The following is a 56,469-nucleotide window of genomic DNA, read 5'->3' as shown; positions in this document are numbered from 1 at the left end:
GCGGCGTCCCGGTCGACAGGCACCGATCACACTACCATTTCGCGCTGAGGAGTTGTCACATTGTCGAGCGGCGAACGAACGACCGCGCTGCTGCCTGAGATCAGGCAATGGCACCCGTCACTATTTTCCAATGCGCCATGGCGCGGGCACGATGAATGTGAGTGCAGGAGCAGAGCGGCGGCGATGCGACGGCATCGTCAACTTAACGCAGTGACCGTGACCCGCTGTGCCGCCCACCGTTCCCCTGCCGAGATCATAGCTCAGGCTGTGTGTCGCGAACTGCGTTCGGAGGCAATGAACCTCTGGGCAAAAATCGCTCGCGCCTGAACCGCCATGGTGCAAGCGGCCTACGATTGCCTCGTGAACGTTAAGTTTACAATGCCCTCTCATGTTTAACTGCGAAACGACCTCACCGCACCTTGAATATCAGCATAGATGGCCTCGATGCGTGCCGCCTCTGCGTCGGTGAGCGCCGAAAACTCCCTTTCACGAGCCCGCTTCGACAGTCGCCCGTCGTTCTGGCGCAGGAAGCGGAACAGGAGGTCCAGCAGGCGATCGGGCATATCGATCATCTGCTGGACCTCGATCTTAAACGCGTCATAAATGCGTAGGAATGCTGTCTCGGCTGGCAGGTCCACATCAATGGTTCGGGCTACACACTCGAACAGGAATTCGGCCTGAGGCGTCGCATCGAAGTAGCGGTAGAAGTCGGCTGTGTCGTTCAGCACCGTGACGTTACCACGATCCGTCGACTGCCAATGAACAACCGGCAACAGGCGGCGTGAATAGCTTTCCAGCACGGTTCGATAGGCATCGATGCGGTCCAGGATGACCGACGAGACCGGAAAGACGAGTCCGGGAGGATTGAACCCGTGCTCGGCGAGAACATGATGGACTAGATAGCGGTGCAGTCGGCCATTTCCATCCTCGAAAGGGTGGATATAGACGAAGCCGAAGGCGAGAGCCGCGGCGGCGAGAACAGGATCGAGCTGCTGTGCCGCGCCTCGGTCGAAAGAAGTCAGGCCGTCGATCAGAGAAGGCAGATCTTCATGTCGGGCGCTGACATGATTGGGGATTGGCGCGCCCGTCAGGCGATCATGCTCGCCGATGAAGCCACCCTCAACGCGTAAGCCAAGATGAACGAAGCGCGCGTCGCCGATGACGATGCGCTGCAGCCGCTCCAATTCGGCGCGGTCTATCGGTCGACGCCCGGCTTCACCGACAACCTGGGCCCAGCGCTGGATGCGATCTTGTGGCGGATCTTCTCCCTCGATCTGAAAGCTCGAGCGCGAATCCTTGAGCAGCAGGAATGAAGCGGTGCGTGCAAGCAGGTCCGCCGGCACCTCGTCGATCAACTGGCGCGCTTCGTTGCCAAGTCCACGTGCAACGAATGCTTCGAGTGCGGGCGTGCGGAAGATCATCGGGCAGAAAGCTGGTGTGCCGGGCAAGTTATTCTTCACGCGATGTCTTGTTGAACTCGTTCCACCCACCGAGAATTGCCGGTCTGGATCGACGACAACGGCATAGGTGCCCTGTGCCGCGTTGGGCAGATCAAGCCGTGTATTCAGCAGCCATTCGTAGAGAAACCACAGCCGTCGAGCATAGGCGCCAGTGGGCGCCGCGCGCACCATGTTGGTGATCGGCTCAGGACCTGTTGCCCGGAACAGGGCTTTCAGAACAGCAAGATCCAGTCCTTCATAGCGTAGGGCAAAGGTTAGGTGTCCGGTAAGATTGTCGTCCGGTTGGTGGCGCGGCGTGAAAACGTTCCATCCTTCGGCCTGATAGACTTTGTGGCGAGGACCGATCGCTGAGAGGATGATTGGCACAGGTACGGGTAATTCAAAGGCATCGATCAGGGCTGCATAGCCGACCGGGAGGGCGGCTTCCGGCATCGAGCGGTCGTGAAATATACTGACAGCTTCTGAAAATGGCTTTCTCTGGCCCTGTTCCATGAATCCGGATACTCGTCTCTGAAAAATGGTTCCAGATCGAAGCTCTCATGAAATTCGATGATAAGCAATGAATTTCAATGACAGGGAGGCCGCCTTCACGAATATTGATTCCGACGTGGCATTGGTGGAGTGTCGTTTGGCAGTTAATCGGGGTCTTCTTCACTGGGCTTTCCGCCGGAAAGACGGAGTAGATATCGCGGCGCCCGGTCTAGCTCGGCGCCGCTGACGGGTATCGCAAGGCTACGACGCGGCGATGCGAATTGCCGGGGAAAGCGTGGCGCTTCGATGGTCACGGCGAAAGCGGCCGGACCTGACGGCCGGCCGCTCCGGATTTCGTCGCGGTAATCAAACGGCGCCGCGGGTTTCCACGTAGATCGCATAGACCGAGTGGCTGCTCGCCATATAGAGGCGGTTCTTCTTCGGGCCGCCGAAGACAAGGTTCGGGCATCGCTCCGGAAGCTTGACGAAGCCGATCGCCTTGCCGGCCGGGTTGAATATCTTGACGCCGTTCAGATCCTCGGGCCTGGCGCCTGCAGCGCCGTTCGATCCCCAGCCGCACCAGAGATTGCCGTCGATATCGATCTTGAGGCCATCGAGAGCGCCGTTGTCGTCGGCCGTCACCAATGCCGTCTTGTTCGACAGCTTCACGCCATCTGCGCCGAGGTCGTAGCTCCAGATGATACGGAATGGCGATGCGCGGCCTTCGACGATGTAGAGCTTCTTTTCATCCGGCGAAAATGCGAGCCCGTTCGGGCCCTTCAGCTCGTCGGTGACGAGGCCAAGCTTGCCGTCCGGCGATATGCGATAGACGGAGTGCGGCAGCTCCGCCGTGCCCTTCTCGCCCTCCCACTCGCCGGCGATGCCGAAGGGCGGGTCGGTGAACCAGATGGAGCCGTCCGATTTGCAGACGATATCGTTCGGGGAGTTGAGCTTCTTGCCGTTGTAGTTGTCTGCGAGCACGGTGAACGACCCGTCATATTCGGTGCGGGTGACCCGGCGTGTCAGATGTTCACAGGAAAGCAAGCGGCCCTGGCGGTCGCGGGCGTGGCCGTTGGCATAGTTGGCGTTGGCGTTGTAGACGCTCCAGCTCTCATTGGCTTCGTCATAGCGCATGACCCGATTGTTCGGAATGTCGCTGACGAGCAGATAGCGCCCGTCACCGAACCAGACCGGACCTTCCAGCCAGCGGGCGCCGGTTGCGACCTGTTCGAGCGAGCTGCTGGCGACGCGATATTTCGCAAAGCTCGGATCGAGGATCTGGATAGCCGGATCGGGGTAGATGGGGCTTGGCGTAAAGCCGATCGCCTGCGCGGACGCCATTTTCGGGAAGGTGGTTGCCAGGGCGGCCGCTGAAAGCGTCATGATGTTGCGGCGTGAAAAATTCACGTTGAAGTCCTTTGATTATAGATAGTTGATTTCATATCAATTTGCCGGTTTGACGGGGAACCGAGACGGATGGTCCCGCCACCCAATTAAAGGCAGTCCATTGTGCGTCGCAACAAACAAGATTGCCTTCTGCCGCCTTTGGTTAAGCACTGGTGAAAGCCATCCTGGAGGTCCGGATGTGTCGTTGATGCGCTGCGGCAAGAGTAAGATTTTATTATGAAAAAGCGCTTATGAAAAAAGGAGGATCAAGTTCGATCACCCTGCGCATGATGTGCACCGTCCGGCACGGCTCCGGCATTTTTCACTTTTCGATGCACTGTCGCTCTTTCAGCGTTTTTCGAGGTATCTGATGCTCAAGAATTTAAAGATTAAAACAAAATTTCTCATGGCGATTGCCATCCTCGCGGTCATTTCCCTCGCAGGCCTGATGTATGTCACCAGCAGGTTCAGCGCCGCCAACGAGGCTTATTCCGGCTTCCTGCAGAAGGAAAGCAACGCTGCCACCTTCGGGCCCCGCGGCGCTGCCGGCATGTGGACCGCGACGACATGGCTGAGCCGCGCGCTGGCCCAGGAGCCGGCAAGCGCGGCGTTCCAGGATCTTTCCGGCCGGTTTTCCAAGGAATTTGCCGGCGCCCGCGACCGGTTGAGCCAGATCCCGGCGCTGGTTCCGAGCCGCAAGGCCGCGATCGACGAACTGCTTGCCGGTGCGGACGCGTTGAAGGCGGTCGGCGACGATCTTCTCAAGGCCCATACCGCAGGCGACAAGGAAAAAGTCCGTACGCTTTCCGCCAAGCTCGATCAGGCCATCGTCGATCTCTCGCCGAAATTCGGCGCCAATAACGGCGCCATGGCGGAAATCCTCAACAACGGCGCCAAAACGCTGAGCCAATCGGTTTCCAGCACGATCACCTATGCGATCTGCGGCATGCTTTTCGGCATCGCGATCGCCGCCGTCCTGTCCATGACCATCGCCCACAAGGGCATCACCGCGCCGATGGCCCGCCTGCGTGAGCGTATGGCTTCGCTGGCTGCCAGTCAGACGGAAGCTGCCGTCGACGGCCTCGACCGCAAGGACGAAATCGGCGAGATGGCCAAGGCCGTCGCGATCTTCCGCGACAACGCGCTGGAGCGTGCCCGCCTGGAACGGGAAGCCGAAGACAATCGCGGCCTGTCCGAGCGCGAGCGCATAGAGCGCGAAACCCAGAAGACGCGCGAAGCCGCCGAGATCAAGTTCGCCGTCGACAATCTGGCGGAAGGCCTGAGCCATCTGTCTGACGGCAATGTGTCCTATCGCATCGAAAAGCAGTTCACCGCGACGCTGGACGGTGTTCGCAACGATTTCAACGCCTCGGCGACCAAGCTGCAGACGGCCCTGGAGCAGGTGGCGGAGAATGCCCGCAGCATCCAGGCCGGTTCGGCGGAGATCAAGGCAGCCGCCGACGATCTGGCCAAGCGCACCGAGCAGCAGGCAGCTTCCGTCGAGGAAACCGCCGCAGCTCTCGAAGAAATCACCACCACCGTCAAGGACGCCACCAAGCGCGCTCAGGAGGCCGGTGCGCTGGTTGCCCGCACCCGCAGCGGTGCGGAAAACTCCGGCGAGGTCGTCCAGCGCGCCGTCAAGGCGATGGAACAGATCGAGAGGTCCTCGGGCGAGATTTCCAACATCATTGGCGTCATCGACGATATCGCCTTCCAGACCAATCTTCTGGCATTGAACGCCGGCGTCGAAGCGGCCCGTGCGGGCGATGCCGGCAAGGGTTTTGCCGTCGTTGCCCAGGAAGTGCGCGAACTCGCCCAGCGCTCCGCAAAGGCCGCCAAGGAGATCAAGGCGCTGATCACGACGTCGAACGAGCAGGTGAACGCCGGGGTGCAGCTGGTAGGCCAGACCGGACAGGCGCTGGTAACGATCGTTTCGGAAGTGCAGGAGATCAACCGGCACGTCAACGCGATCGTGGAGTCGGCCCAGGAACAGTCTTCGGGCCTTCAGCAGATCAACACGGCCGTCAACCAGATGGACCAGGATACCCAGAAGAATGCCGCGATGGTCGAGGAATCGACCGCCGCAAGCCATGGTCTCGCCAGGGATGCGGCATCGCTCAACGAGCTGCTGTCCCAGTTCAAGCTGCCCGGCCAGCGCCACGTTCCGCGTCCGGCCGATCGCCGCGACACGCCGGCTGCCTCGCCGGCCCGCAATCTGGCCCGCAGGGTTGCCACTGCCTTCTCCGGCGGCTCCTCGGCCGCTGCGGTCAGCAACGATTGGCAGGAGTTCTAGGCGCGTCTTTGACCGGCTATCTGCGTCCGAGCGCTACTTGTATCCACGCCTGAGCGCCTGCGGGGGCTGTCCCAGGCTTCTCAGGAACGCCCGCCGCATTCGCCCGGCGTCGCCGAAACCGGCGGCCTCGGCAATATGTTCGAGCGGCGCGTGGGTGGTCTCGACCGCCATCCGCGCCGTTTCGAGCCGCAGGCGTTCCACAGCTTTGGCGGGTGTCATGCCGGTTTCGGCTGCAAACGCCCTGGCAAAGTTGCGCGGGCTCATCGCCGCCTGGTCGGCGAGCCGCTCGACGGTCAGCCGTTCGGCCAGATGCTCGCGCATCCAGCCGATCAGCGACAAGAACCTGCCCGTGTGTCCGCCGAGGTCGACAAGTGCCGAAAACTGCGACTGGCCACCCGGCCGGCGCTGATGAACGACGAGCTGCTGTGCCGCCCTGCGCGCAATGTCCGGCCCCAGGTCATCTTCTATGAGAGCAAGCGCCAGGTCGATACCGGCGGAAATGCCGGCCGAGGTCCAGACGTGACCGTCCCGGACATAGATGCGTTCGGCATGCATCTCTATCTTGGGGTAGCGGCGGGAAAAATCGTGCGAACTGTTCCAATGGGTGGTGGCGCGGCGCCCGTCGAGCAGCCCCGCTTCGGCGAGCAGATAGGCTCCGGAACAAACGCTTGTCACGCGCCTTGCATCCGTGCGCTTCAGCCATTCGAGAATTTCGTGCACGGCCTCCATGGAGCGGATGATCTCGCCGCCCGAGATCATCACCGTGTCGAAAGGCCCGTCCGCGAGCGGGGCTGCCGACAGTTTGAGGCCTGACGAGCTCTCGATTTCGCCGCCGCCCGGCGCCATCAGCACCAGGTCGTAACTGCCCGGCCGGAATCGCTCCGCCATCTCGAAGGCCGACGTCGGCCCGGCCGCATCGAGAAGCTGGAAACCCGGATGCACCACGAGAGCGATTGTGCGAGCCATGGCAGTTTTTGCCCGATTAATGTCATTTCAGTCAGACGATAGCAGCGGTAACTTTGCCTGCAAACAGAGGCAACCGATCGATCGGCGAAACTACCATGAAGTGGCGCTTTGTTCTTGCTAGCGGGCTGGGGCTTGCCGCGGTCTTCCTGGTGGTCGCCGGGGGCTGGATGGTCTCCCTGCCGTCCGGCTCGTCCGCCGGCGAAGCCAAATCTATTCCCGGCGAGGAGACACGCGCCACGGTCGAGGCCTTGAAGCCACCCAAACGTGACCGTCCGGTGATCGCCATCGTCGGCATCAACGACGGGACGGAGATCACCGACTACCTGATGCCCTACGGCATCCTGCGCCGCGCCGATGTGGCCGACGTGGTGGCATTGGCGACGCAGGCCGGGCCGATGGTGCTCTATCCGGCGTTGAAGGTCGAACCGCAGGCGACGATCTCGGAATTCGACAGACAGCATCCGGAAGGCGCCGACTACGTCATCGTCCCGGCCATGGTGCGCGAGGATGATCCGGCAGCGTTGGGCTGGATCAGGAGCCAGGCAGACAAAGGTGCGATGATCATCGGCGTCTGCGTCGGTGCCAAGGTGGTTGCGGCCACCGGCCTTCTCGACGGCCGAAAAGCCACGACCCACTGGTATTCGCTGGAGGCCATGCTGGAGGAACATCCGAGCATCCGCCACGTTGCCGACCGCCGCTTCCTCGTCGACGGTCGCGTTGCGACGACGACCGGCATCAGCGCCTCCATGCCGATGTCGCTGACATTGATCGAGGCGATCGCCGGGCGTCAGAAAGCTCAGGCTGTCGCGGCCGATCTGGGCGTCGCGGATTGGGATGCGCGACACGATAGCGGCGCCTTCGCCTTCACGCGGCCCTTCGCATTGACGGCAATCGGCAACTCGCTCGCCTTCTGGAGCCGGGAAACGCTCGGCATCGAACTGTCTCACGGCGTGGACGAAGTTTCGCTCGCTCTCGTCGCGGATGCATGGTCGCGCACTTATCGCTCGCGCGTGGTGACCTTCGCAGCCGGTGCGGATGCGGTGGAGAGCCGCAGCGGTATCCGCATCATTCCCGACGAGGTGAACACAACCGCGTCGGCGGTGCGCGTACCCGGAGCGCCGCTTGGCCGCAAACCGGCGGATGCGCTGGATGAGACGCTGAAGGCCATCGCCGAGCGCTATCGGGAAAACACGGCCGATTTCGTCGCCATGCAGCTCGAATACAGGAGACGAGTGACGCCGCAGTAGATGGTCGCGGTTTACGGTTTCGCGCGTCTCGAAACGGGAGGAAGGAACCAGTCATGAAGGCACTCATCGCAGGCGCCGGCATCGGCGGATTGACGACCGCACTTCACCTTCACGAGGCCGGGATAGAGGTTGAGATCTTCGAACGCGTCGGCGAGGTTCGCGAACTCGGAGTCGGCATCAACATGCTGCCGCATGCCGTGGCCGTACTGGCCGATCTCGGGCTGCTGCCTGGCCTCGACGCTGCAGGGATTCGTGTTCGGGAACTGATTTATACCAACCGTTTCGGCCAGGTCGTGTGGCAGGAATTGCGCGGCCTGGATGCCGGTCAGGAGGCGCCGCAGGTCAGCATCCATCGCGGCAAGCTGCTCGGCGTGATCCATAGGGCGGTGATCGCCCGTCTCGGACCCGACGTTATCAGGACCGGTTGCCGGGTGGACGATTTCGAACAGACGGAAGACGGCGTCGTGGTTCGTCTCGGCGGACAGGACGGATGGCGCGGCACGGCCCGGGGGGATCTGCTGATCGGCGCCGACGGCATCCATTCCATGGTCCGGGCGCAGCTTTATCCCGATGAAGGGGCGCCGATCTGGAGCGGGATCATGCTATGGCGCGGCGCCACGCCCTGGCCGATCTGGCGCGACGGCCGAACGATGGCGATCGCTGGCGGCAATTTCGCAAAATTCGTTTATTATCCGATCGGAGCCGATCCCGCCGAGCCTGGCATGCGGCTGACGAATTGGGCCGTGATGGCCAAGGTGGGCGAGCCCGGCACATCGCCGCTACGCCGCGAGGATTGGAGCCGGTCCGGTATTCCGGACGACGTGCTGCCCTTCGTCCGCGATCGGTTTCATCTCGATTTCGTCGATCCCGCCTCCATCATCCAGGCGACCGAAAATTTCTACGAATATCCGAATTGCGATCGGGAGCCTTTGCCCCGCTGGTCGTTCGGGCGGGTCACACTGCTCGGGGATGCGTCCCATCCCATGTATCCGGTCGGCTCCAACGGCGCGAGCCAGTCGATCCTCGACGCCCGATGCCTTGCCGGACATCTGCGGACGCAGGATGAAATCGAGGCCGCCCTTTCCCGCTACGACGCGGAGCGCCGCCCTGCCACGTCGGAAATCGTCCTGGCGAACCGCCGGGGCGGACCCGAGGGTGTCATCGACATGGTCGAGGCCCGTGCGCCCGACGGTTTCGACGACATCGACGCGGTGGCCTCGTTCGAAGAACGCAAGACGGTCGTCCGCGGCTACGCTACGCTCGCTCGTGGACGGGACCGGTGAGCATGGCGGCGGATCACTCAGAACAGATCCGGCCTGATCCCGGCGGCGTCCAGCAGGAAGTCGCGGCTTGCCTCCAGTTCCGACCTCAGCCTGGCGATGTCATGGCCGAGCAGCGTGCCCTGCCACTTGCGGATCTTACCGGCGCAAAACACCGTTGAGACGTTCGACCGCTCCATCAGCGTCACGACGGCGCCAGGGACGTGGTTCAGCGGGGCGACGTTGATGGCATTCGCATCGAGCAGGATGATGTCGGCTTCCTTTCCCGGTGTCAGCGTGCCGGTCTTGTGATCGAGCTTGAGGCCCCGCGCCCCTTCGATCGTCGCGAAGCGGATAACGTCGATCGCCGACAACAGCTTCGGGTATTCCTCGCCGCGCAACGCCTTGTCGTTCGCCAGCATTCGCTGCAGCGTGATCGCCGAGCGCATCTGGGTGAACATGTCGGCGGTCATGGTGCATTCCACATCCGTCGACAGGGACGGCTGAAGGCCGAGATCGAGCGCCTGTTGCAGCGGCGGGTTGCCGTGCCGCATCTGCATCTCGATGGGTACCGAGAGCGATATATGCGAACCCGCGTCCGCGACACGCTTCCAGGCCATGTCGCTCATGCCGGTCATGTGGATGAAGATATTGTCCGGCCCGAAACGGCCCGCCTCCGCCAACTGGTCGAAGACCGCCTGCATGCCGAAAGTGCCGACCACATGCAGCGCGACCGGGATGCCGAGTTCGCGTCCAAGCGCCCAGGCCTCCTCATGGAACGGCAGGTAGATTTCGCCGCCCATGACCATGGTCAGCAACTGGTCGTCGCTCGCAAAATGCTCGGCCTTGATGCGTCGGGCATCGCCCGGATATTTCGCGGCGTCGCCCCAGCCTTCGAAATAACCGAAGACGCCGCGCCGCCCGGCATCGCGAAGTGCGGTGATCGCCGCATCGGAATGTTCCGGCGAGTGGTGGATCTGGCTGACGTCCATGACAGTCGTCACGCCGGCGTCGATCTGGGACAGGCCGCCGAACAATTCCGAAATGTAGACATCCTGCGGCCGGTAGAGGACCGAGAACTTCTGGAGCATCCATTCGTAATAGTTGGCCGCACTTTCCGGCCGCCCGTCATTGATCAGGATCGCGTCGGCAAGCAGGCTTCGAAGCGCGGTCTCGAACTGGTGGTGATGCGTGTCGACGAAGCCGGGCATCACGATCATGCCGGAAGCGTCGATAACTGCGGCCTCCGGCGCGGTGATCGACGCAGCAACCTCGACGATCCGCGATCCGCGGATCAGCACGTCGCCTTTGGAAAAATTGCCGACGGCGCTATCCATGGAGAGCACGGCGCCGCCGCGGATCAGGGTCAGGCGATCGGGATCGCCAACGCCGACCGGCATGCTGGCCGGCGCGACAATGATCTTGCCGGAGCCGCTACCGAGTTCCGCCGGTGCATGCATCCGGTTATTGCAGAATCTGCACATGGTCTTCCCCTCCCGGCTTGAACTGATGATGCCCTCCGTCGCCGATGCGGCATCGGAGGCTCTGCTATGAAGCGTCTCTCAGCGTGCGGCTGCCTGCCACAACGCTATCGACGGGTAATCCTTGCCGTTCCAGTGCTTGAGCTTCTCCGCGAATTCGCGCTGGAAGGAGAGGGGACCGTGCTTGGCCATGTAATCCTCGTCATAGATCGCGATGAAGATCGTCAGCGACAGGAAGAAATGTGCGCCCATCTCGAACAGCGCCACATAATCGTGGTTGACGAGCGCCTCGCGCTCCGCGTCCGTGAGGGAGTTGACGGTCGAGATTTCCGCATCGTTCAGCCGCGGGCCGATCGACTGTTCCCAGCTGGCGACGAGCGAGCGCGGGTCTTCCTTGTAGCGGCGAAGCAGTTCCGGGTCGCGGTCGACGGTGAAGAGGAACTTGTTCACATAATACTTGCTCATGCCGCTGCTCCTTCCGGATACCAGGTGAAGTATGCTTCCATCGTGTGGAAGAGGTCCAGATTGTCATGATAGGCGGTCGGGACCGGCCCGGCGATGCCCATCATCAGGATCAGGTCCATGAAACCATGGGTCGCGTTGCCGCTTTTCGCCATGCTTTCATGGGTCACGTTGGCGAGGATTTCCTCGATATTGCCGGTCGACAGCCATTCGATCGCCTTGCGGTCGAATTCCGGATCCGGGCCGGTTTCCTTGAACTGGCGCGGTCCGCCGAGTTCGAGCGACAGATGTCCGCTGCCGACGGCGGCGATGCGCTTGTCGGACGGGAACTCCTCGATGATCTCGCGGATGGCGCGGCCGAGATCCCAGAAGCGCTTCGGCGAGGGCAGCGGCGGCGCGAAGATATTGGTATAGATCGGCACGACCGGCAGGTCGGCATCGGGGCGCGTGGTGATGATCGGGCAGATGATCGAATGGTCGAGCTTCAGTTCATGGCTGAAGGCGAAATCGAAACCGCGATCCATCAGGCCCTGGTGCATGAAGTTCGACAGTTCTTCATGGCCTTCCAGCACATATTTCGGAATGCCGAACTCACGCTCTTCATTATAGAAGGTCGCGTCGTAGCGCGGCGCCTTGCCGATCAGGAAGGTCGGATAGTTGTCGAGGAAGAACTGGTGGAAATGGTCGGCGCCGACCATGACCAGGATATCCGGCTTGGCGCGGGTCAGGGTCTCGCGATAGGCTTCGACTTTGCGTTTCCATTCCGCCGCCTGCGGCATCTGCTGTTCCGGCGGCATGGTTGTCGCCTTCAGGTAAAAAGGGTGGTGGGTGGTCGCAAGGACCGCTGCCAGGGTTGCCATCTTCTCCTCCGAATTTGTCCTGTCTATTAGACCGAATTCCTAACCCGCCACAGCCGCCGTCTCCGTTTCCAGTGCCGGCCAGGCTGTCGGATTGCCTTGCAGCGCCGAGCGGATCTCGTCTCCGTGCTGGTTGACGACCGGCGCGGCCCGCACCGTCTTTGCGTGTTCTCCATCGAACGAATAGGCTGGCCGAACCGTCTGCTCGGCACCTTCGATCCGGCCGGCGACCGGCACGAACATTTCCAGATGCTGCGCCTGCGGATCGTTCACCACATCCGGGATGGAGTTGATCGGCGCGAAGGGCACGTCGAACCTCGAGAAGCGCTCCACCCATTCCGGCCGGGTCCTGGTTGCGAAGATCGCGTTGAGCTCGGCGTTCAGCGCATCGTAATTGTCGATGCGCTTCAGCCGCTGCGAGAACCGTTCGTCCCTGGCGAGTGCCTCACCCTCAATCGCCTCGACCAGTGCGTCCCAGAACTTGTCGAGTGAGGACAGGTGGAAGGCAAACAGCTTATCGTCCTTGCAGCGGACGATGAAGGCCTGTGCGAGGCGCGGGCGGTCGACACCGCTCGGTTCTTCGCCAAGGGCGAAATAACCCATGAAGGGCTCGACCGCGAAATGCATCATGGCCTCGACCATGGAAATGTCGATGCGCTTGCCCTTGCCGGTACGGCCGCGTTCGATCAAGGCTGCGGAAATGCCGAGCGAGGCGTATATGCCGGTGATCGCATCGGCGAGCGCCGGGCCGATGAAGCGCGGTTGTTCGGGGTCGATCGAGACGCTGAGAAACCCGCTTACGGCCTGCGCGACGGAATCGTAGACCGGCCGCTGCGCATAGGGACCGTCCGGGCCAAACCCGCTGATCGAGCAGTAGATCAGCCTGGGGTTGATCTTCGACAGCGTCTCGTAGTCGGCGCCGATGCGGCCTGCCGCGCCGGGGCGGAAATTCTGTATGTAAACATCGGCCTGGGCGATCAGCCGGTAGAAGACCTCGCGGTCCTGCTCGCTTTTGAGATCCAGCCCGATCGCCCGCTTGTTGCGGTTATAGGCCTGGAAATGGGCGCTGTAGAAACCTGTCTTGAAGCTGCGATAGGGATCGCCATTGCCGGCCGACTCGATCTTGATGACATCGGCGCCGAGATCGGCGAGCATCATGCCGGCGCAGGGGCCGGTAATGAACGTGCCCTGTTCGACGATGCGGATTTGGTCCAGAGCTTTCAGCATGTCCGGGTCCTAGTTCTCGTTTGCCACGAAGCCGTCAGGCGCAGGGCCGTCGTATTCGATGGCGCTGGCGGCGGCGGCGGACATGACGAAGCCTATCGGCCTTGTCTGTTCCTCAAGCAGGTGACCGATCAGCCCGGCGGTGCGGGCAAGAAGCGGCACGCCCTTCAGGGCGAGCAGCGGGTAACCGGCGTCGAGCAGCACGCAGGGAATGGCGCTCGACACGTTCATGACCAGCGGCCTGCCGATGATCTCGGGGATGAGCCTTTCGACCGTCTTGGCGATCTCGCAATGAATGCCGGCGACGTCGAGTTCGCGGGCGATCGCGAGCAGGCGTTCGGCGCGCGGATCATGCCCCTTGTGAAGAGGATGACCGTAGCCGGGCACCGGTTTCTTCTGTTCCCTGTAACCGCGCAACAGCTTTTCGGCGGCGGCTTCCACCGACCGGCCGCTTGCTTCCGCTTCTTCGCGGATATCGCGGAAGAAGGCCCCCGAGGTCTCGGACGCGCCGAGGATAACCGACCCGCAGCCGAGAAGGCCGGCGGCGACGGCGCCCTGGACCGCTTCCGGCGAGGCGGCGAGCGTCATGCGGGCAACCTGCACGCTCGGCACCAGGCCGTGTTCGGCGATTGCCACCAGCGTCGCGTCGAGCATGCGGCGCTGTTTTTCGTCCGGCAGAGAGCCGGCGACCAGCAACCAGGTATATTCCGTAAACGAGATCGAACCGATCAGGTTGTCGACGAGGTCGTGGCCCCGCACGATGATCGTCTCGGGATTAGAGGTGCAGATCGCCTGGTAGGGCGTGGATTGCTTGCCGATTTTCATGCTGATGTCCTTGGAAAATGGTTAGGCTGCGACGCTCGCCTTGCCCGCGAAGCGGCTGGCCCATCGGTCGAACTGATCCATGAACTGCTGCAGGAAGAGGCGGGTTTCCTCATTGGTCACATCCCCTTCGGGGGTAATGAGGCCGGGCGGCAGATGGATAAACGCTTCCGGCAACCCCATCACGGCGACGTCGAGGCAGCCGAGAATGGCACGCAGGTGCTGCTGCGCCGCCGCGGTGCCGATCCGTCCGTAGGAAGCGCCGGTGATCGCCGCCGGCTTGCCGGCCCAGGCGCTGGTATCTCTGGGCCGCGAAGCCCAGTCGATGGCGTTCTTCAGCATCGCCGAGATCGAGCGGTTATGCTCCGGCGTGACGAAAAGCAGCGCATCGGCTCGCCCGATCTCAGCATTCAGCCGTTCGACCTGCGGGGGTGCGCCGGCATCCAGCACGTCCTGGTCGAAGATCGGCAGGTCACGGATCGTCACCCATTCGAACTCGACGTCGGGCTTTGCGAGCCGCGTCAGGGCAAGGGCGAGCAGTCTGTTGAGCGACGCCTGCCGTGCGCTTCCGACGATGACGGCGATTTGCAATCGCGCCATGAATCCCTCCCATGCCATTCTTAAAAGTATTCGCTTGGCGAATTTATATTCGTATAATGAATTTCGATGGCGCGGGGTGTCAAGCCCTGTCGCAAGAGCTTTGAAAAATTTCAGAGGAGGAGTTGGCTGTGAGGGATCAGCGGGCGGCGGGGTTGGCCGGCGCCAGTGAATGAACGAGCGCTGGAAAACGGCTGAACAACTGGGAGAGCCGGTTGGCCGCCAGCCGCAGTTCCGGCAGGCGCTGTTCGACCAGTTCCTCCGGCGTCAGCCGGGGCGTGTAGCCTGAGCTGTTGATCGCGCAGACGACCCGTCCGGTATTATCCTTGACCGGCACGGCAAGCGCGGTGATGCCATAATCGAGCTGGTCAACAGTGATCGAATAACCCTTTGCGCGGGTCTCGACGAGGATTTCCCGGAGTTCCGCCTCGTCGGTCACCGTGTAGTCGGTCAGCTTTACCGGCGTATAGGCCTCAAAAAATCGGTCCATCTCCTCTTCCGCAAGGGCCGCCATCAATACCCGGCCCATCGAGGTCGCGTAGGCGGGATAGGTGACGCCGAGGCTGGCATTGCGTCGCACGCCGCGGCTTTCGGAAAGATGGGCAATGTAGAGCACGTTCGTCCCGTCGAGCACGGCCATGTTGGCGGCATCGCCGAAAAGCGACGTGATCCGGTGCAGTTCAGGCGTGACCGCTTCTTCGACATTGAAGGCGTTCAGGTAGGCGGAGCCGAGGGTGAGGATGCGGGGAGCCAGGAGAAAATGCTTGTTGTGCCGGCGAATGAAACCGAGCGCTTCGAGCGTCAGGACATTCCGCCGGACGGTGGCGATCGACATGCCGACCTTGCGGGAAAGCTCGGCCAGCGTCATCTCCGGATCCTTGGCGTCGAAAGCCTCCAGGACCGACAATCCCCGTGCCAACGCCTCGACGAACTCGGGCGAATTGCTGTCAATCATCGGAATTTCTCCTGCTGCACGGCTTTTCGTTCGCACACGGGATTGACAAGCGCAAGACCTGCTGCCTATCGTTATGCGAATATTTATTCGTCTAGCGAATTTTCTTGGGAGGGAAAAGCTATGAAGACAAGGCGTCAGTTTCACAAGCTCATGGCGGTAACGGCTGCGGGTCTTGCCGCGCCGGCAATCCTGGGGCGCAAGGCATTTGCGCAGGACAAGCCGATCCGGGTCGGCGCCAGCGTGTCGCTGACCGGTCCGCTGGCGAGCACCAAGAACGGCCAGATCGGTTACGAGCTCTGGCGAGACGACGTCAACGCGGCAGGCGGGCTTCTCGGCCGCAAGGTCGAACTGGTCATCTACGACGACCAGAGCAGTGCCGCCAACGTGCCGGCGATCTATTCGAAGCTCGTCGACGTGGACGCCTGCGACGTGTTGTTTTCGCCTTACGGCGCCAACCTATCCGCGCCGGTCATGCCCTTCATCAAGCAGCGCGACCTGTTCATGATCGGCATGTTCGGCCTTGCCGGCAACGATGTCGCCAAGCACGACAAGTTCTTCCACAGCGGCCCGTGGGGGCCGAACTCCGGACGGGATTGGGCCCGCGGCTTCTTTGATCTTGCCAAGGCGCAAGGGGTCAAGAAGATCGCCATCATCAATGCCGACCTGGAATTTTCGAAAAATGCCGCCAAGGGCGGCGCGGAAGTCGCCAAGGAATACGGCATGGAGGTCGTGTTCAATCAGAGCTACCCGCCGAACACGTCCGACTTCTCTTCGATGATCCGCAACATCAATGCGGGGGACCCGGAGGCGATCTTCATCGCCTCCTATCCGGCCGACAGCACGGCGATCATCCGCGGGGTCAAGGAAATCGGTATTTCCGACAAGGTGAAACTCTTCGGCGGTGCCATGATCGGCCCGCAATACGGGGCGCTGCTCGGTTCGCTCGGTCCCGAACTCAACGGGCTGGTGAACTCGCATACCTTCGTTCCGGAGCCCACCATGCAGACACCGGCGATTAAGAGCTTTTTCGACCGGTATACGCCGATTGCCGTCAAGCAGGGCGTCGATCCGCTCGGGTTTTACATTCCGCCCTTCTATTATGTCGCCGGCCAGCTGGCGGCGGCTGCGATCAAGGGTTCGAATTCCGTCGATCCGGCCAAGATGGCAGCTTTCCTGCATGCCAACGCCGTCGAGACCATCGCCGGCAAGATCGCCTTTACCGAGATCGGCGACTGGAAGGAACGCCGCGTCCTGATGGTCCAGCTACGCGGCATCAAGGGCAACGATCTCGAACAGTTCCGCAATCCGGGCCATCAGGTCATTCTCGACCCGCCATCCCTGAAGACGGGCGACCTCGCCGCGCCTTATAACAAGGCGCGCGCCAGCTAATCCTTCAACCGATCCAGAGAGCCGGCGCAAGGCCGGCTCAAGGGCCCCTATCAATGCTATCGATCGACATTCTGCTGAACGCCATCGTGACGGGCATTCTGCTGGGGAGCGTTTATGCATCGCTCGCCCTGGGGCTCGGGATCACCTTCGGCATTCTCCACATCCCCAATATCGCCCATCCGACGTTCGTCGTCGCCGGCGCGTTCTTCGTCTATACGCTGACCCAATGGGGGATCGATCCGATCGTTGCGGCGGTGATCGGCCTTGTGCCTTTCTATCTTCTCGGGGTCGTGCTTTACGCCTTCTACTCGGCTGTTTTCGAGCGCAAGGGCGGCGCCAACGTACTGCAGAGCCTGACGCTGTTCTTCGGCCTTTCGCTGGTGATCGAGATCCTGTTGTCGCTCGGCTTCGGCTCCGAGCTCAAGTCCGTCAGCGTTTCCTATATCGGCTCGAGCCTCAAGTTCGGCGTCCTCACCGTTCCCTACCGGCTGCTGATCCCCGCGCTTTTCGCCCCCGTGACGATCGCTGCCGTGTGGCTTTATCTCAGCCGCACCAGTTCCGGCACGGCAATCCGCGCCGTCGCCCATGAGGAGCGGGCGCTTTCGATCGCCGGCCTCAACCCGGCCTCCGTCAAGCGGCACGCGTTCGGCATCGCCACCGCGACCGCCGTCATCGCCGGAGCCGCCCTGATCATGGTCGGCCCGATCGAACCCTTTGCCGGGCGCTACCAGATCGGCCGCGTCTTCGCGATCGTGGTGCTCGCCGGCATGGGGTCCATTCCCGGCAGCCTGGTGATCGCCATCATCATCGGCATCGCGGAGGCGCTGGTCTCCAGCTACCTCAACCCTTCCTGGTCCCCCGGCGTCGCCTTTGCGATCCTGCTGCTGGGCCTCGCCCTCCGCCCGCAGGGCCTGTTCGGAGCTGCGCGATGAAAAAGAATTCCCTCCTGTTCCTCGCGGGCGCCATCATCGTGCTTACGTTAGGCTTCCTGATGCCGTGGCTGCTCAGGAACCCGTTCTATTTCTTTGCCGGCTACGTGGTCCTTCAATATGTGACGATCGCCACAGGCTGGAACATTCTCGGCGGTTATGCCGGCTACATCAATTTCGGCGCGGCCGGTTTCTTCGGCGCCGGCGTCTATCTGTCGGCATTCCTGTTCACCACATTCGGCCTGCCGCTGCCGCTCTGCATCCTGGCCGCGGCGATTGTCGGCGCCGTTCTCGGCGTGCTGATGGGCTACCTGACATTGCGTATCCAGGGAGTCTATTTCGCCATCGCCACGCTCGGCCTCGTCGTCGTCCTCGAAACCATCGTGCACAATATCTCCGGGCTCGGCGGGGCGAGCGGCATGGCCGTCTACGCCCCGCGGCCGCCTGCCTGGAGTCCCGGGCCATCGCAATACAATTTCACCGTCATGGTGGTGATCGCGGTCGCCAGCGTTGCGCTCGCCCGCTGGGTGGAGATTTCCTGGATCGGCCGTGGCCTGAGGGCCGTGCGGGCAAGCGAGGACGCCGCGGAATGCTCCGGCGTGCCGACGCTTCGCCTCAAGCTGGTCGCCTGCGCCCTGAGCGGCGCGGTGCTTGCCGCGGCCGGTGCGCCCTATCCGTTCTACACGTCGTTTGTCGAACCGGTCACCGCCTTCAGCCTGATCATCGGTTTGAACGCCATCGCCATGCCGCTGATCGGCGGTACCCGAACCTGGGTCGGCCCGGTGATCGGTGCTCTTCTGCTCGCTTCGGTGCAGCAGATCGCCACGGTCACCATATCCTCCGAACTCAACATTCTCTTCGTCGGCGCGGTCCTGATCGCCTTCGTGGCCTTTGCTCCGGGCGGTATTTCCGATCTCTTCGGCCGCAATAAAGGCAGGGCAAGACCATGACGGAGCCGGTTCTCTCCCTCAGGGGCGTCGAAAAACGGTTCGGATCGTTCCGCGCGCTCGGTCCCGTCGATCTCGATGTCGGCGCCGGCGAGCGGCTCGGCATCATCGGCCCGAACGGTTCCGGCAAGACGACGCTCATCAACTGTATCACCGGCGTCTACCGTCCCGACAGCGGATCGGTGTTTTTCGAAGGCCGGGACATCTCGCATCTCCAGGCCCATAAGCGAGCCCGGATGGGCATCGCCCGCAGCTTTCAGATCCCGCGGCCATTCATCGGCATGACCGTGTTTGAAAACCTGCTCGTTCCACTCGACTACTGCCAGGTCGAGGGCAGCAAGCATGACCGGGCAAGGTCGGTGCTTGCGAGCGTCGGGCTGTCGGGCCGCCTCTCGGATCCGTCCGAAAGGCTGACCCAGCTCGAATTGCGCAAGCTGGAACTGGCCCGCGCGCTTGTCGGCAATCCGAAGGTCCTGATCGCCGACGAGGCGATGGCGGGCCTGTCGGAGGAAGAGATTGATGAAGTGCTGGCGATCCTTTTCGCGCTCAACCGGTCAGGCGTCGCGGTGATCATGATCGAACACATCATGCATGCGGTCATGCGCTTTTCGGAACGGGTCGTCTGCTTCGAGACCGGCCGCCTGATCGCGGCGGGAACCTCGTCCGAGATCGCCGAAAATCCGCTCGTTCAGAAGGTGTATTTCGGTGAATAGGCTGATAATCGAAAACCTGTCGGCCGGTTACGGCGCCGTCTCGGTTCTGCGAAAGGTCTCGCTGGAACTGAACGAGAGCGAGATGGTCGCGCTGCTCGGCATGAACGGCAACGGCAAGAGCACGCTGCTCAACTGCATCCTCGGTTTCGTGCGGGCGAGCGCGGGTCGGATCGTGCTCGAATGGAACGGCAAGAACACCGACCTCACGAAACTTCAACCGCACGAGATCGTCCGCCTCGGCCTGTCGATCGTCCCGGAAGGACGCCGCCTCGTGCCGAACATCTCGGTTGAGCACAATCTCAGGCTCGCCGGCAGCAACCCACTGGTCCGCGACCGGATGAAGCAGAACCTCGGCTACTGTTTCGAAACCTTTCCGTTGCTTCTGGAGCGCCGCAGGCAGATCGCCTCGACCATGAGCGGCGGCCAGCAGCAACTGCTGGCGATCGCCCGTTCGCTGATGACGGCGCCGAAGATCATCATCATCGATGAACCCTCGGTGGGCCTGGCGCCGATCGTCGTGCGCGACGTGCTGAATGCCATCACCCAGCTGCGCGAGAAGAGCAACATGACGATCCTGATGGCGGAGCAGAGTTTCTTCCAGGCAATCGACGTGTCGTCGCGCGCCTATGTGCTTGCCCATGGCAGCATTCAACGGGAGTTCAAGCGCTCGGACGGCGAGATCGCCCATGACGAGATCCGCCGCGCCATGCTGGGCGCACATTAGGGGCGGCACGACGGAACCGCCGAGATCATCGGCCCGGCGGCATTCAGGCGGATGCGCGCTAGGGTTTCCGTTGAACGATCGCCTTTGCGATTGCGGGGCCACCCAGCATGAAGCTTCTGACGCCGTCGCGGACGATGTCGTCGAGAGATTCCGGGGTGGGCGTCGCATAGACGAACCGACGGATCGCCAGATAGAAGATGCGGCCGTGGAGACCCCAGAACAATTCGGTCTCCCGCTCGGAAAGCGGCGCCTCGTCCGGGCCCGGCAGGCCCAGTTCGTGGCGGAGTTCCAGGCAGGCAGGCTCGACGATCTGCCGGCGCACGATGTCGAGATAACGCGTCGTGATGTCGAAGGTTTTGAGGCCGGAAAAGACGAAGATCCGGACCCAGTCGTAATGGAAGACACGTTCCACATATCGCAGATAAAATTCCGTCAGCCGGCTTTCCAGTGACCGGCCGCGGTCGATGATGAGGCCGGCCCAGCTATCGTCCCAGCGGCTGAGATAGACATGTTCGTAGACTCGCTCGATCAAGGCTTCCTTGCTGGGAAAATGCCGGTAGATCGCCGAATGGGTGATGCCGATGCGCTTGGCGAGTTCGCGGGTCTGGCCCTCGAAGCCATGCTCGGCGAAGAAGCGGACCGCCTCTTCCAGGATGAACTGTTCGCGCTCGTTCGCCCGCATGTATTGCTTGGGACGCCGCGGTTTTTCTCCGCCACCTTCGCGTTCAAGGCTCTTCTGCTGATCCGTCATGCCTGCCCTGATCTGCCATGCCCGTCACCGAGTCACCGGCAACTATTTCCCATAGCGATAGCGCGGCCGGCGTTTGAGACCAAGTGGTAATTTTATTTGAGACCAGTTGGTTATTTTTCTTGACCGACGCGTCGACCTGGGAAATATTGTAACCAAGTGGTCACAAATCCGGAGGGCCACGTGGGAGGAGCCGGTGAAGGCGAGAGCTTTCGATTACATGCGCCCGAAATGCGTGCAGGAAGCATTGGAAGCTTTCGTCAGCGCGGATGGTGATGCGAGCTATATTGCGGGAGGGCAGAGTCTCGTCCCGGCGCTCGCCCTTCGGCTGCAGGCTCCCGGCCTTCTCATCGATATCGCTCGCCTGGACGAACTGCGCGGTCTTTCCATCGCCGGCGGTCATCTGCGCATCGGCGCAACCACCCGCCACTGCGAAATTCTCGACTCGGATCTCGTGCGGGAACATGCGCCGCTGCTTGCAAAGGCGGCTCCTTTCGTGGCGCACCCGGCGATCCGTAACAAGGGCACATTCGGCGGCAGCCTGGCGCTTGCCGATCCCGCATCGGAATTTCCCGCCATGGCGCTGGCGCTTGATGCTTTCATTGAAATTGCCTCCGTTGAAGGCAGCCGCCGCGTTGGTGCCGGGGATTTCTTCATCGATCTCTATGAAACGGCGCTTCAGCCGGGCGAGATCGTCACCGCGGTATACGTACCCTTGGCAACCGCGAAAACCCGGACGGCCTTTGACGAACTGGCCCGTCGGCGCGGCGATTATGCAATCGTCGGGGCGGGCATCGATGCGGAGATGCAGGGCGGTTTTGTCGAACGCATGCGGATTGCCTTCCTTTCAGTGGGCTCGACGCCGGTCAGGGTGCGTGCGGTCGAAGCCGCGCTGACCGGGCGGCAGTTGACGCCGGAGGCGATCCGGCAGGCACAGGACGTACTCGGCACGGAGCTTGATCCGGTCGGCGACGAGCATACGCCTCCGGAGATGCGCCGGCATCTTGCAAGGGTGCTGCTCGGAAGGCTGCTCGGCCGGCTGGAGGCAAACCGATGAGCGGCAAGGTGGCGATTTCGCTGGCCGTGAACGGCGAGACAATCGAGGCGCTGGTTGCGCCGCGCACCACGCTTGCCGATTTCCTGCGGCAGGACATCCAGCTCACCGGCACCCATACGGGCTGCGAAATGGGCGTCTGCGGCGCCTGCCTGGTACTGCTGGACGACCGACCGGTGCATGCCTGCCTGATGTTTGCGGTGCAGGCCGATGGCTGCGCCGTCGAGACGATCGAGGGCCTGACCCATCGCAGAGCGATCGACGACCTCCAGAAGGCGTTTCATGAGCGCAATGCCTTGCAATGCGGCTTCTGCACTCCGGGCATGCTGGTGAGCGCCTACGGGATTCTGGCTTCCGGCGACGAGCCCGATCGCGACGGCATCCGTGACGCGCTCTCCGGAAACTACTGTCGCTGTACCGGTTACGAAGCGATCGTCGATGCGATCGAAACGACGGCGAGACAGCGCCGGCAGCATATGGAGGAGGAGAAGGCATGAACGCGTTCGCCGGCTCCATCGACAGGCCTAACTCCTATATCGGCCGCTCGGTATCGCGACCGAATGCCAAGCGTCTGCTCGAAGGCCGGGGGCGGTACGTGACCGACCTCGTGCTGCCGCGCATGTTGCATGCGGCTTTCGTCCGCAGCCCTTATGCGCATGGAAACATTGTTTCGATCGATATCGATGAGGCAAAGGCCCTCTCCGGCGTTCGCGCCGTCTTCACAGGTGAGGACCTGGCATCGATCTGCGCGCCCTGGACCGGAACGCTCGAGCATTTCAGCAACATGAAGTCTCCGCCGCAAGTGCCGCTACCTCTTGAAAAGGTGATGTGGTCAGGGCAGCCGGTCGTTCTCATCGTCGCCGACAGCAGGGCAATCGCCGAAGATGCCGCCGAGCTGGTGATCGTCGATATCGAGGAGCTCCCGGCACTGGCGGACCCGGTCGAGGCCATGTCTGCCCCGGCGATGTCGCAAGAGCTCGCCGACAATATCTGCTTTGCCACGAAACTCGACAGCGGCGGCGTCGAGGAGGCATTCGATGCAGCGGACACGACGGTCGAGGAGAGCTTCGTTTTCGGCCGGCACACGGCGGTGACACTCGAACCGCGCGCCATCGTTGCCGATTACGATCCGAGCGAGAACCGGCTGACTGCCCACCACGCGACCCAGACACCCTATCAGTTCCAGGATGTCTATTCCCGCCACTACGGCATTCCGGAAGCCAATGTCCGCGTCATCGCGCCGGATATCGGCGGTTCGTTCGGAATGAAACTGCATGTCTATCACGAGGAGATGGCGGTCGTCGGCGCGTCGATCCGGCTCGGTCGCCCCATCAAATACGTCGCCGACCGGATGGAATCCTTCGTCTCGGATATTCATGCCCGCGATCACCGGATAACCGGGCGTCTTGCCCTCGACAGGGACGGTCGCATCACCGCCATGGATGTAGACGACCTAACCGCGATCGGTGCCTTTTCGAGCTACCCGCGCACCAGCGCGGTCGAGGGAAACCAGGTCATCCGCCTGATGGGTGCCCCTTATGACTTCTCTTCTTATCGCGCCAATCTTTCGGTCGTGTTCCAGAACAAGGTGCAGACCAGCCAGTACCGCGCCGTCGGGCATCCGATTGCCTGCGCGGTGACGGAATGCCTGGTCGATGCCGCGGCGCGCGAACTCGGCCTCGATCCGTTTGAAATCCGCGAGCGCAATCTCATTCCGGACAGCAGCTATCCCCGCACATCGCCGACCGGGTACCAGTTCGAAAAGCTCTCCCACCAGGTCTGTCTCGCGCGGCTGAAGTCGATCATGAACTACGACGCTCTTCGTGCGGAGCAGGCCGATCAGCGGCAGAACGGCATCCTGCGCGGCATCGGTATCGCCCTTTTCGTGGAGATCACCAACCCGAGCCCGGCTTTTTATGGGGTCGGTGGCGCGCGGATTTCCGCGCAGGACGGCGCCATCCTCAAGCTCACGCCGTCCGGCGAGGTGCATTGTTCGATTTCGGTGACCGAACAGGGGCAGGGGACGGAGACCATCATCGGTCAGATCGTCGCCGACCAGCTCGGCATCGATCGTGAAAAAGTACGGGTGATGACCGGTGACACCGATACGACACCCCATGGTGGCGCCACCTGGGCCTGTCGTGGAGCGGGCATCGGCGGCGAAACGGCGCTGCAGGCGGCGCGCAAGCTGAAGGCAAATCTGCTCGCCGTTGCGGGTCTCATCCTGCAGGCGCAACCAGGCGAGCTTGATATCCGCGCCGACTGGATCGTCGAGGCGGTCACGGGCCAGCAGCGCGTTAGCCTTGCCGAAGTCGCGCGCATCGCCTTCTTCCGGTCGGACACGCTGCCGCCCGAAACCCAGGCGCAGCTTTCCGTTGTGCATCACTATGCGCCGCAGGGTTATCCGTTCGCATTCACGAACGGAGCCCAGGGCTGCCTGGTCGAAGTGGATGCGGAGACCGGCTTCGTGAAGATTCTCAAGCATTGGGTGGTCGAGGACTGCGGCCGTATCATCAATCCGCTGCTGGTGGACGAACAGGTGCGGGGCGGCGTGGTGCAGGGACTGGGCGCGGCCTTTTTCGAGGAATGCCTCTACAACGAGGAAGGTCAGCTCACCAACGGCTCGCTTGCCGATTACCTCGTGCCGATGGCCTGCGAGATGCCGGATATCGAGATTTCCCACGTCGAAACGCCGACCCGGGACACCGAACTCGGTGCAAAGGGCTGCGGCGAAGCAGGGACGGCGGCGGCATCCGCCGCTGCGATGAATGCCGTCAACGATGCGCTTGTGGGTCACGGCGCGGTGCTGACGCAGATACCGATGACGCCGACGCGCATATTGAGGGCGCTCGGCACGATCTGAATGCAACAACGATCCGATGTCAGGAGGAGGACAGGATGACAAACGGAATTGAGAAGCTGGCTTTGAGGCCGATCGGCCGCCGTGCAGCCCTTATCGGGTTGGCCGGCGTGGCTGGAACACTTTCGATGCCATGGATAGCCCGGGCGCAGGCGGAAACCATCCGCATCGGGTTTCCGACGCCTTTGACCGGCCCGTTCGCCGCCGAGGCCAACGACCAGGTCCGCAGCGCCCAGCTGGCGGTAAAGCTCGCCAACGACAAGGGTGGAATTGCCGGCCGCAAGGTCGAGCTCCTGGTGCGCGACGACAAGCTGAATGCCGGCGAAGCCGCCACCCGCACGCTCGAACTGATCGAAAAGGACAAGGTCCATGCGGTGGTCGGCGCACTTTCGAGCGCCGTACAGCTGGCGGTCAACGAGGTGACCCGTGCCCGCAGCATGCTGTACATCTCGATCAGCCAGTCGGACACCATCAACGAGATCAAGGATTTCAGCCCCTATACGTTCCATGAGGCGCTCAATCCGACGATGACGACCGCGGTTGTCGCCAAGCACAGTTTCAAGAAGGGTTCGAAGGTCGCCTATCTTGTTGCCGACTATGCCTACGGCCACGAGATGCTGCGCGGTTTCAAGCGGGCAGCCAAGGAAATCGGTGCGCAGACGGTCAGCGAAATCCTGCACCCGTTCGGCGCGGCGGACTATTCGACCTTCATCCCGACCATCCTGGCATCAGGCGCAGACATTCTCTGCATCTGCAATTTCGGCCGCGACCAGGCCAATTCCATCAAACAGGCGGTGGATTTCGGCGTGAAGGACCAGATGAAGATCGTCGTGCCGGTGCTGCTGCACAACCAGCGGCTTGCGGTCGATCCCGAAGTCTTCGAAGGTGTCATCGGCGGCGCGAACTATTACTGGGGCCTGGAAGAAACGGTGCCTTCCGCAAAGGCGTTCAACGACGCCTTCAGGGCCATGTACAAGGGCACGATCCCGACCGACTACGGAGCCTACGGTTATACCGGCGTCGCTTCGCTGTTGATGGCCATCGAAAAGGCAGGCGGGACGGAGCCACAGAAGGTCATCGCGGCTCTGGAAGCGCTGAAATATGATATCGCCAAGGGAGAGCAGTCCTACCGCAAGTGCGACCACCAGTCGATGCAATCGGTACTCGTCCTGGAATCCAAGGCGAAAAGCGCGATGAAATCGGATGCCGATCTTTTCAAGATCGTCGCCGCGGAACCTGCATCAGAGAGCGTGTTGCGAACCTGCTCCGAACTCGGCTTCAAGAGCTGATACCCTGGGACGGATGAGGTCATGACTGTCCAATTGATTGCAATGCAGCTGTTTTCGGGTCTCGCGCTCGGCGCGGTCCTGATCATGGTTGCGCTCGGCCTGTCGATCATCTTCGGCATGCTCGGCATCGTGAACTTCGCGCATGGTGCGCTGTTCATGGTGGGAGCGTATGCGGGGCTCTACGTGGCCGGCCTGACGGGGAGCTTCTGGTGGGCTCTCCTGATCGCGCCGGTCATGATCGGCCTGTTCGGCATGCTGATCGAGCGTTTCCTCATCCGTCCTCTCTATGGCCGCTCGCCGGACGATCCGCTGCTTCTCACCTTCGGTCTTGGTTACGTGCTGGTCGAGGCGGTGCGCATATTCTTCGGCACCGACGGCATTCCGTTCTCGACGCCGGCAGCCCTTCGCGGCGTGGTGAACCTCGGCATCGGCTTTTTCCCGCTCTACCGGCTTTTCGTCATCGGCGTGGTTGTCGCCGTCCTGTTGCTGCTGTGGATCGGCCTCGAAAAGACGAAATTCGGCCTGATCGTCAGAGCAGGTTCCGCCGATCCGCTGATCATGCGCGTGCTGGGTGTCGATATCAGCAGATTGTGGTTGATCGTCTTCGGTATCGGGGTCGGCATCACCGCACTCGGCGGTGTGCTTGCTGCACCGATGCGCAATGTCAGCCCGGAAATGGGCACGCTTGTGTTGGCCGAAGCCTTCGTGGTGACGGTGATCGGCGGCATGGGCTCGCTTCCCGGCGCCGTCATTGCCGGCCTCATCGTCGGCGTCTCGGTCAGCATGACATCGCTCTTCGCCCCGGAAATGGCGACGATCGTCATGTTCGCGCTGATGGCGCTCATTCTGCTGGTGCGCCCGAACGGCCTTTATGGCCGCGCCGCACCTGGCCTCTAGGGAGACCGCCATGTCCGTCATCAAAAATGCGGAACTTGTCCCGGCGCCCGCCCGACGCAGCTTTGCGACCCTGTTTTCCAACGTCAGCCGCTGGCGGGTGCCGCTTTCAATCCTGGCGCTCTGCATCCTGCCCTGGGTGCTGCCCTCGCAGGCGCTGGCCGTCAACGTGTTGATCTACGGCCTTGTCGCGGTCGGCTACAACCTGCTCTTCGGTTATACCGGCCTGCTTTCCTTCGGTCATGCGGCCTTCTTCGGAGCCGGAGCCTATGCAACGGGTATCGCGATCGGTGCTTTTGGGGTCCACTGGTTCATCGCGATGCTGATCGGCGTGCTGGTTTCGGGCCTGCTTGCGACGGTCATGGGGGTGCTCGCCATCCGCACGCGTGGCATCTACTTCTCGATGGTGACGCTCGCGCTGGCACAGCTTGTCTACTATGCGGCGCTGCAAGCCTCCTCCTGGACCGGTGGCGAAAACGGTCTGCGCGGCTTTACGGTCAGCACGCTGCACCTTCCTGGCTTCTCGGTAAATTTCCTCGATCCCCTCGTGAAATATTACGCGATCATGATCGTGGTCGCGGCGGCGCTCTGGTTCGTGTCGAGGGTCCTGAATTCGCCTTTCGGCGCGGTGATCGAGGCGATCCGCGAAAACGAGACACGGGCGCGCGCCTGCGGCTATGATGTCGAGCGAACCAAGCTGTTGTCCTTCATCCTTTCAGGCATTCTCTGCGGGCTCGCGGGCACGCTGTCGGCAATGCATCTTTCGATCGTGCCCCTGGATTCGCTCCACTACCATACGTCCGGTCTGATCGTGATGATGACGCTGCTCGGCGGTGCCGGCAGCTTCTTCGGTCCCTTTATCGGCGCGCTGGCGTTTCTTTCGATGGAGGACATCTTCTCGCTCTGGACATCCAACTGGCAGCTCATTGTCGGCGTGATCTTCATCCTCTTTGTCCTCTATCTGCCCAAGGGCATCTGGGGCACCTTGATATCCTGGGGTAAAAGCCGATGAGCGCACCCATCATGAGCGTCACCAATATCGGCAAGCAGTTCGGCGGACTGGTCGCCTTGAAAGATGTGACGGCCGATTTCCAGGAAGGCCAGATCACCGCCATCATCGGGCCGAACGGTGCCGGCAAGAGCACGTTCTTCAACATCCTGTCCGGCGCCCTGAAACCATCGAGCGGAACGCTCAGGTTTCGGGGTGCGGATATGGCGGGCGTGCCACAGCACGACTATGTGCACCGCGGCATCGCCCGTTCCTACCAGATCACCAACATCTTCCCCAACCTTTCCGTCCTCGAGAACGTCCGCGTCGCGGCACAGGCTTTCCGGTCCCGGATGAACATCTGGGCAGACCGCAGTGCCGATAGGGATAGCGAGGACAGAGCCTCGGCAATGCTCGCATCGGTCGGGTTGTCGGCACGGGCGGCGACGCCGGCGAAATTCCTGGCGCATGGACAGCAGCGTGCGCTGGAGATCGCTATCGCCCTGGTCGCCGATCCGGCGCTTCTTCTGCTCGACGAGCCGACCGCCGGGATGGGGCCGGAAGAGACGCGCGAGATGGTCGCGCTGATAGAGAAGCTGGCGGCCCAACGCACCATCCTGCTGGTCGAGCACAAGATGAAGATGATCCTCGGCCTCAGCGACCGCGTGCTCGTCCTTCACCATGGCCAGTTGCTGGCCGACGGGACACCGACCGAAATCCAGGCGAACTCCGAGGTTCGTCGCGTCTACCTAGGACAAAATGATGGCTATGCTTGAAATCGAAGGCCTGAACGGCTGGTATGGCGCGAGCCATGTGCTTCACGGGGTGTCGTTCGCGGTGGAACCGGGCGAGATCGTTGCGCTTGTCGGCCGCAACGGCGCCGGCAAGACGAGCATCATCCGTTCGATCATGGGGCTCATGCCGCGCACCACCGGCGCCATCCGGTTCAACGGCGAAGACATATCCCGGCTAAAGGCCCATGACCGCTATGTCCGCGGCCTCGCCTATGTTCCGGAAGAACGCCGTATCGTGCGGGGGCTGACGGTGCTGGAAAACCTGCAGCTGGGGCTTGTCGCCGACCGCAAGCGGATCGACGAGGCGGCTGCGATCGACGAGATCGCCCGCAGTTTCCCGCGCTTGAAGGAGCGTTTGCACCAGGAAGGTGTAACGATGTCGGGCGGCGAGCAGCAGATGTTGGCGATAGCCCGCGCCATGATCGCCCGGCCGAAGATGATCCTGCTCGACGAGCCGTCGGAAGGCATCATGCCCGTGCTGGTCGAGGAGATGGGCGCACTGTTCAGGCGGCTGCGGGAGGAGGGGACGACGCTGCTCCTCGTCGAGCAGAATGTCGAATGGGCGCTGAACCTTGCGGACCGGGCGGTTATCGTCGACCAGGGCGAGATCGTCTACCGCAGCGATGCGGCAACACTTCTGGCGGACAAGGACATTCAGGAGCGATACTGCGCGGTCTGAGCCCGCAATCCACCGACCCGATCATCATCGAACACAGGGCTTCGCCGCTTGCGCGGCGAAGAGCGATATTTTTATGGAAATCACTGGAGAGTACCGGCTGGAAGAGCCACGCGACGACGTGTGGGTGAGGCTCTTCGATCCCGATGTCCTGCGCCGTTGCATTCCCGGGTGCAAGGAACTGACGCAGACGGCCGAGAACAGTTTCGACGCGAAGGTCGTGCTCAAGATAGGTCCGGTTTCCGCAACCTTTGCAGCCACCGTCGAGATCATCGATATCGAGGCGCCGGAGAGCTGCCGCATCATCGGCAAGGGAAATGGCGGCATCGCCGGTTTCGCCAAGGGAGACTGCGTTGTCAGGCTTGCGCAGGATGGCAATGCCACCTTCCTGACCTACAGCGCCAATGTGGATATCGGTGGAAAGATTGCAGCATTGGGCGGCAGACTGGTGCAGGCGACATCGAAGAAGCTCGCCGACCAGTTCTTTGTCTCATTCTCATCGCGCGAGGGATAACGCGGGCTTACGTCGCCTGAAACGGAGATGCGCCCTACTTGAAGTGGGGGTTATCCTCCCGCTCCAGCACCGCCCTTACGGCCGCCCGCTCGCGCATCTGGTTGTGATGCCGCGTGAAACTTTTCAAGGTGTCCATTGGCAGCCCGTTGCTCCTTCCCCAGCCATAGAAGACGAGGGCGTAGGGATCCACGACCGTATACCGGTCGCCCATGATCCACTCGTTGCCGGCAATCAGCCCATCTATCTCCTGCATGCTCTCCCAATAGGAGGACACTGCCTTGCTGCGGACATCGTCATAAATTTCCTTTCTTTCGACGAATCTATAAGGCCTGAACTTGGCTCTCTGGAAGATATGCGGCGTGTTCGAAAACCAGGCCATCTGGGAGATGCACAGCGTCTGGTCGAGAATATCGGCCGGAAACAGGCCGGCCTCCGGACTGGTCAAGGCGATATACGTCAATATCGCGGTGTTCTCGGTGATCACCCTGCCATCCGGCGCGATGAGTGCCGGCACTTTGGCGCGGGGGTTGATTGCCAGATATTCCGGGGTCAGATGCTGGTTTTCCGAAAGCAGCGTCCTCATCGGTCTGAACGGCCTGCCGGTCTCCTCCAGGGCGATATGCGATGCCAGCGAACAGGCTCCGGGACTGTAAAACAGGATCAATTCGCCCGTCGGGTTCGATATCCTGCCAGATGCTGCAGATAGATCCGCCATTTTCCATTACCCTTCTTGTTTGATGCGATCAGAAGCGTTCCCCGGACGCGCGATCCAAAGGTCGGTGAAGTGAGATCCCAATCCGAACACGATGGATCCGCTGTCGCGCACCCAACCGTCGTCGCCGGCTGTCCCGTCATGCCATGAGGGCCGCCATGATCCGGTCGCGGGTCATCGGCATATGATGGATGCGTGTGCCCAGGGCATGCGCGACCGCATTGCCGATGGCGGCTGCCGATGGACCACCTGCGCATTCACCGACGCCGAGCGGCGGGTATTCGCTGGCCTCGACAAGTTCGACGCGAATCTCGGGTATTTGCGAAAAGCGGATGACCGGATAACTTTCCCAGTCGAGCGTCGCGATACCCTGCGGGCCGAAGCGCACCTCCTCGATCAGCGTCCAGCTGATGGCCTGGACGATATTGCCTTCGATCTGGTTGAGAATTCCGTCGGGATTGATGGCGAGACCGGCATCGACGGCGCACCAGATATTCTTGACCCGGACTGCCTCGTCCACCTCGACGGCGACGACGACCGCCGCATAGGCCGAAGAATTCTTGTAGCGGGCGAGGCCGATACCCAGCCCGCTGCCGGCGCCCCCGGCATCGCGGGATGACCAGTTCGCCATCGCGGCCGCTTTCTCGAGGACGCGACGGGCGCGAGGGTCGGAAAGGATGGCCAGCCGGTATGCAACCGGATCTTCGCCTGCGCGTCCGGCCAGATCATCGAGCAAGCCTTCGATGGCGAAGACGTTCAGCGTCGCGCCGAGGCCACGCAGTGACGAGGTCCGTACCGGCACGTCGTGGATCAGATGCAATTCGATCCGCTTCGGGCCGATGTCGTAAAGAGGAATGCCGTTGCGGGCAGCTCCGCCGCCGCGTTCAAGCGGAATGTCGAAGGGTTTGCGGGCAGGTGGCGGCGTCTTCATGGCGTGGGCGGCAAGCAGGCTGGCGCCGCCGACACCGGGCCGCTGGCCATGGGTGGCACTCCGGATTTCCGTGGTCCAGTCGACGGGCCGGCCGGCCGCGTCCAGTCCTGCATGGACGGTGACGGTCATGGCCGAGGAGAGCGGCTCGTAGCCGAATTCCTCCTCGCGCCGCCACATGAGGCGGATCGGCTGATCGGGCAGCGCGCGTGCCACGAGGGCAGCGTCCAAGGCCGCGTCGTCGGCACCGTTATGGCCATAACAGCCGGCACCCTGGACATGATGGCAGGCAACCGCTTCGAGGGAAAATCCGAGCGTCCTTGCGATATTCTCCCGCAGCGGGTGCATGCCCTGTGCATGGGACCAGACGGTAAGGATGCCGTCACGGTAGAGCGCGATCGCGCAGGAGGGCGCGATGGAGCCGTGCGAAAGAAACGGGCGAGTGAAGCGTGCGGAGACACGATCCGTCGCCTTTTCCGGCGTAGGATCGCCCATCAGACGGTCGTCTGAGGGCTGGGAGGCGAGCCAGTCCGGCGTCGCCTGTTCGGTTGAGAGACTGAGGGCATTGTCCCAGACGGCGCATTCCGTTGCAGCCATGGCGGCAGCGCGGACCGCGGTCTCGTCGGTGCCGACGAACGCCACGAAATTGTCGAGGCGAACGATGCGGACGTCGACTCCCGCTCTGCGCCGGATGATCGTCTCATCCAGTTGCAGAAGCACCGCGCCTGGCCCGGGCTGGCGCAATGTCCGCGCGTGCAGCATTCCTGCAAGCATCATGTCCTGGATGAAGCCGGATCCGGTGAGCTTGGCCGGCAGGTCCAGCCGTGGGACAGATCTGCCGACGAAGCGGTGAGCGCTTTGGGGTTTTGGCGCAACCGCGCCGGTGGCTTCGGCGGAAAGGTCGAGTTCTCCGGCAATGCTCCAATAGTCGATGCCGCTCGGTGCACCGTTCTTCAGGAAGGCGCCGTCCGCGACGGTCAGCTCGTCGGGTGCCGCGTTCAGGCGCAGCGCCGCCCGCGCCAGGGCAAGTGCACGGACTTCCGCTGCGACAAGCCTGATCGCAGCACCGGAATGCTCGATGGACCAGCTCGAGGCGGTATAACCTTCACCCGGACCCTCGACGCTGTTGCCGGACATCATCCGCACCTGGTCAATGCGAAGATCCAGTTCCTCCGCCGCGATCTGAGCAAGCGCTGTCAGCACGCCCTGGCCGAGTTCCACCTTGCCGGTGCCGATCCGCACCGTGTGGTCGTCCTGAAAGCGAAGCCAGCGGTCGAGCCGGGGATTGTCCTTCAGGCTGAAGGTAAGCGTGGTCATCAGGCTACCTTCTCACGCATGTCGGCTGCCGCCTTGAGCACGGCGCGCAAAATGCGGGGGTGCGAACCGCAGCGGCAAAGATTTGCGTCGAGCGCGGCGGCGATTTCGGCCCGCGTCGGGTCGGGATTGCGATCGAGGAAAGCCTTTGCCGCGATCAGAATGCCCGATAGGCAATAACCGCATTGTCCCGCCTGCTCGTCGAGGAATGCCTGCTGCAGCGGGTGCAATGCATCCGCCGAGCCCAGGCCTTCGACTGTCGTGATCGTGCGGCCGGAAAGCGTGCCGATCTCCCGGCTGCAGGAATAGGCGGCAACGCCGTCGATCAGAACCATGCAGGCGCCGCATTGCTCCAACCCGCAGCCATACCGGCTGCCTTTCAGCCCCAGGTGATTGCGCAGCACGTCCAGAAGCGGCGCTGTCGAAGGCACGTCCAGCTCATGCACCTGCCCATTGACATTGAGAGTGAGGCATTCGTTCATCCAGCTCAATTCCATCCCTATGCCAGCATCTCCAAGTCCCGCCGAGAGGCGTCGCGGCCAAGTGATTGCGGCCGCGACACCGATAAGGCCACTCCCGCCTGCGACGAGCAGCTTAGGTCGGCTCGACAAGCCCGGCCTTAACCAGGGGCTCGATCGACCGGATCTCGCGTTCGATCGAGCCGGCCATTTCGTCGGGCGAATTGACGACGGAGGTCAGTCCCAGCGACGCAAACTTCTTCTGTGCTGCCGGCGTATCGCTCCACTCCTTGATGGCGGCATGGATCTTGCTGACGATCTCCTTGGACATCCCCTTTGGGCCGACAGCGCCAAACCAGAGGGTCTGTTCGTAGCCGTTGAGGCCCTGTTCTGCGACGGTCTGCACCTCGGGCAGTTCCGGAATTCGCTTGGCCGAGGTGACCGCAAGCCCGCGGATTTTCGCGTCGCGGATATGGGGGAGATAGTTGGACGGCGCGTCGAGTGCGAAGTGGATGTGTCCACCCAGCAGGTCGGCCAGCAGCGGCGGCGAGCCCTTGTAGGGAATATGGTTGATCTGCACGCCGGCCATCTGGCCGATGATGGCAGCGGCTATGTGCCCCTTGGTCCCCGCGCCCGGGTTCCCGATATTCAGCTTTCCAGGGTTTGCCCTCGCATAGGCGATCAGTTCCTGGACCGATTTCGCCGGAGCCGAAGCGCTTGCGCTGAGCAGCGCCGGGCTTTCAGCGACAATGGAGATCGGTGTGAAGTCCACCTGCGGATCGTAGGCAAGGTTCTTTTGCACCACCTTGTTGGCCGCGATCGGCGCGCTGCCGCTGATCATGATCGTGTAGCCGTCGGGCGCGGCGCGCGCGAGCCTGCCGCCGGCCAGGGCCCCGGCTGCGCCAGCATGGTTCTCGATGACGAATTGCTGGCCGTATTTGGCCGTCAAGGCATCCGCGACCAGCCGGGCTATAATGTCACTGGTGCCACCCGGAGGATAGGCCGAGATCACCACTACCGGTTTGCTCGGCCAACTGTCGGCCAGCGCAATTCCTCTGGACGCCAGCATGGCAGCTGTGCCGCCCAATACGATAAATTCCCGCCTGTTCATTGCAAGTCTCCTCCCACCCGTTGAATCGAGTTCTATAGGCGCAACACTATCGTGCCGGATTGCCACCGCGAACCTCTGACTGAGACCATTCCGCTGCTTGGAATGGTCCGCTCAATCGCAAGCCTTGATGGCCGTCAGTCCGCGCCGGCAAGCCAGCGTTCTTCGCCCTCATAAAAAGCGCTGAGTTGGTCCGGCTGATCGTCGCCCAGCAGATCGGGTTTTACCGTTACGCCGCGCGTGTGCTGGATATATGCCAGGAACTTGTAGGAGGGACGCATGGTCGACAGGACGGACCAGTCGATGGGAAGTGTCTCCGCCGGGTTGACGGGCTTGGCTATATCCCTTTCGAACAGGACCTCGAAGGTGAGGAGCTTCCAGGTGCCAGCCTCCCGCACGGCGCGGGAGAAGAACCGGCAGAAGACATGAAGGTCGATCTCGACGCCTTCAGGCCTCGCGCGGTTGAAGATCATCGCCGGGCTTTCCACCGTTGCCCGGTCCCCGGTCACTTGCGCAAAGGCGGGAAACACCCAGTGTTTGCTGTTGCCGGTCGCCTTCATCCACTCGCGCGTCGCGTCCACATAGGCCTGGCCACCGCGTCCCTCGTACCAGCTTGTCCGGATATAGGCGTCGCGGTGGAAGCATGCGCTCATCACGTCAAAACGGCGCTGGTCACGGGCAAAGCGTTCGCGGCGCACGAGATCGAAGAGCTCCTCCCTGTCTAGGAGGGCCTTTAGGCGCGTGCCGTCGTCCTGTTGCATAGGGAACTCCTGGAAGTTGGTGCGTATGTCGGTCGTGGGTGCCGATCAGTCGGCTTCCTGCAGCCCTTCCTCGCGCACTTTGCGAAAGCGCGGCGACACGATCGACAGGAGCAGCAGGGCGGCGACGACCAATGTTCCGAGACTGAGGGGGCTCGTGAAGAAGACGCTTGCATCCCCGTGGGAGATCAAAAGCGTCCGGCGCAGATATTCTTCCGCCATGGGGCCAAGGATCATGGCGAGGATGAGCGGCGCGGGCTCTGCTCCCATCCTCTTGAAGAAATATCCGAGCACACCGAACAGCGCCATCATGTACACGTCGAAAACGCTGTTGTTGATGCTGTAGACGCCGATTGCCATGAAGACGCAGATCGTCGGGAACAGAAAATGGTATGGCACCGAAATCAGCTTTGCCCACATGCCCACCAGCGGAAGGTTCAGGAAAAGCAACATCAGGTTGCCAAGCCACATCGACACGACCAGGCCCCAGAACAGGGCAGGCTGCTGAGACAGGATTTCCGGCCCGGGCTGAACGCCCTGAACGACCAGCGCTCCGATCATCAGAGCCATGGTCGCGGTTCCCGGAAGGCCGAGCGTCAGCATTGGTATGAAACAGGTTTGCGCTGCGGCGTTGTTGGCGGCCTCTGGTGCGGCTACCCCCTCGATCGCACCCTTGCCGAATTGCTCGGGATGTTTCGAGATCTTTTTCTCAAGAGCATATGCCGAGAAGGACGCGAGCAGGACGCCCGCGCCGGGCAATACTCCGAGCAGAACCCCGATACCGGTGCCGCGCAGGATCGGCGCGGACATCCGGCGCCAGTCCTCCGCCGTCGGGAACAGGCTGCTGACGGGCGCGACCCCCACCACCCGTGAACGCTCGTTTTCCAGGTTCATGAGGACGTCGCCCAGACCGAATATGCCCGTGGCGACGACGACGAAATCCAGCCCGTCGAGCAGGTAGGGCGAGCCGAACGTATACCGCGCGGCCCCTGTATTGATGTCGGTTCCGATCATTCCGAGGACGATGCCGAACAGCGCCATGCCGAAGGCTGTCAGCAGCGATCCGCTGGTCAGCACCATCGAGGTGATGAGGCCGAGCATGATAAGTGAGAAATATTCCGCAGGCCCGAAGGTGAGGGCAAGGCTCGCTAGCAGTGGCGCTGCTATCACGATGAAAAGCGTTCCCACCGTGCCGGCAAAGAAGCTGCCGATTGCGGCCGCCGCCAAGGCGCGCCCGGCTTTGCCCTGTTTTGCCATCTGATGCCCGTCGAGCGTGGTGACGACGGATGAGGCCTCTCCTGGAAGATTCATCAGGATCGCAGTCGTCGAGCCTCCATATTGCGATCCGTAGAAGATGCCCGCCAGCATGATCAGCGCTGTGTCGACCGGCAGACCGAACGTGAACGGCAGGAGCATGGAAATGGTCGCGATCGGCCCGAGGCCGGGCAGGACACCCACCGCGGTGCCAAGAAGCACTCCCGCAAAACAATAGGCGAAATTGGACAGCGTCGTTGCCGTCGAAAACCCCAGGAGAAGTCCATTGAAAATGTCCATGTCAATCCTGCAAAGCGATTAGAAACCGAGAACCCGTAGCCAGCTTCCCACGATGGGGATGGGTAGGCCGAGGAGTTCGATGAAGACGACGGAGCAGAGCGCGGCAAAGGCGAGAGACCCTGCGACGGCCTTCCATCCGATCTGAAACTTGATGCTCGTCGCCGCGGTCAGGATCGTCAGCAGGAGAACGGCCAGCGGCAACCCGAGGGTCTCGACCGCCAGCCCGAAAATCACGACCGCGCTGGGGATCAAAAAGAGCGGCTTCCACCGAATGGCCGGCAGCATTTCCGGCCGGACGAATTGCGAACGAAAGAGGACGAGGAGGCCCGTCAACACCAGCAAGCTCGAAATGATGACAGGAAAATAACCCGGCCCCATCCGACCTGATGTGCCGAAGGGGTAACTCATCGCAACTGAAACGGACACGACGCCGAAAACAACGAAAAAGAGTCCCAGTAGAACGTCTTGGCTCAGCTTCATCCGAGGCTCCCATCCAAATGTTGTTCAGTCGATTTGCAACTATGCGCGCTCATTTGTCTGTCCAACAAGCGGACCAATACCCCTCGCCACGTCGCAGGTGTTCACAATACAAAGCCGGCTCAAGCTGGCAATGTCGCAGGCAACCTGTTTCGCCAGACGATTGACCAATGATGCGGAAACAGCGGGAAGGCAGGGCCCCCCGAAGGCGCCGCCTGTGAAAATATCTGCGGCTTCAGCGGCTAGAGATGGCGGCCTTCGTCGACCGGTATGACGATTCCCGTCGAACTGGTGAGGTTGACGATGCAGGCGGTCACTGCCCGCGCGACATCGTCGGGAGCGGTGATCCTGGCCAGAGGAAGGCGTTCCGCGACTTTTTGCAGTTGGTCCCGGGTACGGTGAGGAACAAAATCCGTATCCACGCCGGCGGGCGAAACGGAGAAAACGCGAACTTTGGGTGCCAGCACCTTGGCCAGCGCAATTGTCAGCGCATCCAATCCGCCCTTCGCCGCAATATAGGCCAGGCTGCTTCCCACGCCGGTCCGGGCCGCGATGGAGGAGATATTGACGATGGCGGCGTTGTTGCCTTGTTCCAGCATCGGGCGGAACGCCCGAACCATTGCGAAGGGGCCTCTGAGGTTTATCGCTACCGCGCGATCGAATATGTCGTCGGTGAGCGCGTCGAGGTCGTTTGCCGCGACCGGGGTTGTCGCACCCCCGCAGTTGATCAGGGCATCGAGGCTGTCGAATTTTTCGCCGACGGCGACGGCTGCCTCGGCGACGGATGCCGGATCGTCGATCGCGATGCGCAGGGCGCTGTGGCCGCTGCCATGAAGGCTTTTGACGACGTCATCAGCTATCTCCGGGCGGCTGTTGTAGCCGACGACGATGGTGGTGCCCATCCGGGCGAGCCGCGCGGCGATCGCGCGCCCGATCCCGCTGTTTCCACCGGTCACGAGCGCAACTCTTGGAACTGGCAGTTCCGGAACTTCGATCAATGGCATTTTTCCTCCCGAAAAGACCTGCCGACAATAATTTTAAGCCGAGTATTCCTTGAGAGCGGCGGCGGCGGCCGATCGGATGAAGCCATGGTCGCTCGATACCAACATCGCACTCGCGCCGAGTTCGGCCGCAAAATTGAAGTCGGCCTTGCTGGTCGGCAGCATCATGAGCGGAATATCGGCCTCTCGTGCCGCCGCCGCGACCTGCCTGCTGATTTCTGCCACCTTGGCGCCGGCCTGCGGATCGTCTCGATGTGCTGCCGTCAGATCTCCCCGGCCGATGAACAAAGCGTCTATGCCGTCTACCCTGGCGATATCCGCCGTCCGGTCAACGGCTTCAAAATCCTCGATCATGGCGATGCAGGCGACCCGGCTGTCCTGCAGCGACATATGATGCACCGCGTCGATACTTCCCCAATTGCTGGCGCGCGTCAGCCCGGCAAAACCTCGGCTACCTCCCGTATATCGGCAGCTGCGTGCAATTGCCCGAGCCTTTTCGACCGTGCTGACATGCGGGACCATGATCCCCATCGCGCCCGAATCGAGCGCCGACAGGATGTTTGCTTCGCTGAATTCGGCGATGCGCACCACGGGCGCGATATTCGATGCACGAGCGGCAAAGATCATCAGGTCGGTTATGTCGCGCCCGAGCGCGGCATGCTCCTGGTCGATAACCACGAAATCATAGCCGATCGCCCCTAATATCTCGACCACCTGCGTCGTGGGAAGCTTGAGGAATGTGCCGAGCATCCGTTGGCGCGTCAGCAGTCGTTCACGGAATGCGGTAAAATCGGGACGCTGTTCTGTCATCGGGGCCACCTTTCGATACCGATCCCTAGCCATTCCCTTGTCAGGAACGAAGGCAATTGCGGTCCCGTTTCTCCCTGCGAAACATTCCCCACCCGGATGGCGTTTCTTCTCGCGAAACGGCCGACGATAACGATTGTGATCCGCAGCTTCTGGTGCGAGCCAATGTCTCAGGACAGCGCGACTTCATTCGCGCGTGACGCTCAACGAGGAACACAAAAGCCTTGGCCAATCCGACCATTATAAGCTGCGCCGTCACAGGCAATATCACGACGATCGACCAGACCCCCTATCTGCCGGTCACTCCGGAGCAGATCGCCGCTGCCTGCATCGATGCTGCGCGGGCGGGCGCTGCGATCGTTCATATCCATGTGAGGCATCCGGACGGCAGGCCCAGCATGGAGTTGCAGCACTACCGCGAGGTTGTCGAGCGCCTGCGGGCAGCGGACGAGGACGTGATCATCAACCTGACGACCGGCCCCGGCGGACGGTTCGTCCCCAGCGAAGACGAACCGCGGATTTCAGCGCCCGGGACCACGCTGATGCGACCGGAGCATCGGGTCGAACATATCGCTTCCCTGCGGCCGGAGATCTGCAGCCTCGATTTCAACACGATGTATTCCGGTTCTTCCGTCGTCATCAATACGCCCCGCAATCTCGCAGTCATGGCGGACATCATTCGCAATGCGGGCGTACTGCCGGAGATCGAAGTATTCGATACGGGAGACATCCAGCTCGCCAATCAGTTCCTTCGGGAGGGGAGGCTGGCGGAGCCGGCGCTATTCCAGATCGTGCTCGGAGTGCGTTACGGGGCAATCGCCACGCCGGAAACGCTGATGTACATGAAGTCGCTTCTGCCGGCAGGCGCTCATTGGGCGGCCTTTGGCGTGGGGCGTTGGGAATTTCCGATGCTGGCGCAGGCCTGGCTTCTGGGCGGCCACGTTCGGGTCGGCCTGGAGGATAACATCTATCTGGAAAAAGGTGTCCTCGCCGCGAGCAACACCGTGCTCGTGGAGAAAGCCGTGCGCATTTTAAGAGAGCTGGGAGGCACCATCGCGACCGCCGGCGAGGCGCGAGAAATTCTAGGGCTGAAGAAGCAGCTGCCGAAGCCACGCTAGATCCTGGCGGCGGTGCATGTCGCTCGGCCGGCTCCGCCGGAACGCGGGCCGCAGCCCGGCCTCAATGCCATCCGGTCTCCTGGCACGGGGCGAGACGATTTCGACTACGGCCAGCTATTTCTGGCAGAAAAGCGGAGATGCCAATGTACGTTCAGAGTGACCCACGATCCAATCTGTCCAATGCTGCGAAACCAAGCGGCACGAAGGTGCACAACAGCTATTTCGGCTCGCAGCTTGCCCTGTTCTACGAAACCGCGCCCCAGATCGCCGATGCCAACGGCGACACATGGATCAGCCGTGGACAGAACTTCGTCGTCGCATACAGCAACGCGAAAGAGGGCGGCATTTTCTCACGCCGGTCGCAGCCCGATGAATATGCCTTGATCATTCCCGACAAGGAGACTTCGGTCGAAATCACCACCGCGGAGGGAACCACCGTCGTTCCGGGCTATTCCGTCGCCTTCGTGCCGCCGGGCGACAGCTCCATCCGGGTGTCGACGGGCGGCAGCGTCGTTCGCCTTTTTACACCGAAGTCGGAGGATCTGGCGCGCGCCGCTTCGAACGCGGATGCCTTCCTCGGCGCGCATCCCAATGTCCCTCCTTTCGAAGCCTGGCCGGAGCCGCCCGGCGGGCTGACGTTGAAGTGGTATACGCTGGAGGTTCCGGACGATCCGTCCCGGTTCGGGCGCATCTACCGTTGCACCACGTTCATGATCAACTATCTATCGCCGCGCATCGGCCCTCGCGAGCGGGACAAGGTGTCCCCGCACCATCACGATGATTTCGAGCAATGCTCGCTGGCGTTAAGCGGTTCCTTTACGCACCATCTGCGCTGGCCCTGGACTACGAACATGAACATCTGGCGGGAGGACGAACACCTCTACTGCGAGTCGCCGTCGATCTGCGTTATCCCACCGCCGTCGATCCACACGACAACCGCTGAATCCGCCGGCGTTAATCAACTGGTGGACATCTTCGCGCCGCCGCGGATGGATTTTTCGCAAAAGCCGGGCTGGGTCCTCAACGCGGACGATTACCCGATGCCCCAGGTCTAACCGTCCATCGGCTCGCCGTCGGCTCCGGGTCTCAGGTGTCGGCGGCGGCTATGGAACGGTATGGGCAAGCGCCGGATCGACGGCAAGGACAACTTTGCCGATCTGGCGGTTTTCGTCGAGAATGCGATGAGCCTCCCGCACTTCCCCGAACGGGACGACCTGATGAATGCGGGTGACAATGCGGCCGTCCTCGAGCAGCGGCCAAACGTGGTCGACCAGGTCTTTTGCAAGCCGTCCCTTGTAGGAGGGTGGCCTTGGTCTCAGCGTTGATCCGGTGATCGTCAGCCGTCGGCGAACCAGCGTGCGGATGTTCACCTGCGCCATGCTGCCTTGATGGCTGGCGATGAAGACGAGCCGGCCGTCGTCCTTCAAGAGGTCCAGCTGGCGCTGCGTCTCGGTTCCGGCTTGCCCGTCCAGGATGACATCGACCCCTTCACCGCCGGTCAGGTCGCGGATCTGTTCATCCCAGGCACCGCGATAGTCGACCGCGGCTTGCGCGCCAACGGCCTTGCAGACCGCTCTCTTCTCGTCGGTGCCGGCGGTTGCAAAAACGGTTGCGTGCCGAAGCTGCGTGGCGATCTGGATGCCGGCCATCCCAACCCCGCTGGTGCCGCCCTGGATCAGCAGGGTCTCCCCGTATTCCAGTCGCGCCAACCAGATCAGGTTGTTCCAGGCCGTGAAGAAGACTTCCGGAAGCGAAGCAGCCTCTATGAAGCTCAGGCCTTTCGGGATCGGCATGCATTGCACGGCCGGCGCCACGCAGAACTCCGCATAACCGCCGCCGTTGACGAGTGCGCAGACCAGGTCTCCTGCCCGAAGCCCGTCTACGCCTTCACCGACGTCGTCGATGACCCCGGCAACGTCGAGACCGGGAATTTCGGAGGTGCCTGGCGGCGGCGGATAAAGACCGCGCCGCTGCTGGACATCCGGCCGGTTGACCCCGGCCGCGACGACACGGATCAGCACTTCCCCGGCCTGCGGCCGCGGCCGCGGTCGTTCAATGATCCGAAGAACTTCAGGCCCGCCCGGGCGTTCGATCTCGATGACTTGCATGTGCTGGGTCAGCGGAATGGAATGGTCACGTCGGCAATCCGACCAGCTTGGCCGGATTGTCTGCAACCATGGTCCGCACCTCCGTTTCGCTGAAACCCAATGCCAGGCAGAGCTTGATCGCCTGGCGCATGCCTTCCACCGGCGTGGGGTTGTCGATCTGCCCGAGATCCGAGCCGATCGAGGAATGTTCGACGCCTGCAGCCAGGATGTGCTCCCTGAATTCCTCCGGCGTATAGGTGTTGAAGCGGGAATCGACATAGAGGCCGGCGGACTGTTCGATGAGGGCGCCCAGTTGAGCCAGTTCGCGAACGTCGTCGGGGGTGAAGTGGAGCCCGTACATCGGATGATTGACGAGCAGGCGCTTGACGCCGCGAGCCCGCGCTTCATCGAAGAGCTTCCAGATCTCCCAGACATGCAGATGTCCGGAGGACAGGATGGCATCGAATTCCGCAATCATGTCGAGGATCTGCTTCACCTCGTCCAAAATATTCCCATAGGCATCGAGAGGCGTCAGCGCCGGCGAATGTCTAAGCTGGACATTCGAAGCAAGCCGCGTCTTGCGATGCGCGCTGCGGATGTGATTGGCTGCCTGTGCAGTTGGCATCCAGATCAGCTTCGCGCCCATTTTCAGTTGGGCATCGACGACGAACGGGTTCAATCCCCCCGTCGAATTATTGAGCACGAGGCCGCTGAACATCGACAGGCCACGGTCTCCAAGCAGCCGCTCCATCATCGGGATCACCGGCGCGACCGAATAATGATGGTCCTTGAACAGAAGCCCGCGCATACCCGCCGCCGCTGCCTCTTCGGCGGCCTCCATGTGGTCGAGTTTTCGGGGCATCGTCGAGGGGCCGGAGTGAACGTGAAGATCGACTGCGCCACGCAGCAAGCGGCTGGCCAATTCATCGTCAACACCGGCGATAAGCTTTCTGACTTCCTGTCTATTGCGGTTCACATCGTCTGCCGAAGCCATGGCAATCTCCTACTTACATCCTGGACCTCCCTAAAGCTTGACTCCAGACCGCGACAACCTATCATCCCCGGCATTTCGCTAGTCGAAATAGCCATCTAGATTCTACGGGAGGAGGATCCATGGGCATTCGAGCAATCGAACGCGCGATGAATGTTCTGCAAGAGCTGAACCTTCACCCAATCAATACAATTGCCCAACTGCATGCCCGGACAAAGCTTCCGAAACCTACTCTCGTTCGTATCCTGCGGACGCTCGAGGAAGCCGGATATGTGGAAAATGATACAAGGCAGGGCGGCTATCAGGTCAGCGGGCTGGTGACGTCCTTGAGCTCCGGCTTTCACAAGGGACCGCTGGTGGTGGAAGCAGGGCGTGCTTGGGCCATCGCAATGACCCGCAAACACAAATGGCCGATAGCTATAGCCCTGCCGGACTATGACGGGATGGTGGTGCGCTTCAGCACGGTGCCGGACAGCTTTATTTCGCCGTTTCACAGTACGGTCAACAAGCGTCTCTGTCTGCTTACGCGCGGACTGGGCCTCGCTTACCTTGCCTTCCTCGACAAGGATGAATTCGACCTGATCATCGACGTGCTGAAAAGGTCGGACGATCCGGAGAACGCGCTCAGTCATCATCCGGCCGAACTGAAGCGGGTCGTCAGCAAGGTCCATCGAGACGGCTACGCCACCCGGTCGTCTCTCGTCGAGCCAAAGAACTCCAATACCATCGGCGTTCCCATCCTCGGCCAGGGCGGGCGGGTCCTGGCGAGCATAGGGCTCACCTACTTCAAGTCGGCCTTCGGCTCGGAACGGGAAGCTTGCGAACGCTACGCTCCGATCCTGCAGTCGGCCGCAGCTGCAATCTCGGAAGATCTGGACCGCCTCTCCAACAGTTTTGCCACCTGATCCGCCAAGGCCGTCCGCCGGACCGAGACAGAAAGGCCATGCTGGGCCGTCTCGGCAAGACCTGTTGCCATATCAGCGGATACGGCCGCTTTTCAGGACATGTTCGGTGCCGTTGCGGACATGCCGCGTCAGTATATCCCGAGCGCCGCCGACATCCCGTTTCATGGCAAGCTCGAAAAGCCGCCGGTGGTCGTCCACCACCGGTTTGCCGCGAAAACTTTCGGCCAGCAGATGGTAACGCAGGAAGCGGTCGAAGACGGATGAGAGCGACGCCATCAGCGTCTCGGAATTGCAGGCCGAGACGAGAGCCTGATGAAATTCCCAATCGTAACGTACCCAATCGACGGTGCGTGAGGCGTCGCCTTCGAGAAGCTGCCGCTCGATCGCCGAAAGCTTGTGATGCGCCGCGACGATCCGCGCTTCCCAGTCGAGATCTCCCGTTGCGAAGGAGAGGCCGATCGCATGGCTTTCGAGCAGGATGCGAAGGTCGGCCAGTTCCAGGAGTTCCTGCCGGGACGCAGGGCTCACTTCGAACCCGCGCTGCCCTTCGGCGATAACGAGGTTCTCCGTGGTGAGCCGGCTCAATATTTCCCTGAGCGTCGAGACGCTGACGGAATAACGCTCCTTGGTCTGCTCCAGCCTGATTTTGGAACCAGGGGGCAGGGCGCCGGAAATGATATCCTGGCGTATCCGCCGAAACACGGTCTCGCCGATCGTCTCGGCTGCCTCTTTTCCTGATTTCAGCATGTTTCCCCCTTTGAGCTGATCGTATATAGCTGATGAAGAAGAAAATACAGGGCAGAACGCCTTTAATATGATGATTTGCGATTTCATCCTGAAAGACCGGGAAGTCAGGCAAAGAGAGAATTGACTTATACGAACTATTTCGTACAATACGAAGGTGCGGCGTTCTCGGGAGGAATGGCCTGCACAAGGGAGGCTTCGTCGCAGGTAAGCGGCGCGCCGTGAGGAGGAGGAACCAGCCCATGACATTCGATCTGACCCGCCGACACTTTCTCGGCGCCACATTGGCAACCGCCGCCCTGTCCGTGCCGGCGCTGGCACAGGACAAGCCGGTCCTGAAGTTTTCCGCGGTATTTTCCGAACAGGATATTCGCGCCCAGATGACCAAGATGTTCGCCGAGGCGATCGCCGGCTCGTACAAGCTGGAGCCTTATTACGGCGGCAACCTCTTCAAGCAGGGAACCGAGCTCGTCGCCATCCAGCGCGGCAATCTGCAGATGGGCAATATCGCCCCGCAGGATATTTCCAACCAGATTCCGGAATGGTCGGTGCTCACCTCGGCCTATCTGTTCCGCGACGCGCAGCATGTGACCAAGTTCTTCCAGAGCGAGGCCGGCGCGGAATTCAAGAAGATGGCCGACGAAAAACTCGGCGTTCATATTCTCGGCCCGACCTATTTCGGCGCCCGGCAGATCGGTTTGAAGCCGAACAAGAAGATCACCACGCCCGCGGACATGGCGGGCATCAAGCTGCGCATGCCGGGTGGCGATGCATGGCAGTTCCTTGGCGCCGCGCTCGGGGCCAACCCCACGCCGATGGCTTATGCCGAAGTCTATACCGGTCTGCAGACCGGCGCGATCGACGGCCAGGACAATCCGCTGCCGAACGTCAAGAACATGAAGTTCTATGAAGTCATGTCGCAGATCGTCATGACCTCGCACCTCATCGGCTACGATCTGCTCACCATTTCCAGCAAGATCTGGAAGGGCATGAGCGCCGATCAGCAGAAGTCCTTCCAGGCAGCCGCCGACAAGGCGATGAAGTGGAGCGAGGACCAGCACCTTGCGCAGGAGAAGACGCTGGTCGACGAATTTAAGAAGGCCGGCCTCAATATTTACGAGCCGGACATCGCCGCGTTCCGCAAATTTGCCCAGGAGAAATACCTGGCCTCCGACCTTGCCAAGTCCTGGCCGAAAGGCGTCCTCGAAAAGGTTGCGGCAATCTGAAAATAGCCCGCCCATGGGCGGGCTCCTCACAAACGCGGCGGCAGGCCGGAGCGGTCAAACGCCCGGCCTGGTGGCCGAACCTCCGGGGGAGGGGGTAAATGAATTCGAAACTTATCGCTGCCGGCGGCTGGCTGCGGCGCCGCGCCGAAAATCTCCTGGCACTGATGCTGCTCGGGATGTTTGCCGCCTTCGTTCTGCAGATCGTCTTCCGCTACATCCTGAACCTGTCGGTTGGCTGGACCAACGAGATCAGCGTCGTGTTGTGGATCTGGATCGTGCTGTTTGGCGCTGCCTTCGTGGTGCGGGAAGTGGAGGAGATCCGCTTCGACTTCTTCTGGGCTGGCGCCGGCGACAGGGCGCGGCGGGTGATGCAGATCATCTGCGCCATCGCGCTCGTCGTCCTGTTCGGCATATCCCTGCCGGCGGTGATCGATTACGTGACCTTCATGAAGGTGGAAAGCACCGCCTATTTGAAGATCCGCTTCGATTACCTCTATTCCATCTACATCGTCTTCGCTGTCGCAATGATCGTGCGTTACATCTGGCTTGGGGTGCTCGCGGTTCGCGGCAGGGCGCCCGAAGCCTTTGATCCCACCAAGGCGGGCTCGGGCGTATGAACTTCACCAGCCCCTTTTCGATCGCGCTCGTCGTCATCACGGCGCTCGCCTTCCTTGGCCTGCCGATCGGCCTTTCCATGATGTGCGGCTCGATCCTCTACCTGCTTCTTGCCGGAGCGGACATGGGCACGGTGGCCGAGCAGTTCCTGAACGGCATGTATTCGAACTACCTCATCCTTTCGGTCCCGCTCTTCGTGCTGGCCGCGGAGTTCATGAATATCGGTTCGATGACCGAACGGCTGCTGGCATTCTGCAACGTGCTGGTCGGCCGCTTCCGTGGTGGACTGGCGCAGGTCAATGTGGTGCAGAGCATCATCTTCGCCGGCATGTCCGGCTCGGCGATCGCCGACGCCGCCGGCAGCGGCCGGATGATGCAGAACATGATGACGCGGGACGGGCGTTATACGCCAAGCTACGCCGCGGCGCTGACGGCCGTCACCTCCGTCATCGGTCCGATCATTCCACCCTCGATCCCGATGGTCATCTATGCGCTCGTGTCGGATGCCTCGATCGGCTACCTTTTCCTTGCAGGGATGGTGCCTGGCCTGCAGATGGCCGGCCTGCAGATGATGCAGGTGGCGATCACCGCGCGGCGCAAAAATTTCCCGGTCGAAGATCCGGTGCCGCTGCGGGATATTCCCCGCATCACCTGGCGGGCCTTCCCGGCCTTGATGATGCCGGTCGTGCTGCTCGGCTGCATCTATTCAGGTATTACGACCCCGACCGAAGCCGCCGCGCTCGCCGCCGCCTATGCGCTGGTCATCTCGCTGGTCATCTATCGGAGCATCAGCTTCGGAGCTTTCTACGATTCGCTGTTGCTCAGCGCCAAGTCGACGGCGTCGATCGGCATGTTGATCGCCGGTTCCCTGGTCTTCAACTATGTCGTGACGATCGAAAATATCCCGGACACGCTGCGGGTGCTGTTGACCAGCTGGGACCTGACGCCCACCGGCTTTCTCATCCTCGTCAACGTCCTGCTGCTTCTGCTTGGCTGCGTGCTGGAAGGCACGGCGATCCTCCTGATCATCGTGCCGGTCTTCATTCCGACCGCCCAGGCACTCGGCATCGATATGGTGCATTTCGGAGTCGTGGTGGTCGTCAACATCATGCTCGGCCTTGTCACGCCGCCTTACGGGCTGCTGCTCTTCATCATGACGAACATTTCCGGTGTGCCGGTGAAGGACATCATCAAGGACGCGGCACCCTTCATTTTCTGGATGGTGGTCAGCCTGATCATCATCACTTTCGTGCCGGACGTCGTCCTCTGGCTTCCGCGCCTAATGGGCTATCAGGGGTGAACCGATGAAACCGATCTATATTCTCAACGGTCCGAACCTCAATCGGCTCGGGAAACGCGAGCCGGAAATCTACGGCACCACGACGCTTGGCGAAGTGGAGGCGTGGTGCCGGGAGGCGGCGGGCGAACGCCCGGTCGAATTCCGCCAGACCAACAGCGAGGAAAAGCTGATCGACTGGGTGCATGAGGCGATCGACGAGGGTGCGGGGATCATCATCAACCCTGCCGCCTTCACCTTCACGTCGCTGGCGCTCCTCGATGCGTTGAAGATGTTCGAGGGGCCGATCATCGAGTTTCACATCAGCAACGTCCATCGCCGTGAACAGATCTATCACAACTCCTATGTCTCCATGACGGCGACGACGGTGATGGCCGGCCTCGGGGCTACAGGTTATCCGCTGGCGGTAAAGGCCCTGGAACAGCTGATCGAAGAAAAGAGACGATAGCCGGTCGAGCGGCTCGCGTTCGGGTAAATAACGCTCTCGGCCCAAAGGCTAATATTGACAGGCAATGTATACAGACTTATTGCTGGTATAACGGCGTGGAGGGGGAGCGGCAGGCCGGCGGTTTTCTTGGCAGGGCAGGGCATGCCTTTTTTATCCCGGTTTTTCTTGCGGTTTGGATGTCTGGCTCGAAGTTGGTCGTTTGCGGGAGCGGTTTTTGGCAAAACGCGACGTAAGCGGTGGATTTGTATACACGGATTTGTGAAATCCAGGCCCCAGCTCTCGGGAAACATCTAGCCATGTTCAGCCGGCTAACGAACGCGGAAAATAGTCGGGCGCCAAACTGTCGCGCCCGTTGACTGTTGATCGCGATGTCCCCGATATATCCGACAGGCTGTGACGGGCCGGACGCCGCAAGGAGGATGCGGTCTGTCACCGGGAGCTTTGAGAACAGTTCGTCTTTGAGGAGGAAAGAGAATGATTACCAGAAGAACATTGATGGCTGCGGCCGGTCTCGCCATGGGCGGCCTCGTTGCAATTCCGGCATCCGCGCAGGAAACGGTCAAGATCGGCCTTATCCTGCCGATGACCGGTCCGTTCGCGTCCACCGGCCGTCAGGTCGAGGCGGGTGTGAAGGCCTATATGGCGCTGAACGGCGATACCGTCGCCGGCAAGAAGATCGAAGTCGTGCTGCGCGACGACGGCGGTGTCGCCGACCAGACCCGCCGCATCGCCCAGGAGCTCGTCGTCAATGATGGCGCCAAGATGCTGATGGGCTTCGGCTTGACGCCGCTTGCCATGTCGGTTGCGCCGGTTCTCAACCAGGCGAAGATCCCGGCGATCATCACCTCGGCAACGACCTCGGCGATCATGCCGCAGTCGCAGTATTACGTCCGCACCTCGATGGGCGGCCCGCAGTCCGCCGTTCCGGTGGCCACCTGGGCAGTGCAGAACAACCTGAAGAAGGTCGTGACGCTGGTCTCCGATTACGGTCCGGGGATCGATATTGAGCAGGGTTTCACCAACCAGTTCAAGAAAGACGGCGGCACGATCGTCGAGGCGATCCGCGTTCCGCTGGCGAACCCGGATTTCGCCCCCTTCCTGCAGCGCGTCCGTGACGCCAAGCCCGACGCGGTCTTCGTTTTCGTGCCGGCCGGCATCGGTGCGCAGTTCATGAAGCAGTATGTCGACCGCGGCCTTGCCGACGCCGGCATCAAGCTGATTGCCACCGGCGACGTCACCGACGACGACCTGCTGAACGGCATGGGTGCGGTCGCCAAGGGCGTCATCACCGGCCATTTCTACTCGGCCCTGCACGACAGCCCGGAAAACAAGGCTTTTGTCGCCCAGGTGAAGAAGGCCGCCAAGAACATGCGCCCGAACTTCATGGGCGTCGGGGGTTATGATGCCATGACGCTCGCCTATCTGGCGCTCAAGAAGACCAATGGCGATACCGACGGCACCAAGCTCATCGAAGCCATGAAGGGTGCCACCTGGGTAAGCCCGCGCGGCCCGATCACCATCGATCCGGCCACCCGTGATATCGTCCAGGACATCTACATGCGCGAAGTCAAGGAAGTGAACGGCGAACTCTACAACGTCGAATTTGCGACCTTCCCGAAGATCAAGGACCCGAACGCCAAGTAAGGCGGAATGGAACTTTCGACATGTGAATGGCGGACCGAGGTCCGCCATTTTTGGTATCGAGTCTGCTAACGGCCCGATACTGGACTGTCGTGGCGTTGCCCGGCTTGTTCATGCTAGCCATGCTTGGTTTTCAGCATCGCGCACCGGAAGGGAAATAGCCGTAATGAAGTGCTTGCGGATCTATGCCACCCCCGATGGTGAATCCCATTTCGACGAAATTGAACTGCCGACAACCAAGAGGTCGGTGCACCCCGATGCCGTGCCTTTCGACGTGACGGCCAGTTATCCGGCGTCCCGGGTCCGCCTCACCCATATCCCGGCAGGCATGCGAGAGGTTGCCTGGCATACGGTCCCAGAGCCTGTGCTTACGGTCAGGCTGGATGGTTCGGTCGAATACGAGACGAGCGACGGAGAGGTGCGTCACGTTCAGGCGGGTAGTTTCGTGTTGGTGGAAGACACATACGGCAAGGGCCATCTGTCACGCCATTCTCCAGAGGCGCAAACTGTCATCTGGATTTCACTCCCGAACGGCCTTGAATTGCCGTCCGCATAATTTGTGCGGCCTACAAGGCCGTCCCTAGCCACCTAGATACCAGAAACATCGTAGAAGATGGATCGGTACCGATGGATCGAGATTGGCGGTTCTTCCGTTGTTGTCGTATGCATGGGTCCAACAAATAGGCGGGCCAGACGCTCCATGCGCTGCGAGGGCGCCGTACCAGACGGAGTTTGAGATTGAGTGTTGCCTTCACCAAGGAAGAGAGTTCCGAAACCGCTTCGGAAACCCTGCTGCCGGATCGTCCGATTTCGCCGCATCCAAACCTCGTGACGGAAGCGGGGCTGAAGGCCTTGGAACTGCAGCTCGCGCAGGCGCGCGAGGCCTATGGCGCGGCGAGCGCGATCGAGGACGTCAATGAACGGCGGCGGCAGCAGGCAAATCCGTTGCGCGATGTGCGGTATTTTGCGGCGAGAGCTCACACGGCCCAGCTTGTTCCAGATCCGACGTCGTTCGAGAATGTCGCCTTTGGCAGCACCGTGACCTTCAGCCGCGACGATGGGCGCGTCCAGACCTATCGGATCGTCGGAGAGGATGAAGCGGACCCCAAGGCCGGATCGATTTCCTTCGTTTCGCCGGTCGCAAGGCTGCTTGTGGGCAGGGCTGTCGGAGATGTCGTCAGCGTCGGCGGTCAGGAGCTGGAGATCCTCGCAATCTCCTGAAATGCTCATATAGCCGCTGTATCCGTGTTCAAACCGTTGAATGACGGGTTGAGCAGCCGTCCGGCAATGGTTATCAGGTGCTGACTGCAAACCGACCTTCAGCGAACCACAAGGCGCATCCCGGCATGACCCCAGATTTTCTCGTCACCCATTCGGGTGGCTTCCATGCCGACGAACTGCTGTCGAGCGTCGTCCTGACCCGGCTTTTCCCAAAGGCTCGGATCGTTCGCAGCCGGGCGCCCGAATGGATCACGCCCGGTGCCGACCGCATCATCTATGATGTCGGCGGCGCCTATGACGCTGCGGCGCAGGTCTTCGATCACCACCAGCGCGGCGCGCCGCTGCGCGACGATGGCCAGCCTTACAGCTCGTTCGGATTGGTCTGGAAGCACTATGGCCGTGACTACCTTGCCGCCCTGGGCCTTCCCGGGGCTCATATCGAGACTTTGCATGCCTCTTTCGACGGGAGCTTCGTGCTTCCAATCGATCTGATGGACAATGGTGCGCTCAGCCCCTCGATTGCGGGGCCGCTGGCTGGGCTCACTCTGCCATCTCTCCTGGAAACCCTGAAACCCGTGTTCGACGAAAAAGACCCGGAAGCAGAAAACCGTGGCTTTCACGCGGCACTTGCCATTGCCCGCAGTTTCGTCGAGGCACGGATTGCCCAGAGCGCTGCCAAACTGCGGGCCGAGGCGCTCGTGCACCAGGCGATCGTGGATACGGGCGAAGGCCGCATTCTGGAATTGCCGGCGGGAATGCCGTTCCGCCCGGCGATCATCAAGGCCGGCGCCGATCATCTGTTGTTCGTCGTTCACCCGCGCGACAAGGACTGGTGCCTCACCACCATCCGCCGAGCGGATGAAGGTTTCGAGGTGCGGGCCGATCTGCCGGCGGCCTGGGCCGGCCTGACCGACGGTGATCTCGAGGCAGTCTGCGGCGTCGAAGGCGCCAGCTTCTGTCATAATGGCCGGTTCATCGCCGCCGCCAGGACCCGCGAAGCGGCGCTCGTGATGGCGGAGCTCGCGGTTAGGGAAGCTGTCGCCAACGGGGTCAAGTAAAGGCGAGAAAGAACGGCGGCAGCCGAGGCGGTCTGTTGGGGGCCGGGCTTCCGCTTCCTGTGCCAAACAGATGTGCTAGAAGAACCCATCATGAGTTCCTCGCGGCCCGCTTCCTCATCCACCATCCTGCATCACAGCCTCAGGCATCTGAGGGCGTTCCTCGCGGTCGTCGATACCGGCTCGGTGACCAAGGCGGCGGAGCTCTGCTTCGTTTCCCAGCCGGCAGTTACCCAGGCGCTGTCGAAGATCGAAAAGACCGCCGGCCTGCCGCTGTTTTCCCGCACGCCGCAGCGGATCTTTCCCAATGGCGCCGGCGAGATCCTGGCGCTGCGCATCAAGCGCGCCTTCGGATATCTTGATCCCGCCTTGTCGGAGCTGTCGCCGCGACTGCGGGTGACGACGACGACCGCACAGCTGAAATCGCTGATCGCGGTCCGCGAAACCGAGAATTTTACGCTGGCGGCGAGCCGCCTGGGTCTCAGCCAGCCGGCGGTCTACCGCGCCGTCAGTCAGCTCGAGGAGGCGGCGGCGCGTCCGCTGTTCGAACAAACGTCCTACGGCATCGTCGCCACGCGTGCGGCCCATGCGCTCGCTCAGGCGGCAAGGCTCGCCTTCGTCGAGCTCGAACAGGCGGATGCCGATCTTGCGGAACTGACGGCGGCCGAGATCGGCCAGATCGTCATCGGCGCGACGCCGCTTGCCAAATCCTATGTGCTGCCGAAGGCGATCGCCGGGTTCCGCAAGATCCGGCCGAACCTGCCGATCCAGATCCAGGAGGGTCCCTACCCGGACCTGCTGGGTGCCCTCCGGCGCGGTGAGGTGGATTTCATGCTCGGCGCGCTTCGGGTGCCGGCGCCGATCGGCGATGTGGAGCAGAAGGTGCTGTTCCACGACACGGTGGTCATGGTTTCGGGGCAGGCGCATCCGCTGGCCGGCCGTGAGGCGCTGACGGTCGAGGAGCTTGCCGCCTTCCCCTGGGTAGTCAATCAGAGCGGCACGCCGATGCGCCGGTATTTCGACAGCGTCTTTGCCGGTTCGCCAAGCGGGCCGCCGAAGAGCATCGTCGAAACCGGCTCGCTGATCCTGATGCGCGAGCTCCTCGATTCCAGCGATCATCTCGGCTGCACGTCCCGTCTCCAGGCGGAAGCGGAGATCGCCCGCGGGCTGATGCGGGCGCTGTCTTTCGACCTCAGCCACACATCGCGGCCAATTGGCGTGACGACGAGAAGGGACTGGCTGCCGACGGCCGCACAACAGGCGTTCCTGGAGCTTCTGCCCACCTGGTCCGATCGGCCGCTATAACCATAACTTATGAGTCTGGCAGATGAACTGATTGAGCGTGGAGACGCGGCCGGGCTAAGGTGCAAATGTGCCAGGCAGGTGGAGAGACTGGTGTTGGCACGGGGATCGCCGTGTCGAGGCCCATGGAGGTTGACGAAAAGTTGAAAATGGTGGGACGTCGAAGTATCTCGACCCGTTGACTGACGTATCGGCAGTCAACGATATAGGCTACCGGTTTTGGCGGGCCTGGGCTGAAGTCCGGCAAGGTCTCCATAAGAAAATACTGCACTCGGAGGAGGAAATACATGCTGAACAGAAGAATGCTCATGGCAGCGGCGGGCGTAGCGCTCAGCTGCCTTGCCGCCATTCCGGCAGCCGCCCAGGAAACCATCAAGATCGGCCTTATCCTGCCGATGACCGGCCCGTTTGCGTCGACCGGCCGTCAGGTTTCGGCCGGCGTCAAGACCTTCATGGCGATGAAGGGCGACACGGTCGCCGGCAAGAAGATCGAACTCGTCATCCGCGACGACGCCGGCACGGCCGACCAGACCCGCCGCATTGCCCAGGAACTGGTGGTCAACGACGGCGCCAAGGTTCTGGCCGGCTTCGGCCTGACGCCGCTCGCCATGGCGGTCGCGCCGGTCGCGACCCAGGCAAAGATTCCCTCCGTGGTCATGGCAGCCGGCACGGCTTCCATTACCAAGGCGTCGGAATACATCACCCGCACCTCGGGCACCCTGCCGCAATATTCGTTGCCGGTCGGCACCTGGGCCGCCGCCAACAAGATCAAGAAGGTCGTGACGCTCGTTTCCGACTACGGTCCGGGCATCGATGCCGAAAAATGGTTCACCAAGGAATTCAAGGCCAAGGGCGGCGAGATCGTCGAAGCCGTTCGCGTTCCGCTCGCCAACCCGGATTTCGCGCCCTTCCTGCAGCGCGTCCGTGACGCCAAGCCCGATGCCGTATTCGTCTTCCTGCCTTCGGGTGCCGGTTCGTTGTTCATGAAACAGTTCGCCGACCGTGGCCTCGCCGATGCCGGCATCAAGCTGATCGCGACCGGCGACGTCACCGACGACGATATCCTCAACTCGATGGGCAAGCCGGCAATCGGCACCATCACCGGCCATTTTTACGCGACCGCGCATGACAGCCCGGAAAACAAGGCCTATGTCGCCGCCTTCAAGAAGGCCAATGCCGACATGCGCCCGAACTTCATGTCGGTCGGCGGTTTCGACGGCATGGCGCTGATCTACGCAGCGCTCGAAAAGACCAAGGGCGATGCCACCGGCCCGGCCTTCATGGCAGCCGTCAAGGGCCTCTCCTGGACGAGCCCGCGTGGTCCCGTCTCGATCGATCCGGAAACCCGCGACATCATCCAGAACATCTACATGCGCGAGGTCAAGGACGTGAACGGCGAGCTGCAGAACGTCGAGTTCCAGACGTTCAAGGATCTCAAGGATCCGGAAAAGGCAGACGCCATGTAAGGGCAAGGATAGCCCTCACTCCGCCTCCGCCTCCGCTTCGCTCGGCGCACCCTCTCCCCGTAAACGGGGCGAGGGGGGACCGCAACCGGCGCGGCATGCCTTCTCCCCGGCTTGACGCGGAGAAGGTGCCGGCAGGCGGATGAGGGGCAGGTTCGTAACAAGAAGGTCAAGGCACTTGAGCCTCTTCGTTTTCCCGGCGACAATGCCAGGCAACATCATCGCTCGCAGCAGGGCCTCGCAGAGAAGAGTTACATGCTGACAATCCTGTTCGACGGCATCGCCTACGGCATGCTGCTTTTCATTCTGGCCTGCGGGCTGACGGTGACGCTCGGTCTGATGAACTTCATCAACCTGGCGCATGGCGCATTTGCCATGGCCGGCGGCTACGTGACCGTGGTGATGATGAACCGCTACGGCATCTCCTTCTATTGGTGCCTGCCGGCGGCCTTCGTCGTTTCGGCGCTGATCGGCCTCGTGCTGGAGCGGACGCTCTACCAGTGGCTCTACCAGGCGCCGCATCTGGACCAGGTGCTCTTCTCGATCGGCATCGTTTTCATGGCGATTGCAGCGACCGACTATTTCATGGGCGGCCAGCAGCAGCTGATCAACCTGCCGCCGGAACTCTCCGGCCGCATGGACGTGTTCGGCGTCGGCGTCGGCCGCTACCGGCTCTTCACCATCATCGTCTGCGCGGCACTTGCGCTAGCGCTGCAGCTCATCCTCTCGAAGACCCGCTTCGGCAGCCGGCTGCGCGCCGCGGTCGACGACCGGCGTGTCGCCATGGGCCTCGGCATCAACGTGCCGCTGGTTTTTGCGCTGACCTTCGCCTTCGGTTCGGGCCTTGCCGGTCTCGGTGGGGCGATGGGCGCGGAAATCCTCGGGCTTGATCCAAACTTCCCGCTGAAATTCATGATCTATTTCCTCATCGTCGTCTCGGTCGGCGGCACCTCCACCGTCTCCGGCCCGTTCCTTGCCGCCCTGCTGCTCGGCATTGCCGACGTGGCCGGCAAATATTACGTGCCGGCGATCGGTCCCTTCGTCATCTACGCGCTGATGATCGTCATGCTGATCGTGCGGCCGAACGGCCTGTTCTCAAGGGGCGGCCGATGAGCGTTCTTCCGCAGGAAACCACCGTGTCCGCAAATTCCTCCACTGCTGCAGCCGAGGCCCGCGCTGCCAAGCTGATGAAGCGCAGAAGCCGCATCCGCTTCTACGAGATCATCGTCTGGATCGCCGC

Annotated in this window: 55 protein-coding genes (1 of these 55 cut by a window edge); 32 read left to right on the top strand and 23 right to left on the bottom strand. The window is 61.8% G+C overall.

Annotated elements, in window-relative coordinates; genetic code table 11:
* Positions 1–392 precede the first annotated feature (392 nt).
* Positions 393–1,952, bottom strand: coding sequence for a Fic family protein (locus C5J24_RS21875; protein WP_105420908.1), 1,560 nt, complete (start codon positions 1,950–1,952; stop codon positions 393–395).
* Between the two features lie 345 nt (positions 1,953–2,297).
* On the bottom strand, positions 2,298–3,338 hold the full coding sequence (locus tag C5J24_RS21870) for an SMP-30/gluconolactonase/LRE family protein (RefSeq protein ID WP_105420906.1): 1,041 nt from the start codon (positions 3,336–3,338) through the stop codon (positions 2,298–2,300).
* A 349-nt stretch (positions 3,339–3,687) separates the two neighbouring features.
* Between C5J24_RS21870 and C5J24_RS21865 the strand changes: the two genes are divergently transcribed.
* Entirely contained in the window at positions 3,688–5,610 is a 1,923-nt protein-coding gene (locus C5J24_RS21865) for a methyl-accepting chemotaxis protein (protein ID WP_105401544.1), read from the top strand.
* A 33-nt stretch (positions 5,611–5,643) separates the two neighbouring features.
* Here C5J24_RS21865 and C5J24_RS21860 read toward each other — a convergent pair whose 3' ends face one another.
* Entirely contained in the window at positions 5,644–6,576 is a 933-nt protein-coding gene (locus C5J24_RS21860) for a GlxA family transcriptional regulator (RefSeq protein WP_105420905.1), read from the bottom strand.
* 95 nt (positions 6,577–6,671) lie between these two features.
* Between C5J24_RS21860 and C5J24_RS21855 the strand changes: the two genes are divergently transcribed.
* Complete coding sequence (locus C5J24_RS21855; protein WP_105420903.1) at positions 6,672–7,823, top strand: DJ-1/PfpI family protein; 1,152 nt, start codon at positions 6,672–6,674, stop codon at positions 7,821–7,823.
* A gap of 53 nt (positions 7,824–7,876) precedes the next feature.
* The gene (locus tag C5J24_RS21850) at positions 7,877–9,106 is read left to right on the top strand and encodes a flavin-dependent oxidoreductase (RefSeq protein WP_105420901.1); all 1,230 of its coding nucleotides are present in this window, start codon (positions 7,877–7,879) and stop codon (positions 9,104–9,106) included.
* Between the two features lie 17 nt (positions 9,107–9,123).
* Here the strand turns inward: C5J24_RS21850 and C5J24_RS21845 are convergent, their stop codons facing one another.
* From C5J24_RS21845 to C5J24_RS21815, 7 genes are all read right to left on the bottom strand, one after another.
* Positions 9,124–10,566, bottom strand: coding sequence for an amidohydrolase family protein (locus C5J24_RS21845; protein ID WP_105420899.1), 1,443 nt, complete (start codon positions 10,564–10,566; stop codon positions 9,124–9,126).
* Between the two features lie 78 nt (positions 10,567–10,644).
* Positions 10,645–11,028, bottom strand: a complete 384-nt coding sequence (locus C5J24_RS21840) for a hypothetical protein (protein WP_105420897.1) — start codon at positions 11,026–11,028, stop codon at positions 10,645–10,647.
* Positions 11,025–11,885, bottom strand: coding sequence for an extradiol ring-cleavage dioxygenase (locus tag C5J24_RS21835; RefSeq protein WP_105420895.1), 861 nt, complete (start codon positions 11,883–11,885; stop codon positions 11,025–11,027). The genes C5J24_RS21840 and C5J24_RS21835 overlap by 4 nt, the downstream gene beginning before the upstream one ends.
* Positions 11,886–11,924: 39 nt before the next feature.
* The gene (locus C5J24_RS21830) at positions 11,925–13,109 is read right to left on the bottom strand and encodes a CaiB/BaiF CoA-transferase family protein (protein WP_105420893.1); all 1,185 of its coding nucleotides are present in this window, start codon (positions 13,107–13,109) and stop codon (positions 11,925–11,927) included.
* A gap of 9 nt (positions 13,110–13,118) precedes the next feature.
* Complete coding sequence (locus C5J24_RS21825) at positions 13,119–13,931, bottom strand: citryl-CoA lyase (RefSeq protein WP_105420891.1); 813 nt, start codon at positions 13,929–13,931, stop codon at positions 13,119–13,121.
* A gap of 21 nt (positions 13,932–13,952) precedes the next feature.
* Positions 13,953–14,528, bottom strand: coding sequence for an NADPH-dependent FMN reductase (locus C5J24_RS21820; RefSeq protein ID WP_105420889.1), 576 nt, complete (start codon positions 14,526–14,528; stop codon positions 13,953–13,955).
* A gap of 136 nt (positions 14,529–14,664) precedes the next feature.
* Positions 14,665–15,480 carry an IclR family transcriptional regulator C-terminal domain-containing protein gene (locus C5J24_RS21815; protein ID WP_105420887.1) on the bottom strand — a complete coding sequence of 272 codons (816 nt, stop codon included), beginning with the start codon at positions 15,478–15,480 and terminating at the stop codon, positions 14,665–14,667.
* A 120-nt stretch (positions 15,481–15,600) separates the two neighbouring features.
* On the opposite strand from C5J24_RS21815, the gene C5J24_RS21810 reads away from it, so the two are divergent.
* The 5 genes from C5J24_RS21810 to C5J24_RS21790 are packed head-to-tail and all read left to right on the top strand — an operon-like array spanning position 15,601 to position 20,182.
* Positions 15,601–16,869, top strand: a complete 1,269-nt coding sequence (locus C5J24_RS21810; protein WP_105420885.1) for an amino acid ABC transporter substrate-binding protein — start codon at positions 15,601–15,603, stop codon at positions 16,867–16,869.
* A 53-nt stretch (positions 16,870–16,922) separates the two neighbouring features.
* Complete coding sequence (locus C5J24_RS21805) at positions 16,923–17,801, top strand: branched-chain amino acid ABC transporter permease (RefSeq protein WP_105420884.1); 879 nt, start codon at positions 16,923–16,925, stop codon at positions 17,799–17,801.
* The gene (locus C5J24_RS21800; RefSeq protein WP_105401533.1) at positions 17,798–18,748 is read left to right on the top strand and encodes a branched-chain amino acid ABC transporter permease; all 951 of its coding nucleotides are present in this window, start codon (positions 17,798–17,800) and stop codon (positions 18,746–18,748) included. The genes C5J24_RS21805 and C5J24_RS21800 overlap by 4 nt, the downstream gene beginning before the upstream one ends.
* Entirely contained in the window at positions 18,745–19,458 is a 714-nt protein-coding gene (locus C5J24_RS21795; RefSeq protein WP_105420883.1) for an ABC transporter ATP-binding protein, read from the top strand. The genes C5J24_RS21800 and C5J24_RS21795 overlap by 4 nt, the downstream gene beginning before the upstream one ends.
* Positions 19,451–20,182 carry an ABC transporter ATP-binding protein gene (locus C5J24_RS21790; RefSeq protein WP_205836964.1) on the top strand — a complete coding sequence of 244 codons (732 nt, stop codon included), beginning with the start codon at positions 19,451–19,453 and terminating at the stop codon, positions 20,180–20,182. The genes C5J24_RS21795 and C5J24_RS21790 overlap by 8 nt, the downstream gene beginning before the upstream one ends.
* 58 nt (positions 20,183–20,240) lie before the next feature.
* Here C5J24_RS21790 and C5J24_RS21785 read toward each other — a convergent pair whose 3' ends face one another.
* Entirely contained in the window at positions 20,241–20,864 is a 624-nt protein-coding gene (locus tag C5J24_RS21785; protein WP_046610378.1) for a TetR/AcrR family transcriptional regulator, read from the bottom strand.
* A gap of 262 nt (positions 20,865–21,126) precedes the next feature.
* On the opposite strand from C5J24_RS21785, the gene C5J24_RS21780 reads away from it, so the two are divergent.
* From C5J24_RS21780 to C5J24_RS21740, 9 genes are all read left to right on the top strand, one after another.
* On the top strand, positions 21,127–21,987 hold the full coding sequence (locus tag C5J24_RS21780) for a xanthine dehydrogenase family protein subunit M (protein ID WP_105420881.1): 861 nt from the start codon (positions 21,127–21,129) through the stop codon (positions 21,985–21,987).
* Positions 21,984–22,481, top strand: coding sequence for a (2Fe-2S)-binding protein (locus C5J24_RS21775; RefSeq protein WP_046631867.1), 498 nt, complete (start codon positions 21,984–21,986; stop codon positions 22,479–22,481). Before C5J24_RS21780 ends, C5J24_RS21775 begins: the two co-directional genes overlap by 4 nt.
* A complete protein-coding gene (locus C5J24_RS21770; protein ID WP_105420879.1) occupies positions 22,478–24,847 on the top strand; it encodes a xanthine dehydrogenase family protein molybdopterin-binding subunit in 2,370 nt (789 codons plus the stop codon). The genes C5J24_RS21775 and C5J24_RS21770 overlap by 4 nt, the downstream gene beginning before the upstream one ends.
* A 35-nt stretch (positions 24,848–24,882) precedes the next feature.
* Positions 24,883–26,133 (top strand): ABC transporter substrate-binding protein, encoded by a 1,251-nt coding sequence (locus tag C5J24_RS21765; RefSeq protein WP_105420877.1) that lies wholly within the window; start codon positions 24,883–24,885, stop codon positions 26,131–26,133.
* A gap of 21 nt (positions 26,134–26,154) precedes the next feature.
* Entirely contained in the window at positions 26,155–27,030 is an 876-nt protein-coding gene (locus tag C5J24_RS21760) for a branched-chain amino acid ABC transporter permease (protein ID WP_105401528.1), read from the top strand.
* A gap of 10 nt (positions 27,031–27,040) precedes the next feature.
* Positions 27,041–28,039 carry a branched-chain amino acid ABC transporter permease gene (locus tag C5J24_RS21755; RefSeq protein WP_046631874.1) on the top strand — a complete coding sequence of 333 codons (999 nt, stop codon included), beginning with the start codon at positions 27,041–27,043 and terminating at the stop codon, positions 28,037–28,039.
* Entirely contained in the window at positions 28,036–28,791 is a 756-nt protein-coding gene (locus tag C5J24_RS21750) for an ABC transporter ATP-binding protein (protein WP_046631876.1), read from the top strand. The genes C5J24_RS21755 and C5J24_RS21750 overlap by 4 nt, the downstream gene beginning before the upstream one ends.
* Positions 28,784–29,488 carry an ABC transporter ATP-binding protein gene (locus C5J24_RS21745; protein ID WP_046629602.1) on the top strand — a complete coding sequence of 235 codons (705 nt, stop codon included), beginning with the start codon at positions 28,784–28,786 and terminating at the stop codon, positions 29,486–29,488. The genes C5J24_RS21750 and C5J24_RS21745 overlap by 8 nt, the downstream gene beginning before the upstream one ends.
* Before the next feature lie 73 nt (positions 29,489–29,561).
* Positions 29,562–29,999, top strand: coding sequence for a CoxG family protein (locus tag C5J24_RS21740; protein ID WP_105420875.1), 438 nt, complete (start codon positions 29,562–29,564; stop codon positions 29,997–29,999).
* 34 nt (positions 30,000–30,033) lie between these two features.
* Here the strand turns inward: C5J24_RS21740 and C5J24_RS21735 are convergent, their stop codons facing one another.
* The 9 genes from C5J24_RS21735 to C5J24_RS21695 all read right to left on the bottom strand — a co-directional run bounded on the left by C5J24_RS21735 (position 30,034) and on the right by C5J24_RS21695 (position 39,119).
* Positions 30,034–30,714, bottom strand: coding sequence for a glutathione S-transferase family protein (locus tag C5J24_RS21735; RefSeq protein WP_105420873.1), 681 nt, complete (start codon positions 30,712–30,714; stop codon positions 30,034–30,036).
* Positions 30,715–30,850: 136 nt separating this feature from the next.
* A complete protein-coding gene (locus tag C5J24_RS21730) occupies positions 30,851–32,956 on the bottom strand; it encodes a molybdopterin cofactor-binding domain-containing protein (protein ID WP_105420871.1) in 2,106 nt (701 codons plus the stop codon).
* Entirely contained in the window at positions 32,956–33,435 is a 480-nt protein-coding gene (locus C5J24_RS21725; RefSeq protein WP_105421052.1) for a (2Fe-2S)-binding protein, read from the bottom strand. The genes C5J24_RS21730 and C5J24_RS21725 overlap by 1 nt, the downstream gene beginning before the upstream one ends.
* A gap of 112 nt (positions 33,436–33,547) precedes the next feature.
* Positions 33,548–34,522, bottom strand: a complete 975-nt coding sequence (locus C5J24_RS21720) for a tripartite tricarboxylate transporter substrate binding protein (RefSeq protein ID WP_105420869.1) — start codon at positions 34,520–34,522, stop codon at positions 33,548–33,550.
* Positions 34,523–34,656: 134 nt separating this feature from the next.
* A complete protein-coding gene (locus C5J24_RS21715; protein ID WP_105420867.1) occupies positions 34,657–35,280 on the bottom strand; it encodes a nuclear transport factor 2 family protein in 624 nt (207 codons plus the stop codon).
* A gap of 45 nt (positions 35,281–35,325) precedes the next feature.
* A complete protein-coding gene (locus C5J24_RS21710) occupies positions 35,326–36,831 on the bottom strand; it encodes a tripartite tricarboxylate transporter permease (protein WP_105420865.1) in 1,506 nt (501 codons plus the stop codon).
* Positions 36,832–36,849: 18 nt separating this feature from the next.
* Positions 36,850–37,311 (bottom strand): tripartite tricarboxylate transporter TctB family protein, encoded by a 462-nt coding sequence (locus C5J24_RS21705; RefSeq protein WP_105420863.1) that lies wholly within the window; start codon positions 37,309–37,311, stop codon positions 36,850–36,852.
* Positions 37,312–37,550: 239 nt separating this feature from the next.
* Positions 37,551–38,312, bottom strand: a complete 762-nt coding sequence (locus C5J24_RS21700; protein ID WP_245446752.1) for an SDR family NAD(P)-dependent oxidoreductase — start codon at positions 38,310–38,312, stop codon at positions 37,551–37,553.
* Between the two features lie 33 nt (positions 38,313–38,345).
* The gene (locus tag C5J24_RS21695; RefSeq protein WP_046631892.1) at positions 38,346–39,119 is read right to left on the bottom strand and encodes an HpcH/HpaI aldolase/citrate lyase family protein; all 774 of its coding nucleotides are present in this window, start codon (positions 39,117–39,119) and stop codon (positions 38,346–38,348) included.
* Between the two features lie 221 nt (positions 39,120–39,340).
* Here C5J24_RS21695 and C5J24_RS21690 point away from each other — a divergent pair, with 221 nt between their 5' ends.
* Both C5J24_RS21690 and C5J24_RS21685 read left to right on the top strand, forming a co-directional pair.
* Positions 39,341–40,234, top strand: coding sequence for a 3-keto-5-aminohexanoate cleavage protein (locus tag C5J24_RS21690; protein ID WP_105401516.1), 894 nt, complete (start codon positions 39,341–39,343; stop codon positions 40,232–40,234).
* Positions 40,235–40,377: 143 nt separating this feature from the next.
* The gene (locus tag C5J24_RS21685; RefSeq protein WP_105420859.1) at positions 40,378–41,289 is read left to right on the top strand and encodes a hypothetical protein; all 912 of its coding nucleotides are present in this window, start codon (positions 40,378–40,380) and stop codon (positions 41,287–41,289) included.
* 48 nt (positions 41,290–41,337) lie between these two features.
* Here C5J24_RS21685 and C5J24_RS21680 read toward each other — a convergent pair whose 3' ends face one another.
* Together C5J24_RS21680 and C5J24_RS21675 are read right to left on the bottom strand one after the other, a co-directional pair.
* Positions 41,338–42,342, bottom strand: a complete 1,005-nt coding sequence (locus C5J24_RS21680; protein WP_105420857.1) for an NAD(P)H-quinone oxidoreductase — start codon at positions 42,340–42,342, stop codon at positions 41,338–41,340.
* A 25-nt stretch (positions 42,343–42,367) separates the two neighbouring features.
* Positions 42,368–43,315 carry a DUF6282 family protein gene (locus tag C5J24_RS21675; RefSeq protein ID WP_046631901.1) on the bottom strand — a complete coding sequence of 316 codons (948 nt, stop codon included), beginning with the start codon at positions 43,313–43,315 and terminating at the stop codon, positions 42,368–42,370.
* 119 nt (positions 43,316–43,434) lie between these two features.
* On the opposite strand from C5J24_RS21675, the gene C5J24_RS21670 reads away from it, so the two are divergent.
* On the top strand, positions 43,435–44,217 hold the full coding sequence (locus C5J24_RS21670) for a helix-turn-helix domain-containing protein (RefSeq protein WP_105420855.1): 783 nt from the start codon (positions 43,435–43,437) through the stop codon (positions 44,215–44,217).
* Positions 44,218–44,289: 72 nt separating this feature from the next.
* Here the strand turns inward: C5J24_RS21670 and C5J24_RS21665 are convergent, their stop codons facing one another.
* Entirely contained in the window at positions 44,290–44,964 is a 675-nt protein-coding gene (locus C5J24_RS21665) for a GntR family transcriptional regulator (RefSeq protein ID WP_105420853.1), read from the bottom strand.
* Positions 44,965–45,203: 239 nt separating this feature from the next.
* Between C5J24_RS21665 and dctP the strand changes: the two genes are divergently transcribed.
* From dctP to C5J24_RS21605, 12 genes are all read left to right on the top strand, one after another.
* Positions 45,204–46,187, top strand: coding sequence for a TRAP transporter substrate-binding protein DctP (gene dctP, locus C5J24_RS21660; protein ID WP_046631907.1), 984 nt, complete (start codon positions 45,204–45,206; stop codon positions 46,185–46,187).
* Between the two features lie 98 nt (positions 46,188–46,285).
* Positions 46,286–46,804 (top strand): TRAP transporter small permease, encoded by a 519-nt coding sequence (locus tag C5J24_RS21655; protein ID WP_046631909.1) that lies wholly within the window; start codon positions 46,286–46,288, stop codon positions 46,802–46,804.
* Positions 46,801–48,102: a TRAP transporter large permease gene (locus C5J24_RS21650; RefSeq protein ID WP_105420851.1), complete on the top strand. Its 1,302-nt coding sequence runs from the start codon at positions 46,801–46,803 to the stop codon at positions 48,100–48,102. Before C5J24_RS21655 ends, C5J24_RS21650 begins: the two co-directional genes overlap by 4 nt.
* 4 nt (positions 48,103–48,106) lie before the next feature.
* Positions 48,107–48,547: a type II 3-dehydroquinate dehydratase gene (locus C5J24_RS21645; protein ID WP_105401508.1), complete on the top strand. Its 441-nt coding sequence runs from the start codon at positions 48,107–48,109 to the stop codon at positions 48,545–48,547.
* 474 nt (positions 48,548–49,021) lie between these two features.
* Positions 49,022–50,191, top strand: a complete 1,170-nt coding sequence (locus tag C5J24_RS21640; RefSeq protein WP_105401507.1) for an ABC transporter substrate-binding protein — start codon at positions 49,022–49,024, stop codon at positions 50,189–50,191.
* A gap of 163 nt (positions 50,192–50,354) precedes the next feature.
* On the top strand, positions 50,355–50,744 hold the full coding sequence (locus C5J24_RS21635; protein WP_105401506.1) for a hypothetical protein: 390 nt from the start codon (positions 50,355–50,357) through the stop codon (positions 50,742–50,744).
* 182 nt (positions 50,745–50,926) lie between these two features.
* Positions 50,927–51,409 (top strand): transcription elongation factor GreA, encoded by a 483-nt coding sequence (gene greA / locus C5J24_RS21630; RefSeq protein WP_105420849.1) that lies wholly within the window; start codon positions 50,927–50,929, stop codon positions 51,407–51,409.
* A gap of 125 nt (positions 51,410–51,534) precedes the next feature.
* Entirely contained in the window at positions 51,535–52,467 is a 933-nt protein-coding gene (locus C5J24_RS21625; RefSeq protein ID WP_105420847.1) for an MYG1 family protein, read from the top strand.
* A gap of 90 nt (positions 52,468–52,557) precedes the next feature.
* A complete protein-coding gene (locus C5J24_RS21620) occupies positions 52,558–53,769 on the top strand; it encodes a LysR family transcriptional regulator (protein ID WP_105420845.1) in 1,212 nt (403 codons plus the stop codon).
* 284 nt (positions 53,770–54,053) lie between these two features.
* Entirely contained in the window at positions 54,054–55,232 is a 1,179-nt protein-coding gene (locus C5J24_RS21615) for an ABC transporter substrate-binding protein (protein ID WP_105420843.1), read from the top strand.
* 252 nt (positions 55,233–55,484) lie between these two features.
* Positions 55,485–56,342 carry a branched-chain amino acid ABC transporter permease gene (locus C5J24_RS21610; protein WP_046631922.1) on the top strand — a complete coding sequence of 286 codons (858 nt, stop codon included), beginning with the start codon at positions 55,485–55,487 and terminating at the stop codon, positions 56,340–56,342.
* Positions 56,339–56,469, top strand: the start of a protein-coding gene (locus C5J24_RS21605) for a branched-chain amino acid ABC transporter permease (protein ID WP_105420841.1). The gene runs 907 nt beyond the window's last position; the window shows 131 of its 1,038 coding nt (coding positions 1–131); its start codon is at positions 56,339–56,341; its stop codon lies off the right edge, out of view. Before C5J24_RS21610 ends, C5J24_RS21605 begins: the two co-directional genes overlap by 4 nt.

This window comes from Neorhizobium sp. T25_27 (genome assembly GCF_002968565.1).
Taxonomy (GTDB): Bacteria; Pseudomonadota; Alphaproteobacteria; order Rhizobiales; family Rhizobiaceae; genus Neorhizobium; species Neorhizobium tomejilense.
Note: the sequence above shows the minus strand (reverse complement) of the source record. Positions and strands in the feature narration are given on the sequence as shown.

Bases quoted from the DNA above. Each gene is read 5' to 3' on its own strand.
- C5J24_RS21875 (WP_105420908.1), bottom strand. From the start codon at position 1,952: ATGGAACAGGGCCAGAGAAAGCCATTTTCAGAAGCTGTCAGTATATTT.
- C5J24_RS21865 (WP_105401544.1), top strand. From the start codon at position 3,688: ATGCTCAAGAATTTAAAGATTAAAACAAAATTTCTCATGGCGATTGCC.
- C5J24_RS21860 (WP_105420905.1), bottom strand. From the start codon at position 6,576: ATGGCTCGCACAATCGCTCTCGTGGTGCATCCGGGTTTCCAGCTTCTC.
- C5J24_RS21855 (WP_105420903.1), top strand. From the start codon at position 6,672: ATGAAGTGGCGCTTTGTTCTTGCTAGCGGGCTGGGGCTTGCCGCGGTC.
- C5J24_RS21850 (WP_105420901.1), top strand. From the start codon at position 7,877: ATGAAGGCACTCATCGCAGGCGCCGGCATCGGCGGATTGACGACCGCA.
- C5J24_RS21845 (WP_105420899.1), bottom strand. From the start codon at position 10,566: ATGTGCAGATTCTGCAATAACCGGATGCATGCACCGGCGGAACTCGGT.
- C5J24_RS21840 (WP_105420897.1), bottom strand. From the start codon at position 11,028: ATGAGCAAGTATTATGTGAACAAGTTCCTCTTCACCGTCGACCGCGAC.
- C5J24_RS21835 (WP_105420895.1), bottom strand. From the start codon at position 11,885: ATGGCAACCCTGGCAGCGGTCCTTGCGACCACCCACCACCCTTTTTAC.
- C5J24_RS21830 (WP_105420893.1), bottom strand. From the start codon at position 13,109: ATGCTGAAAGCTCTGGACCAAATCCGCATCGTCGAACAGGGCACGTTC.
- C5J24_RS21825 (WP_105420891.1), bottom strand. From the start codon at position 13,931: ATGAAAATCGGCAAGCAATCCACGCCCTACCAGGCGATCTGCACCTCT.
- C5J24_RS21820 (WP_105420889.1), bottom strand. From the start codon at position 14,528: ATGGCGCGATTGCAAATCGCCGTCATCGTCGGAAGCGCACGGCAGGCG.
- C5J24_RS21815 (WP_105420887.1), bottom strand. From the start codon at position 15,480: ATGATTGACAGCAATTCGCCCGAGTTCGTCGAGGCGTTGGCACGGGGA.
- C5J24_RS21810 (WP_105420885.1), top strand. From the start codon at position 15,601: ATGAAGACAAGGCGTCAGTTTCACAAGCTCATGGCGGTAACGGCTGCG.
- C5J24_RS21805 (WP_105420884.1), top strand. From the start codon at position 16,923: ATGCTATCGATCGACATTCTGCTGAACGCCATCGTGACGGGCATTCTG.
- C5J24_RS21800 (WP_105401533.1), top strand. From the start codon at position 17,798: ATGAAAAAGAATTCCCTCCTGTTCCTCGCGGGCGCCATCATCGTGCTT.
- C5J24_RS21795 (WP_105420883.1), top strand. From the start codon at position 18,745: ATGACGGAGCCGGTTCTCTCCCTCAGGGGCGTCGAAAAACGGTTCGGA.
- C5J24_RS21785 (WP_046610378.1), bottom strand. From the start codon at position 20,864: ATGCGGGCGAACGAGCGCGAACAGTTCATCCTGGAAGAGGCGGTCCGC.
- C5J24_RS21775 (WP_046631867.1), top strand. From the start codon at position 21,984: ATGAGCGGCAAGGTGGCGATTTCGCTGGCCGTGAACGGCGAGACAATC.
- C5J24_RS21770 (WP_105420879.1), top strand. From the start codon at position 22,478: ATGAACGCGTTCGCCGGCTCCATCGACAGGCCTAACTCCTATATCGGC.
- C5J24_RS21765 (WP_105420877.1), top strand. From the start codon at position 24,883: ATGACAAACGGAATTGAGAAGCTGGCTTTGAGGCCGATCGGCCGCCGT.
- C5J24_RS21760 (WP_105401528.1), top strand. From the start codon at position 26,155: ATGACTGTCCAATTGATTGCAATGCAGCTGTTTTCGGGTCTCGCGCTC.
- C5J24_RS21755 (WP_046631874.1), top strand. From the start codon at position 27,041: ATGTCCGTCATCAAAAATGCGGAACTTGTCCCGGCGCCCGCCCGACGC.
- C5J24_RS21750 (WP_046631876.1), top strand. From the start codon at position 28,036: ATGAGCGCACCCATCATGAGCGTCACCAATATCGGCAAGCAGTTCGGC.
- C5J24_RS21745 (WP_046629602.1), top strand. From the start codon at position 28,784: ATGCTTGAAATCGAAGGCCTGAACGGCTGGTATGGCGCGAGCCATGTG.
- C5J24_RS21740 (WP_105420875.1), top strand. From the start codon at position 29,562: ATGGAAATCACTGGAGAGTACCGGCTGGAAGAGCCACGCGACGACGTG.
- C5J24_RS21735 (WP_105420873.1), bottom strand. From the start codon at position 30,714: ATGGCGGATCTATCTGCAGCATCTGGCAGGATATCGAACCCGACGGGC.
- C5J24_RS21730 (WP_105420871.1), bottom strand. From the start codon at position 32,956: ATGACCACGCTTACCTTCAGCCTGAAGGACAATCCCCGGCTCGACCGC.
- C5J24_RS21725 (WP_105421052.1), bottom strand. From the start codon at position 33,435: ATGAACGAATGCCTCACTCTCAATGTCAATGGGCAGGTGCATGAGCTG.
- C5J24_RS21720 (WP_105420869.1), bottom strand. From the start codon at position 34,522: ATGAACAGGCGGGAATTTATCGTATTGGGCGGCACAGCTGCCATGCTG.
- C5J24_RS21715 (WP_105420867.1), bottom strand. From the start codon at position 35,280: ATGCAACAGGACGACGGCACGCGCCTAAAGGCCCTCCTAGACAGGGAG.
- C5J24_RS21710 (WP_105420865.1), bottom strand. From the start codon at position 36,831: ATGGACATTTTCAATGGACTTCTCCTGGGGTTTTCGACGGCAACGACG.
- C5J24_RS21705 (WP_105420863.1), bottom strand. From the start codon at position 37,311: ATGAAGCTGAGCCAAGACGTTCTACTGGGACTCTTTTTCGTTGTTTTC.
- C5J24_RS21700 (WP_245446752.1), bottom strand. From the start codon at position 38,312: ATGCCATTGATCGAAGTTCCGGAACTGCCAGTTCCAAGAGTTGCGCTC.
- C5J24_RS21695 (WP_046631892.1), bottom strand. From the start codon at position 39,119: ATGACAGAACAGCGTCCCGATTTTACCGCATTCCGTGAACGACTGCTG.
- C5J24_RS21685 (WP_105420859.1), top strand. From the start codon at position 40,378: ATGTACGTTCAGAGTGACCCACGATCCAATCTGTCCAATGCTGCGAAA.
- C5J24_RS21680 (WP_105420857.1), bottom strand. From the start codon at position 42,342: ATGCAAGTCATCGAGATCGAACGCCCGGGCGGGCCTGAAGTTCTTCGG.
- C5J24_RS21675 (WP_046631901.1), bottom strand. From the start codon at position 43,315: ATGGCTTCGGCAGACGATGTGAACCGCAATAGACAGGAAGTCAGAAAG.
- C5J24_RS21670 (WP_105420855.1), top strand. From the start codon at position 43,435: ATGGGCATTCGAGCAATCGAACGCGCGATGAATGTTCTGCAAGAGCTG.
- C5J24_RS21665 (WP_105420853.1), bottom strand. From the start codon at position 44,964: ATGCTGAAATCAGGAAAAGAGGCAGCCGAGACGATCGGCGAGACCGTG.
- dctP (WP_046631907.1), top strand. From the start codon at position 45,204: ATGACATTCGATCTGACCCGCCGACACTTTCTCGGCGCCACATTGGCA.
- C5J24_RS21655 (WP_046631909.1), top strand. From the start codon at position 46,286: ATGAATTCGAAACTTATCGCTGCCGGCGGCTGGCTGCGGCGCCGCGCC.
- C5J24_RS21650 (WP_105420851.1), top strand. From the start codon at position 46,801: ATGAACTTCACCAGCCCCTTTTCGATCGCGCTCGTCGTCATCACGGCG.
- C5J24_RS21645 (WP_105401508.1), top strand. From the start codon at position 48,107: ATGAAACCGATCTATATTCTCAACGGTCCGAACCTCAATCGGCTCGGG.
- C5J24_RS21640 (WP_105401507.1), top strand. From the start codon at position 49,022: ATGATTACCAGAAGAACATTGATGGCTGCGGCCGGTCTCGCCATGGGC.
- C5J24_RS21635 (WP_105401506.1), top strand. From the start codon at position 50,355: ATGAAGTGCTTGCGGATCTATGCCACCCCCGATGGTGAATCCCATTTC.
- C5J24_RS21625 (WP_105420847.1), top strand. From the start codon at position 51,535: ATGACCCCAGATTTTCTCGTCACCCATTCGGGTGGCTTCCATGCCGAC.
- C5J24_RS21620 (WP_105420845.1), top strand. From the start codon at position 52,558: ATGAGTTCCTCGCGGCCCGCTTCCTCATCCACCATCCTGCATCACAGC.
- C5J24_RS21615 (WP_105420843.1), top strand. From the start codon at position 54,054: ATGCTGAACAGAAGAATGCTCATGGCAGCGGCGGGCGTAGCGCTCAGC.
- C5J24_RS21610 (WP_046631922.1), top strand. From the start codon at position 55,485: ATGCTGACAATCCTGTTCGACGGCATCGCCTACGGCATGCTGCTTTTC.